This is a genomic window from Affinundibacterium amnicola (genome assembly GCF_014284275.1).
Taxonomy (GTDB): Bacteria; Pseudomonadota; Gammaproteobacteria; order Burkholderiales; family Burkholderiaceae_D; genus Undibacterium; species Undibacterium amnicola.
In genome coordinates this window covers 1-57,671 of record NZ_JACOFU010000007.1, presented here as the reverse complement: position 1 = coordinate 57,671, position 57,671 = coordinate 1, and the positions used below count along the sequence as shown (strand labels likewise).

47 protein-coding genes and 1 tRNA gene (1 of these 48 running past the window's edge) are annotated in these 57,671 nt (G+C 44.6%); 38 read left to right on the top strand and 10 right to left on the bottom strand.

The window, feature by feature from the left end:
* The 8 genes from murG to lpxC form a co-directional block, all read left to right on the top strand.
* Positions 1–497, top strand: the end of a protein-coding gene (gene murG, locus H8K33_RS15620; protein ID WP_246443667.1) for an undecaprenyldiphospho-muramoylpentapeptide beta-N-acetylglucosaminyltransferase. 607 nt of this gene lie to the left of the window's left edge; 497 of the gene's 1,104 nt are visible here — the last part of the coding sequence; the start codon falls outside the window, past its left edge; it ends in the stop codon at positions 495–497.
* A gap of 45 nt (positions 498–542) precedes the next feature.
* A complete protein-coding gene (gene murC, locus H8K33_RS15615; protein WP_186891984.1) occupies positions 543–1,925 on the top strand; it encodes a UDP-N-acetylmuramate--L-alanine ligase in 1,383 nt (460 codons plus the stop codon).
* A gap of 49 nt (positions 1,926–1,974) precedes the next feature.
* Positions 1,975–2,919, top strand: coding sequence for a D-alanine--D-alanine ligase (locus H8K33_RS15610; RefSeq protein WP_186891983.1), 945 nt, complete (start codon positions 1,975–1,977; stop codon positions 2,917–2,919).
* Between the two features lie 30 nt (positions 2,920–2,949).
* Positions 2,950–3,723: a cell division protein FtsQ/DivIB gene (locus H8K33_RS15605; RefSeq protein ID WP_186891982.1), complete on the top strand. Its 774-nt coding sequence runs from the start codon at positions 2,950–2,952 to the stop codon at positions 3,721–3,723.
* Positions 3,724–3,895: 172 nt separating this feature from the next.
* Complete coding sequence (gene ftsA, locus H8K33_RS15600) at positions 3,896–5,128, top strand: cell division protein FtsA (RefSeq protein ID WP_186891981.1); 1,233 nt, start codon at positions 3,896–3,898, stop codon at positions 5,126–5,128.
* Between the two features lie 181 nt (positions 5,129–5,309).
* Positions 5,310–6,506 (top strand): cell division protein FtsZ, encoded by a 1,197-nt coding sequence (ftsZ, locus tag H8K33_RS15595; protein WP_186892121.1) that lies wholly within the window; start codon positions 5,310–5,312, stop codon positions 6,504–6,506.
* A 166-nt stretch (positions 6,507–6,672) separates the two neighbouring features.
* Positions 6,673–7,179: a peroxiredoxin gene (locus H8K33_RS15590; protein WP_186891980.1), complete on the top strand. Its 507-nt coding sequence runs from the start codon at positions 6,673–6,675 to the stop codon at positions 7,177–7,179.
* Between the two features lie 134 nt (positions 7,180–7,313).
* Positions 7,314–8,249: a UDP-3-O-acyl-N-acetylglucosamine deacetylase gene (gene lpxC / locus H8K33_RS15585; protein WP_186891979.1), complete on the top strand. Its 936-nt coding sequence runs from the start codon at positions 7,314–7,316 to the stop codon at positions 8,247–8,249.
* 31 nt (positions 8,250–8,280) lie between these two features.
* On the opposite strand, the gene H8K33_RS15580 is transcribed toward lpxC, so the two are convergent.
* A complete protein-coding gene (locus tag H8K33_RS15580; protein WP_246443665.1) occupies positions 8,281–8,775 on the bottom strand; it encodes a DciA family protein in 495 nt (164 codons plus the stop codon).
* Between the two features lie 51 nt (positions 8,776–8,826).
* Here H8K33_RS15580 and H8K33_RS15575 point away from each other — a divergent pair, with 51 nt between their 5' ends.
* A complete protein-coding gene (locus H8K33_RS15575) occupies positions 8,827–9,798 on the top strand; it encodes a M23 family metallopeptidase (RefSeq protein ID WP_186891978.1) in 972 nt (323 codons plus the stop codon).
* Positions 9,799–10,163: 365 nt separating this feature from the next.
* A complete protein-coding gene (gene secA / locus H8K33_RS15570) occupies positions 10,164–12,926 on the top strand; it encodes a preprotein translocase subunit SecA (RefSeq protein WP_186891977.1) in 2,763 nt (920 codons plus the stop codon).
* Between the two features lie 339 nt (positions 12,927–13,265).
* Here secA and H8K33_RS15565 read toward each other — a convergent pair whose 3' ends face one another.
* The 5 genes from H8K33_RS15565 to purB all read right to left on the bottom strand — a co-directional run bounded on the left by H8K33_RS15565 (position 13,266) and on the right by purB (position 17,113).
* A complete protein-coding gene (locus H8K33_RS15565; RefSeq protein WP_246443663.1) occupies positions 13,266–13,688 on the bottom strand; it encodes a MarR family winged helix-turn-helix transcriptional regulator in 423 nt (140 codons plus the stop codon).
* Between the two features lie 69 nt (positions 13,689–13,757).
* Positions 13,758–14,327, bottom strand: coding sequence for a YceI family protein (locus H8K33_RS15560; RefSeq protein WP_186891976.1), 570 nt, complete (start codon positions 14,325–14,327; stop codon positions 13,758–13,760).
* A gap of 21 nt (positions 14,328–14,348) precedes the next feature.
* Positions 14,349–14,924 carry a YceI family protein gene (locus tag H8K33_RS15555; protein WP_186891975.1) on the bottom strand — a complete coding sequence of 192 codons (576 nt, stop codon included), beginning with the start codon at positions 14,922–14,924 and terminating at the stop codon, positions 14,349–14,351.
* Positions 14,921–15,466 carry a cytochrome b gene (locus tag H8K33_RS15550; protein ID WP_186891974.1) on the bottom strand — a complete coding sequence of 182 codons (546 nt, stop codon included), beginning with the start codon at positions 15,464–15,466 and terminating at the stop codon, positions 14,921–14,923. Before H8K33_RS15550 ends, H8K33_RS15555 begins: the two co-directional genes overlap by 4 nt.
* Positions 15,467–15,685: 219 nt before the next feature.
* A complete protein-coding gene (gene purB / locus H8K33_RS15545) occupies positions 15,686–17,113 on the bottom strand; it encodes an adenylosuccinate lyase (protein WP_186891973.1) in 1,428 nt (475 codons plus the stop codon).
* Between the two features lie 387 nt (positions 17,114–17,500).
* Here purB and H8K33_RS15540 point away from each other — a divergent pair, with 387 nt between their 5' ends.
* Positions 17,501–18,109 (top strand): glutathione S-transferase C-terminal domain-containing protein, encoded by a 609-nt coding sequence (locus tag H8K33_RS15540; RefSeq protein WP_186891972.1) that lies wholly within the window; start codon positions 17,501–17,503, stop codon positions 18,107–18,109.
* A 114-nt stretch (positions 18,110–18,223) separates the two neighbouring features.
* On the opposite strand, the gene H8K33_RS15535 is transcribed toward H8K33_RS15540, so the two are convergent.
* Together H8K33_RS15535 and asd are read right to left on the bottom strand one after the other, a co-directional pair.
* Complete coding sequence (locus H8K33_RS15535) at positions 18,224–18,871, bottom strand: energy transducer TonB (RefSeq protein ID WP_186891971.1); 648 nt, start codon at positions 18,869–18,871, stop codon at positions 18,224–18,226.
* Positions 18,872–19,145: 274 nt separating this feature from the next.
* Positions 19,146–19,994 carry an archaetidylserine decarboxylase gene (gene asd, locus H8K33_RS15530; RefSeq protein ID WP_186891970.1) on the bottom strand — a complete coding sequence of 283 codons (849 nt, stop codon included), beginning with the start codon at positions 19,992–19,994 and terminating at the stop codon, positions 19,146–19,148.
* 383 nt (positions 19,995–20,377) lie between these two features.
* On the opposite strand from asd, the gene H8K33_RS15525 reads away from it, so the two are divergent.
* From H8K33_RS15525 to H8K33_RS15500, 6 genes are all read left to right on the top strand, one after another.
* Positions 20,378–20,926, top strand: coding sequence for a peroxiredoxin (locus H8K33_RS15525; RefSeq protein WP_186891969.1), 549 nt, complete (start codon positions 20,378–20,380; stop codon positions 20,924–20,926).
* A gap of 225 nt (positions 20,927–21,151) precedes the next feature.
* Positions 21,152–21,676 (top strand): carboxymuconolactone decarboxylase family protein, encoded by a 525-nt coding sequence (locus H8K33_RS15520; RefSeq protein WP_186891968.1) that lies wholly within the window; start codon positions 21,152–21,154, stop codon positions 21,674–21,676.
* Between the two features lie 362 nt (positions 21,677–22,038).
* Positions 22,039–22,725 (top strand): phytanoyl-CoA dioxygenase family protein, encoded by a 687-nt coding sequence (locus H8K33_RS15515; protein ID WP_186891967.1) that lies wholly within the window; start codon positions 22,039–22,041, stop codon positions 22,723–22,725.
* A gap of 124 nt (positions 22,726–22,849) precedes the next feature.
* Positions 22,850–23,878 (top strand): SAM-dependent methyltransferase, encoded by a 1,029-nt coding sequence (locus H8K33_RS15510; RefSeq protein WP_222613448.1) that lies wholly within the window; start codon positions 22,850–22,852, stop codon positions 23,876–23,878.
* Positions 23,879–23,918: 40 nt separating this feature from the next.
* Complete coding sequence (gene gloA2 / locus H8K33_RS15505) at positions 23,919–24,302, top strand: SMU1112c/YaeR family gloxylase I-like metalloprotein (RefSeq protein ID WP_186891965.1); 384 nt, start codon at positions 23,919–23,921, stop codon at positions 24,300–24,302.
* A gap of 107 nt (positions 24,303–24,409) precedes the next feature.
* Positions 24,410–26,218: a tetratricopeptide repeat protein gene (locus H8K33_RS15500; protein WP_186891964.1), complete on the top strand. Its 1,809-nt coding sequence runs from the start codon at positions 24,410–24,412 to the stop codon at positions 26,216–26,218.
* An 82-nt stretch (positions 26,219–26,300) separates the two neighbouring features.
* Here H8K33_RS15500 and H8K33_RS15495 read toward each other — a convergent pair whose 3' ends face one another.
* Positions 26,301–26,801 (bottom strand): response regulator, encoded by a 501-nt coding sequence (locus H8K33_RS15495; protein WP_186891963.1) that lies wholly within the window; start codon positions 26,799–26,801, stop codon positions 26,301–26,303.
* Between the two features lie 222 nt (positions 26,802–27,023).
* On the opposite strand from H8K33_RS15495, the gene ybiB reads away from it, so the two are divergent.
* The 5 genes from ybiB (at position 27,024) to dnaG (ending at position 32,212) form a co-directional block, all read left to right on the top strand.
* Positions 27,024–28,010, top strand: coding sequence for a DNA-binding protein YbiB (gene ybiB, locus H8K33_RS15490; protein WP_186891962.1), 987 nt, complete (start codon positions 27,024–27,026; stop codon positions 28,008–28,010).
* A gap of 65 nt (positions 28,011–28,075) precedes the next feature.
* Positions 28,076–29,296 (top strand): BaiN/RdsA family NAD(P)/FAD-dependent oxidoreductase, encoded by a 1,221-nt coding sequence (locus H8K33_RS15485; protein ID WP_186892118.1) that lies wholly within the window; start codon positions 28,076–28,078, stop codon positions 29,294–29,296.
* A 208-nt stretch (positions 29,297–29,504) separates the two neighbouring features.
* The gene (rpsU, locus tag H8K33_RS15480; RefSeq protein WP_186891961.1) at positions 29,505–29,717 is read left to right on the top strand and encodes a 30S ribosomal protein S21; all 213 of its coding nucleotides are present in this window, start codon (positions 29,505–29,507) and stop codon (positions 29,715–29,717) included.
* 165 nt (positions 29,718–29,882) lie between these two features.
* A complete protein-coding gene (locus tag H8K33_RS15475; RefSeq protein WP_186891960.1) occupies positions 29,883–30,329 on the top strand; it encodes a GatB/YqeY domain-containing protein in 447 nt (148 codons plus the stop codon).
* Positions 30,330–30,412: 83 nt separating this feature from the next.
* Positions 30,413–32,212: a DNA primase gene (gene dnaG, locus H8K33_RS15470; RefSeq protein WP_186891959.1), complete on the top strand. Its 1,800-nt coding sequence runs from the start codon at positions 30,413–30,415 to the stop codon at positions 32,210–32,212.
* 240 nt (positions 32,213–32,452) lie between these two features.
* On the opposite strand, the gene H8K33_RS15465 is transcribed toward dnaG, so the two are convergent.
* Entirely contained in the window at positions 32,453–33,013 is a 561-nt protein-coding gene (locus tag H8K33_RS15465; RefSeq protein ID WP_186891958.1) for a hypothetical protein, read from the bottom strand.
* 451 nt (positions 33,014–33,464) lie between these two features.
* Between H8K33_RS15465 and rpoD the strand changes: the two genes are divergently transcribed.
* The 16 genes from rpoD (at position 33,465) to H8K33_RS15385 (ending at position 57,529) form a co-directional block, all read left to right on the top strand.
* A complete protein-coding gene (gene rpoD / locus H8K33_RS15460) occupies positions 33,465–35,633 on the top strand; it encodes an RNA polymerase sigma factor RpoD (RefSeq protein WP_315483788.1) in 2,169 nt (722 codons plus the stop codon).
* Between the two features lie 220 nt (positions 35,634–35,853).
* Positions 35,854–35,931, top strand: a tRNA-Ile gene (locus H8K33_RS15455).
* A gap of 609 nt (positions 35,932–36,540) precedes the next feature.
* On the top strand, positions 36,541–37,017 hold the full coding sequence (locus tag H8K33_RS15450; RefSeq protein WP_222613446.1) for a GspMb/PilO family protein: 477 nt from the start codon (positions 36,541–36,543) through the stop codon (positions 37,015–37,017).
* 36 nt (positions 37,018–37,053) lie between these two features.
* Positions 37,054–37,530, top strand: coding sequence for a hypothetical protein (locus tag H8K33_RS15445; RefSeq protein WP_186891956.1), 477 nt, complete (start codon positions 37,054–37,056; stop codon positions 37,528–37,530).
* A gap of 26 nt (positions 37,531–37,556) precedes the next feature.
* On the top strand, positions 37,557–39,881 hold the full coding sequence (locus H8K33_RS15440; RefSeq protein WP_222613445.1) for a cohesin domain-containing protein: 2,325 nt from the start codon (positions 37,557–37,559) through the stop codon (positions 39,879–39,881).
* 10 nt (positions 39,882–39,891) lie between these two features.
* Positions 39,892–40,365 carry a type II secretion system protein gene (locus H8K33_RS15435; protein ID WP_186891954.1) on the top strand — a complete coding sequence of 158 codons (474 nt, stop codon included), beginning with the start codon at positions 39,892–39,894 and terminating at the stop codon, positions 40,363–40,365.
* Positions 40,340–40,747, top strand: coding sequence for a type II secretion system protein (locus H8K33_RS15430; RefSeq protein ID WP_246443659.1), 408 nt, complete (start codon positions 40,340–40,342; stop codon positions 40,745–40,747). The genes H8K33_RS15435 and H8K33_RS15430 overlap by 26 nt, the downstream gene beginning before the upstream one ends.
* 2 nt (positions 40,748–40,749) lie before the next feature.
* Positions 40,750–41,202, top strand: a complete 453-nt coding sequence (locus tag H8K33_RS15425) for a type II secretion system protein (protein WP_186891953.1) — start codon at positions 40,750–40,752, stop codon at positions 41,200–41,202.
* A gap of 12 nt (positions 41,203–41,214) precedes the next feature.
* The gene (gene gspG, locus H8K33_RS15420; RefSeq protein ID WP_246443658.1) at positions 41,215–41,658 is read left to right on the top strand and encodes a type II secretion system major pseudopilin GspG; all 444 of its coding nucleotides are present in this window, start codon (positions 41,215–41,217) and stop codon (positions 41,656–41,658) included.
* A gap of 41 nt (positions 41,659–41,699) precedes the next feature.
* Positions 41,700–42,887: a type II secretion system F family protein gene (locus tag H8K33_RS15415; protein ID WP_186891952.1), complete on the top strand. Its 1,188-nt coding sequence runs from the start codon at positions 41,700–41,702 to the stop codon at positions 42,885–42,887.
* A 34-nt stretch (positions 42,888–42,921) separates the two neighbouring features.
* On the top strand, positions 42,922–44,580 hold the full coding sequence (locus H8K33_RS15410; protein ID WP_186891951.1) for a GspE/PulE family protein: 1,659 nt from the start codon (positions 42,922–42,924) through the stop codon (positions 44,578–44,580).
* A complete protein-coding gene (locus H8K33_RS15405) occupies positions 44,561–45,340 on the top strand; it encodes a hypothetical protein (protein ID WP_186891950.1) in 780 nt (259 codons plus the stop codon). The genes H8K33_RS15410 and H8K33_RS15405 overlap by 20 nt, the downstream gene beginning before the upstream one ends.
* Complete coding sequence (locus tag H8K33_RS15400) at positions 45,340–45,843, top strand: PilN domain-containing protein (RefSeq protein WP_186891949.1); 504 nt, start codon at positions 45,340–45,342, stop codon at positions 45,841–45,843. The genes H8K33_RS15405 and H8K33_RS15400 overlap by 1 nt, the downstream gene beginning before the upstream one ends.
* A 314-nt stretch (positions 45,844–46,157) precedes the next feature.
* Entirely contained in the window at positions 46,158–55,814 is a 9,657-nt protein-coding gene (locus H8K33_RS15395) for a SpvB/TcaC N-terminal domain-containing protein (RefSeq protein WP_186891948.1), read from the top strand.
* Positions 55,815–55,919: 105 nt separating this feature from the next.
* The gene (locus H8K33_RS15390; RefSeq protein WP_186891947.1) at positions 55,920–57,236 is read left to right on the top strand and encodes an RHS repeat domain-containing protein; all 1,317 of its coding nucleotides are present in this window, start codon (positions 55,920–55,922) and stop codon (positions 57,234–57,236) included.
* Complete coding sequence (locus tag H8K33_RS15385; RefSeq protein ID WP_186891946.1) at positions 57,236–57,529, top strand: hypothetical protein; 294 nt, start codon at positions 57,236–57,238, stop codon at positions 57,527–57,529. Before H8K33_RS15390 ends, H8K33_RS15385 begins: the two co-directional genes overlap by 1 nt.
* Positions 57,530–57,671 lie beyond the last annotated feature (142 nt).

The following is a 57,671-nucleotide window of genomic DNA, read 5'->3' as shown; positions in this document are numbered from 1 at the left end:
TCGGCGCGCGAGTACTCAATGAAGCGGTACCTGATGCACTTGCATTAATTCCAGAAGATCAGCGTCCACATGTCGCGCATCAATCTGGAAAACAACATGTAGAAGCTTTGTGCCAACGCTATGCCGCGCAAAAGGTGGAAGCAGAAGTTTTGGATTTTATTCACGACATGCCGCGTCGTTATGCCGATGCCGATTTGGTGATTTGTCGTGCTGGCGCGATCACGGTATCGGAATTGACCGCAGTTGGCGTTGCTAGTGTCTTGGTGCCATTGGTGGCATCTAGTACTTCGCATCAAAAAGCGAACGCGGAGTGGTTGAGTCAAGCGGGTGGCGCGATTCATTTGCCACAAACCGAATTGAGCGCGCAGCGATTAGCAGAGTTGATACAAAGTATGCAGCGTGAACGATGTTTGCAGTTGGCACAAGCGGCCTATCAAATGGGCAAGCGCGATGCGAATCAAACGATAGCGACGATATTAGAAAATTTGGCGCAATAAGTGTACAAAAAAACGTAAGAAATTATTAGGTTCAACGAGAGAATTATGAAACATAAAGTGAAGCACTTACATTTTGTCGGTATCGGTGGCTCAGGTATGAGTGGCATCGCCGAAGTGCTATTGAATCTGGGTTATGTGATTTCAGGATCTGACCTGAGTAGTAATGTCGCTTCACAGCGTTTAGCAAGCTTGGGTGCGAAAGTGACAGTCGGTCATGCCGCAGAAAATATCGAAGGCGCGGATGCTGTTGTTACCTCAACTGCTGTCAAAGCCGATAACCCAGAAGTAATCGCCGCACGTGAGAAACATATTCCTATCGTGCCACGCGCTTTGATGTTGACGGAATTAATGCGTTTGAAAAGCGGCATCGCGATTGCTGGCACCCATGGTAAGACGACGACCACGAGTTTGGTCGCGAGTATTTTGGCCGAGGGCGGTTTAGATCCTACCTTCGTCATCGGTGGATTACTTAATAGCGCGGGCGCCAACGCGAAACTTGGTAGTGGCCAGTACATTGTGGCAGAAGCAGATGAATCGGATGCTTCGTTTTTGAATTTATTACCAGTGATTGAAGTCATCACGAATATTGATGCGGATCATATGGAAACCTATGATCACGATTTCGCGAAATTGAAACAAGCGTTCGTCGATTTTACTTTGCGTTTGCCATTTTACGGCGTCGCCATGTTGTGTATGGATGATCCCAATATTCGCGAGATCATGCCAAAAATCACCAAGACAATTGTGACTTACGGTTTTCACGAAGAAGCGGAAGTGCGCGCGATTAACGCCAGTGCGGCGAATGGCAAGATGCATTTCACCGTAGTGCAAAAAGGCTATGCCGACATGCAAGTGAGTTTGAATCAACCCGGTATGCACAATGTGCAAAATGCTTGCGCGGCGATTGCGATTGCGCGTGAAGTGGGTGTTGAAGATAGCGCGACACAAAAAGCATTAAGTGAATTTAATGGTGTTGGTCGCCGCTTTACACGTTATGGCGAAATTGCTTTGGAAAACGGTGGACATTTCGCCTTAGTGGATGATTACGGTCATCATCCAGTCGAAATGGCGGCTACTTTGGCGGCAGCGCGCGGTGCTTATCCAGGTCGTCGTTTGGTGCTGGCATTTCAGCCGCACCGTTATACCCGTACGCGTGATTTGTTTGAAGATTTTGTGAAAGTGATGTCGACCGCAGATGCCGTTGTTTTAGCGGAAGTGTATGCGGCAGGCGAAGCACCTATCGTCGCTGCGGATGGCCGTGCGATGACCAGAGCTTTGCGTGTGCTGGGTAAAGTCGAACCAATTTTTGTAGAGAATATGCAAGACATGCCTGATGCATTGCGACAAATGCTAGGTGACGGCGATGTCTTGATCGTGATGGGTGCAGGATCGATTAGTACCGTACCAGGAAAACTCGCGGGCAAATAGAGCGGTGTAAAAAATCACTAAATAAATTATTGAATTGGATGAATACAAAATGAAAGAACTAGGCAAAGTTGGTGTGTTGTTCGGTGGTCGCTCAGCAGAGCGCGAAGTTTCCATCATGTCTGGCACAGGTGTCTTGAATGCGCTGAAAAGTCGTGGCGTCGATGCACATGGTTTTGATCCAGCTGAACGCAGTTTGGCAGATCTCGCCGCAGAAAAATTTGATCGCGTGTTTATCGCATTACATGGACGCTATGGTGAAGACGGTAGTTTGCAAGGGGCTTTGGAGCAGTTGGGTATTCCCTACACCGGTAGTGGTGTAATGGCATCATCGGTGGCAATGGACAAGATTTTCACTAAGAAGATCTGGTTGTATCACGCATTGACGACGCCTAAATATGCGGTACTGAATGCGTCTACAGATTTGAGCAAAGTTGCCGATCAATTAGGTTTGCCGCTGATCGTCAAACCACCGCATGAAGGTTCAACGATCGGCATCACGAAAGTCACTAGTGCAGATGTCTTGCCAGCGGCGTATCAATTGGCTGCCAAGTTTGATGAAGAAGTGTTGGCGGAAGAATTTATTCAAGGACGTGAGTTGACCGTCGCAGTATTAGGACGCGGTGCAGGTGCTTATGCATTGCCACTGATAGAAATTGTTGCACCTGATGGTAACTACGATTATCAAAATAAATATTTTACCGATGACACTAAATATTTATGTCCGGCACCTATCGATGAGGCATTGACACAAGAAATTAAGACCATGTGTGAAGAGGCTTATCGTGCAGTGAATTGTGAAGGCTGGGCACGCATCGATGTGTTACTACGTGCTAGCGATAACAAACCATTTCTGATTGAGATTAATACTTCTCCTGGTATGACTGGCCATTCCTTAGTACCGATGGCGGCGAAGGCGGCGGGTATGAGTTATGAAGATGTTTGTATAGAAATTTTGAAGACAGCGCGTTTGAAAACTGCGACTGACTCAGAATAATTGATTGCGTAGAAAGTAGATACTGATTTTATGTGGCAAGACGCAAAGCTGCTCAATGCAATCGCTAATGCCTTATTCGGTTTGGTGCTGCTAGTCTTGCTTGCGTCGGGTGTTTGGTGGGTGATTCAACGGCCTATATTTTCTTTGCATACAGTGCGAGTTGAAGGTGATCAAAAAAGAGAATTGCGGCATGTGAATGCATTGACGATACGTGATCAGGCGCTACCTAAAATCAAAGGAAACTTTTTTACGACAAATTTGGATCAAGTCAGATTGGCATTTGAATCCGTGCCATGGGTGCGAAGAGCAAGCGTACAAAGAGTGTGGCCAGATAAATTGTTGGTGTCGTTGGAAGAGCATGAAGTGCTGGGAACTTGGGGTGAAGATGGGCGATTAATCTCCACTGCAGGCGATGTGTTCACAGCGAATTTGGCCGAAGCAGAAGAAGACACAGAATTGGTTGGTTTTATCGGCCCTGAGGGTAGTGAGAAAGAGGTGATTGCGCAATATCGTCAATTCAAAGACTGGTTTGCCAGCATCAATCTGGAGCCTGAGGAAGTTGCTTACTCTAGTCGATATGCCTGGACGGTCGTGTTGAATAATGGATTGCGTGTGGAGTTGGGCAAGGTGCAGGATCAGGGTGGATTGAAACGACGTGTTGATCAATTAATTAAAGTCTATCCTCAGTTAGTTACGCGCTTGCAGGATAGGATTATCAGTGTCGATATGCGTTATCCAAACGGCTTAGCATTGCAATCTGGTAGTGGTGGATTTGGTTTAGGAAATAAGCCTGTTGCCAAATGAGCGACGGGTCAACAAGTAAGTGAGCTAGTAGCTGAGCTAGTAGCCGAGCTAGCAGTTGAGTGAGTAGTTGAGTTGGGACGTGAGTCACTAAATATGGTGGTAAGTAGTTGTTGAATAATTGAATCAATACTACCTACGAGAACGAGTACCTTAAATACGTAAGTGGAAGACTATGACAAAAGACGCAAAGAACCTGATCGTTGGCCTCGATATCGGCACATCGAAAATTGTGGCGGTTGTTGCTGAAGTGATGCCCGATGGGCGCCATGAGGTGATTGGCTTGGGTCAGCATGAGTCGAAAGGGTTAAAGAAGGGCGTAGTCGTCAATATTGAAGCGACTGTCGAATCAATTCAGCGCGCATTGGAAGAAGCTGAACTGATGGCTGACTGCAAAATTCGCACTGTGTACACAGGTATTGCAGGTAGTCATATTCGTAGTTTTAATTCCAGTGGCATGGTGGCGATCAAAGATAAAGAAGTGACCGCAGCGGATGTGTCGCGCGTGATTGAAACCGCGAAGGCCGTGAATATTCCTACCGATCAGCAATTACTGCATACCTTGCCACAAGAATTTATCGTTGATAGTCAAGATGATGTGCGTGAACCAATCGGCATGAGCGGCATTCGATTGGAAGTGAAAGTGCATATTGTGACGGGCGCAGTGTCGGCTGTTCAGAACATTGTGAAGTGCGTGCGTCGTTGCGGCTTGGAAGTATCTGATTTGATTTTGCAACCGATGGCTTCTGCGGATGCGGTGTTGACCAACGACGAAAAAGAATTAGGTGTGGTGTTGATCGACATCGGTGGTGGAACAACAGACGTTGCAGTGTTCAGTGAAGGTTCGATTCGCCACACTGCTGTGATTCCAATTGCTGGCGATCAAATCACCAATGACATCGCGATGGCATTGCGCACGCCAACTTCAGAAGCAGAAGAAATCAAAATTCGTTTTGGCGTCGCCAAGCAAGTGTTGGCTGATCCAGCAGATACTTTGGAAGTGCCGGGCTTAGGTGATCGTGGTCCAAGATCTCTGTCGCGGCAGGCGCTCGCTGCAGTAATAGAGCCGCGTGTGGAAGAGCTATTTGCATTGGTACACCAAGTGGTGCGTGAATCTGGTTATGAAGATGTCCTCTCATCGGGCATTGTGTTAACCGGTGGTTCTTCAACCATGCAAGGCATGGTTGAAATGGCCGAAGACATTTTCTTAAAGCCTGCGCGTTTAGGGATGCCGGCGTATTCAGGTCAATTGGCGGATGTCGTTCGTAGTCCGCGTTATGCAACGGTCTTAGGTTTGTTGTTGGAAGCGAAGAAGCAGTACTTACGAGGTCATATTGTGACGCGTCAGGCGGGTTCGGCGAGTGCAGTTTGGCAGCGTATGAAGGAATGGTTTCAAGGGAATTTCTAATTCCATTTTTTGTTTTGAAAAATAGTGTTTCTTTATAGATGAAATGAGGCGATTTGTAGCAGATTTTTTACGACAATTTGCTGCAATCATTTTATAATGTTGCGAAATACAGTTTTCATTCGCTAGGCATCACATAGTGTGAGGATTAGCGACTGAAAACTGCCTACTTGGGGGATTCATGATGGAGTTCGATATGGTCGATAACGCTACGCAGGGCACAGTGATCAAAGTCGTTGGTGTCGGTGGCGCAGGTGGTAATGCCGTACAGCATATGATTAACAAAGGTGTTTCTGGCGTTGAGTTCATCGCTGCAAATACAGATGCGCAGGCATTGACACAATCTGGTGCACACAATGTGATCCAGATTGGTGAAACAGGTCTTGGTGCAGGGATGAAGCCTGAGGTGGGTCGTCAGTTGGCTGAAGAGTCCCGTACGCGTATTGAAGATGCTTTGCGTGGCGCACACATGGTATTTATCGCAGCGGGTATGGGCGGTGGTACAGGCACTGGTGCTGCACCAGTAGTTGCACAAATCGCGAAAGAACAAGGCGCATTAACAGTAGCGGTTGTGTCTAAACCATTCTCTTACGAAGGTAAGAAATGTATGGATATCGCTGACGAAGGTTTAGAAGCTTTGTCTAAGCATGTCGATTCTTTGATCATCATCTTGAATGAAAAACTCGAGGAGATTTACGAAGACGACAGCATGATCGAGTGGTTGGGTCACGCTGATAATGTTTTGAATAATGCGGTTGCAGGTATCGCAGAAATCATTAACGTACCAGGCCATATCAACGTCGATTTCAATGACGTGAAAACCATTATGGGTGAGCAAGGTAAAGCGATGATGGGAACGGCGACAGCATCAGGTGTTGATCGTGCACGTATCGCAGCGGAACAGGCGGTCGCCTCACCATTATTGGATGGTATTGATTTATCTGGCGCGCGCGGTGTTTTGGTGAACGTTACTGCGAGCCGTGGTTTGAAAGGTAAAGAAATTAAAGAAGTAATGGCGGCGGTGCGTGCGTTTGCTGCACCGGATGCTTCGATTGCGCAAGGTATTGCTTACGACGATACGATGGGTGATGAGATTCGCGTCACTGTTGTCGCAACTGGTTTGGGACGCGGCAAGAAAAATATCCAGTTGGTGCAAACGCCGATGTTACGTACCGGTACGAATGACGAGCCAGTGATGATGGCAAGTCCTGCGATGACTACGACGGCTAGCAAAACAACCAGTTCTGTGAGCGCTGGTTTTGATAGTTTGACCAAGCCAGCGGTTTGGCGTCATTCTGCAACTGAGCAAGTTCGTGCATTGGAAAAAAATGGTATGGAAACTTATGATATTCCAGCATTTTTGCGTAAGCAGGCTGATTGAGTAAGTCTACTAAGTTAGCTAGTTCAGAATCAAGCAAAACGCCAGTCAAGTGACTGGCGTTTTGCTTTCTGCAAATTTTTTTTCTTTAGGGCATACTTGCATACTTTCCTGCATCAGCAAATGATCGGGCGAAAATTCACATATTTTAATTTTTAGGGAGTTCATTATGAGCATCAAGATTGGTGACAAATTACCTGCGGGTAGTCTGGCTGAATTTATCGAAGTCGAATCAGAAGGCTGTTCATTAGGCCCGAATACCTTTGATGTAGCGGAACTTACTAAAGGTAAAACGATTGCGATTTTTGGATTGCCTGGTGCCTACACACCAACCTGCTCTGCGAAACATGTGCCTGGTTATGTAGAACATGCAGCCGCATTAAAAGCCAAGGGTGTTGATGAAATTTGGTGTATTTCCGTGAACGATGCCTTCGTTATGGGTGCTTGGGGTCGCGATCAAAAAGCAACTGGCGTGGTACGTATGATGGCTGATGGCAATGCAGCTTTCAGTAAAGCATTGGGTCTCGATGCTGACTTCAGCAAGTTTGGTATGGGTGTTCGTTCTCAGCGTTATTCTATGGTGGTCGTTGATGGCGTGGTTAAGCATTTGAACATCGAAGAAGGCGGCAATTTTGCGGTTTCGAATGCAGAAACGATGTTGGCACAACTAGCTTAATTTGCCAAAAATTACTGTCGTTTGATACAGAAAATGCGCGTCAGCCTGATGCGCATTTTTTTTGATCAAACCCAATCTTGTACGTCCGTAATGAATTCTCTGCGTGAATTTGTTTTGCGATTTATAATCTCAGCATGTTAAAGCAAAGAACAATACAAAAAGAAGTTAAAACTATTGGTGTCGGTGTGCATTCCGGAACCAAGGTTACGCTGACTCTTCGCCCCGCTCCAGTCGATGCAGGGATTATATTTACGCGCGTTGATTTGTTGCCGCCTGTGGTGTTTCCTGCTACCGCATTAAATATTGGCGATACGAAAATGGCATCCACTTTAACGAAGGATGGCGCTAAGGTTTCCACTGTTGAGCATCTACTTTCTGCTTGCGCTGGTCTGGGTATTGATAATATTTATATTGATGTGAGTGCAGAAGAAATTCCAATTATGGATGGCTCGGCCTCGTCATTTGTGTACTTGTTGCAGCAGGCTGGAATGCAAGAGCAAGAAGCTGCGAAAAAATTTATTCGTGTGTTAAAGCCAGTGGAAATTCGTGAGGGAAGTGGCAAATCAGAAAAGTGGGCACGCTTAGAACCATATGACGGTTTTAAGTTACATTTTTTTATAGAATTTAATCATCCAGCTGTTGATGGAACGAATCAAACTGCTGAAGTTGATTTTGAGCAGGTCTCGTATGTAAAAGACGTAGCGCGCGCGCGGACATTCGGCTTTATGCAAGATGTCGAGATGTTGCGTGGAATTGGATTAGCGCGTGGTGGTTCGCTGGAAAATGCCATCGTCATGGACGAATATCGGATACTTAACGCGGACGGTTTACGTTTTGACGATGAATTTGTTCGACACAAAATTCTTGATGCGATCGGTGATTTGTATCTGATCGGACACCCATTTTTGGCAAGTTATACCGCGCATAAATCGGGGCATGGATTAAATAATCAGTTACTACGTGTGTTGTTAGCACAACCTGATGCTTATGAAATCGTGACCTTTGATGACATTAAATCTGCCCCAAAAACCTACGCTTTTCAAGAAGAGCGCGAGTGGGCTTTCAATTAAATTCCAGCTATTTGCAAGTAAATGGGCGGTGTTAGCGCTGATTTCGATTAAGTAATCGCGCAAGTGCTGCTTTCAATTCTGCGTTTTGCGGCGTTGTTTCTAAGTTATTTTTTAGTTCCTCAAATGCATTCAAGGCAGAGCCAGTGAGTACTGCCTGCTTTATCGGATCTGGCTTAACGATCGCGCGCTTGACTTGTACTTTGATCTTGATTGCGTTAATCTGCCAGCCTGTTTGCTGCAAATGTGCCTGCAATTTTGGCAATTGTTGCTTTAATTTCGCGGCAATCGAGGCGTTTGGCGTCGACATCACCAGTTGGTCCTCATTGAGGTTCAAAACCTCGCAGCCATCGAAGATTGCAGGCAAGGCTTTCTTGCACTCTTTTTGTAGCGAAATATTTCGCTTAACTGTCGGTAAAAGTGGAGATAGCTTGTCGTTATGTCTTAAAAATGACGCTATCTCATTGGTCTGAGCCATCTTTTTGCCACGTTTGACATTTAATCGGTAAGTTGGATGAGGTGATTGCATATTGCGCACATTACCATAATTTAAACTTGTTGATCACGGAGGTAACGGTTAATGCAAGTCATCATTATGCATTCACGATTGACCCAGGCAAAGTCAGTGACTTTGTCATCGACACATCTGATCATTTTTCTGTCGGTTTTTACATTGCTAGCATTGCTAGCTTCATTTTCACTTATGAATCTGTTCGCCAGGTTTGCAGATAGCGAATCTGGTTGGATTAAAAATATTTTACCGCAGACGATGCTAGTCTCAAGCGCGGGCTCTTTGAGCAGCAATGATAAGTATTTAAAAGAAAATTTGGCAGCAATGGCGGTCAAAATTGGTGAAATGCAAGCACAGTTAATTCGCTTAGATGCACTCGGAGAGCGAGTTCAGGGATTGGCTGGCGTGAAGCCAGAGGAGTTTAATTTCAAAGAGCTGCCTGGCCGAGGCGGCGCAGAGGTGTTGAATGATGTGCCGAAATCAGATTTAAATTTACAAGATTTCCAAGCTTCCTTAGATGCGTTATCCAAAGATCTTAGTTATCGCTCTGATTATTTGAATGTGGTTGAGTCGAAGTTAATGAGCTTTAAGCTGCAAGCAAAATTATTGCCGACAATTGTTCCGGTCAATGTTGGTTATAACGCCTCCACTTTTGGTCGCCGGCTGGATCCATTTTCCGGTCGTACTGCTTTTCATGAAGGATTGGATTTCTCTGCGCCTAACGGAACGCCAATTGTTGCTGCCGCTGGTGGCGTGGTGGTTTCTGCAGAATACCATCCTGAGTTTGGCAATATGCTGGAAATTGATCATGGCGGCGATATGATGACGCGTTACGCACATGCGTCGAAGTTGTTAGCAAAAGTGGGTGATATTGTGAAACGTGGTCAGCATATTGCCAACATTGGTTCAACTGGACGTTCAACGGGTGCGCACTTACATTTCGAAGTGAGGATTAAAGGTGTGCCACAAAATCCGCACAAATTCTTGAATGCTGGTGGTGACGGCAGCGATGTGTCGAAATTGGCAAGTTTGGTTCGCTGAATCTTCGCAAGTCGGTCAAGCCGCTCAAGCCGCATAATCAATGTCAAACTGTTATCCACAATTCCCTCCACTCGTAGGGTGAACATTGTTGATTTAGGAGCTCAGATGTCTGTTGTAGCGGCTACTTAAGTTTGCGGTAAATTGGCTTTTGGTATCTAAAATGTTGATTTTCTCGCACAAAAAAATTGATCTAGCCTTGAATTTGTCCGATTTAACACCACCTCTCCCTCATTCTCCCCGTTCTTATCCTTAGAAATTCTGGAAAGGGAGGTGAGCCATGTTAAAATTAAAAGTTAATCATATCTGCTGCACTTTTGTTCCGTTGCAGTGTTTTAGAACCTATACCCTTCATACTCACTACTAGCATGTCATTCCTGACCAAAATATTCGGTAGCCGTAATCAAAGGCTCTTGAAACAATATCAAAAAATTGTGCGTGAAATCAACGCATTAGAGCCAAAGTATGAAACTTTGTCGGATGATCAACTTAAGGCTAAAACGCCAGAATTTAAAGAGCGCCTTGCCAAGGGTGAGACTTTAGATAGTTTGTTGCCGGAAGCCTTTGCGGTTTGCCGTGAGGCGAGTAAGCGGGTCTTAAAAATGCGCCATTTTGATGTGCAATTAATCGGCGGCATGGCTTTGCATTTCGGTAAGATCGCGGAAATGGGTACCGGTGAAGGTAAAACTTTAATGGCAACCTTGCCTATTTATCTGAACGCTTTATCAGGTAAGGGTGTGCATGTTGTTACTGTTAATGATTATTTGGCACAACGTGACGCTGATCAAATGGGACAGTTGTACGGTTGGTTAGGTTTGACGACCGGGGTAAATTTATCGCAGTTAGAGCACGATGCGAAACAAGTCGCCTATGGTTCCGACGTAACTTACGGAACGAATAATGAATTCGGCTTCGATTATCTCCGCGATAATATGGTGTACGAAGCGAAAGATCGTGTTCAGCGCGCCTTGAATTTTGCGGTGGTCGATGAAGTCGATTCGATTTTGATCGATGAAGCACGAACGCCTTTGATCATTTCTGGACAGGCTGAAAATCACACCGAGTTGTATTACAAAATCAACGAAGTTCCTAAGTTGTTGACTCTGCAAATCGGTGAAGAAACGCCCGATGGTAAAGGTGTGGTCGAAGTGCCGGGTGACTACACGAAAGATGAAAAATCACATCAAGTTTTGCTGACTGAAGCAGGCCACGATAAATCTGAGCAAATATTGACGCAAATGGGTCTATTGCCAGAAGGTGCGTCTTTGTATGATGCAGCGAATATCTCCTTAGTACATCATTTGTATGCAGCCTTGCGTGCACATGCTTTGTACTTTAAAGACCAGCACTACGTTGTGTTGAACGATGAAATCGTGATTGTTGATGAATTCACTGGTCGCATGATGACTGGTCGTCGTTGGTCTGATGGTTTGCATCAGGCCGTCGAAGCTAAAGAAGGCGTTCGTATTCAAAACGAAAATCAAACTTTGGCATCAATCACTTTCCAAAACTACTTCCGTATGTACGCACGTTTATCGGGTATGACGGGTACTGCGGATACGGAAGCCTACGAATTCCAAGAAATTTACAGCCTTGAAACGGTGGTGATTCCTCCGAATCGCCCTTCAGCGCGTAAAGACCGACAAGACCAGGTATACAAATCCGCCGAAGAAAAATACGGCGCGATGCTCAAAGATATTCAAGATTGTTACGAGCGCGGACAGCCTGTTTTGGTCGGTACAACTTCGATTGAAAATTCTGAATTATTGTCCGGTATCTTGGATAAAGCGAAGTTGCCACACAATGTTTTGAACGCGAAGCAGCATGCGCGTGAAGCTGAAATCATTGCACAGGCAGGCCGTCCAAAAGCGATTACGATCGCCACCAACATGGCTGGTCGCGGTACCGATATCGTTCTGGGTGGGAATGTCGCAAAACAAGTGCAACTGATTGAAGCGTCTGATACTTTGTCCGACGCTGAAAAGCAAAAGCAATCAGAAAAATTACGCAATGAATGGCAGTCATTGCATGATCAAGTGGTGGCAGCTGGCGGCTTACATATCGTCGGTACTGAGCGTCATGAATCACGGCGTGTAGATAATCAATTGCGTGGTCGTTCTGGTCGTCAGGGTGATCCTGGATCTTCTCGTTTCTATTTATCTTTAGATGATGCTTTGCTGCGCATCTTCGCTGGTGATCGCGTGCGCGCAATCATGGATAGATTGAAAATGCCAGAAGGCGAACCAATTGAAGCTGGTATTGTCAGCCGTTCGATTGAGTCCGCTCAGCGTAAAGTTGAAGCACGTAACTTTGATATTCGTAAGCAATTGCTGGAGTACGATGACGTTGCGAATGATCAGCGTAAAGTAATTTACCAGCAACGTAATGAATTGCTGGAAGCGCACGATATGTCAGAAATGATTGCCTCGTTGCGTGATGGCATGTTCCATGATTTAGTACGTCAGTACGTTCCTGCTGAGACCGTGGAAGAACAGTGGGACTTACCAGGTTTGCAGGCTGTATTGGCCGCTGAATGGTCTTTGAATTTGGATCTCGTCAGTTTATTGGAAACAGAAAAGAACTTAACCGATGAAGATATTCTGGAACGTGTAGTCGCTGCTGCAAAAGCAGAATACGATGCTAAACTAGATGTCGTTGGTAAAGATGCCTTTGCAGGATTTGAACGAAGTGTCATGTTGCAGAGTATCGATAATCACTGGCGCGAACATTTGGCGGCACTCGATCATTTGCGACAAGGTATTCATTTGCGTGGCTATGCGCAAAAAAATCCTAAACAAGAATACAAACGCGAAGCGTTTGAATTATTCTCGCAGATGTTGGATTTGATCAAAAATGAAGTGGTGCGCATCGTTGTGACGGTTCGTATCCAATCTCGTGAAGAAATCGAAGCAGCTGAGCAGCAAATGGCGCAATCTCAGATTGAAAATGTTCATTATCAACATGCGGAATTTGATGCAAATGCTTCGCCAGAAGAAATGTTAGCACCGACTCCAGTCATCGCAGACGACAATACGCCTATGGTTGATCATGGCTTTAAAATTGGACGTAATGATCCTTGTCCATGCGGTAGCGGTAAGAAATACAAGCAATGCCATGGCAAACTAGCATAAGCTTGATAATAACTTGATCGTCCTTGTGTTTTGGGACGAGTAAAAAAGACGGGAAATCCCGTCTTTTTTGTTTTCTGTGCCGGCACTTTTTTCTGACCGAGCTCCGCACAACAGTCGTGATCGCTTGAGCTTTGAATCGAAAAGTGTATCTGCGCCAGAGCGTAACTTGCGTCACAGATTCAAAATTCGGGCATGCAGTATGTGTGGGTCTCTCTCTGTAATCGGATAAATTGCCGCTTGCTAGCACAGGCAATTGTAGGTAGATATTGATGAGGCAAGCGACACTTTGATGCGCATCTACCTGTATTCAAAAAATGCTGTTTGATACTGAATGCATCATCACCGAGCAAGTGCGTTTTTTAATTTTAGTAACTGAGTTTCCAAAGCTTCGAAATCATCTTGATGATAGTCGCTGAACATAGCGCGCCCTTGATTAACGATTTCTGGGAAAGACTGCGCAAATTGCAATTCGCCTTCTGGGGTTAGTTTGATAAATAGTTGGCGCCGATCTTCACCGCGTTCGCGTTGAATTAAACCTTTGCTTTCTAAACGATCTAGTACGCCAGTAAGCGTTCCTTTGGTGATTAAGGTTTTCTCACCAAGTTCTTTGCAGGTCATTCCGGAAGTATTGCCAAGGGTGGCGATGATATCAAACTGGGACTCAGTAAAACCTAGCGCTTTGACGCGTTTGGCTGAGGATTTTTCAAACAATTGCATGCATTCCGACAATAAGCGAATGCTGCGTAAATACCGTTTATCCATTATTTTAGAATTTGATACGAAAGGCCAAAGCGTGCGTCGCACCACTTCAGCCTTTGATTGAGAGGAGAATTAGTTAGAATTCACTGCCTCGACTTGAATCGCTAATTTAACGTCTGGAGAGAAACCCCAGTTGATCGCATAATTCATGCCGAAATCACTGCGTTTGAATTCCGCGCTAGCATCAGCACCGCAGATTTCTTTCTTCGTCATTGCATCTTGAATACATTTGAATTTATTGATCGTGAGGTTCACTGGTTTAGTGACACCCAATAAGGTCAATTCACCTTCAACAGAAACCAAGGTGTCGCCATTGAACTTCATTGATTTTCCAACATAGGTAACAGTTGGGAATTGTGAGACGTTAAACATGTCTTTATTTTTCGCATGTTCGTTCATTTTTGCATGGCCGAAATCGACAGAACTTGCATCGATAGTGATATTCATCGTGCCAGTTTTAGCAGCGCGATCTAGCGTGATTGTGCCCTCTGTTTTTGTGAATTTTCCACGCCAAAATGAGATGCCTTTATGATCGGCTTCGAAGCTAGGGTAGGTATGCGAAGAATCTACTTTATAAGTTTGTGCAAAACTTGGTGCAGCAACTGCAAACAAAGCGATAGCAAAGAATTGGTTTAATTTCATGGTGGTGCTCCTGTATAAAAGTTAAGGGCTGGTGGTGACTACTTTAAATTTGATCATGACTTCATCGGCAACCATACTGGTGTCTTTCCATTCGCCTTCGCCGATGTTAAATTGCAGGCGTTTGATAGGTAAATTTCCTTCGAAGCTGAAGCCTTTCGCTTCTGTTTTGACTTGAAGTGGAAAACGCACTGCAAGTGTTTTGCCTTTGATCGTTAAATTGCCGCTGACTTCAAGTTTGCCAGCACCAAGATTCTTCATTGATGTGGAAATGAAGCTTGCTTTGGCAAATTGGGCTGCGTTAAACCATTCTTTCTTTAATACTTCTTGGTTGTATTCAGGTGCTGGTAAATCGATGCTATTCACATCGATTTCTACTTTTGCTGTGGACAATTCAGGCTTGCTCGCATTGTAGTCAATTTGTGCTTGAAATTTTTTAAAGCGCGCCTGAACCGGCACTTCCATTTGCTTGAAGACGACATGAACTGTGCTTTTACTATTGTCTAGATTCAGGTTGGCGGCAAATAGCAGAGCTGAACTGCTCAAAGCCGCCGCCATAAGTATGTATTTCCCTGATTTAACGAGTGCGTTTGAGATCATCTTGATTCCTTATTTGAATTGGTCGGCAACATACGTTGCAGGATGCCGTCTTTATTGATGAATTGGTGCTTTAATGCTGCTGCAAAATGTAAGAAAACTAAGGCTAACATACACTTAGTTAGTATTTCATGCGCACTCTTAAGTTGATCTTTCCAATCTGGATTTGGATCGATCAAGGCTGGCAATTCAAATAATCCCAAATAGACAACCGGAAATCCTGCGGCATAAGAATACAGATAACCAGACAGCGGAACCGCAAACATCAGAATGTAGAGACCAATATGGGTGCCATTTGCGGCTTGTTTTTCCCACTGTTGCATGCTGTCAGGATAATTTGGCGCTCCTTTAAACAGTCGCACCAATAGGCGAATCGCAACAAAGCCTAAGATGGTCACGCCCAGCCACTTATGCCACGAATAGAGTTTGAGTTTGGTCGGGCTGATTCTCAAATCAGTCATGTACGAACCGAGGATAAAGGCAGCAATGATCAGTATCGCAATGAACCAATGCAAAATAATACTGGCGGTTGGATAACGTTGCATAAGCGTTCCTAAAATGGAAAGTAGTTCGAAGTAGGACTAATATAGCAAAGAAAAAGAAAGTTTGCTTGATTTGATCAAAAAAAAGAAGTCGATGCTCAGAGAGCCGATGTCATAACTTTAACTTGGCTTGAAATCTAGCCTGATGAAATGCAAAAAAGCCTGGAAGATTGCTCTTCCAGGCTTTTTTGCGAGCTTGATGCTGATGTGATCGCAGACTGCTTAAATAGCTTTAGCTAACTTTGCAGCGATACCAGTGTAGTTTGCCGGGGTCATCGACAATAACTGGTCTTTTGCTTCTTGTGGAATACTTAAACCCAAGATAAATTCGCGTAATGCGTCTTTAGAGATGCCTTTGCCGCGTGTCAGTTCCTTTAACTGCTCGTACGGATTTTCGATGCCAAATCGGCGCATCACAGTTTGTACGGGTTCCGCCAAAACTTCCCAAGTATTGTCGAGATCTTCTGCTAAACGCGCTTCGTTAGTCTCTAACTTATTTAAACCGCGAACACAGCTGTCGTAAGCTAATAAAGTGTAGCCGAAGGCAACACCAATATTGCGCAGCACGGTGGAATCCGTCAAGTCACGTTGCCAGCGTGAGACAGGCAATTTTTCAGATAAATGTTTGAGTAAGGCATTCGCAAGTCCAAGATTACCTTCTGAATTTTCAAAATCAATTGGATTCACTTTGTGCGGCATGGTTGATGAACCAATTTCGCCTGCTTTTGTTTTTTGCTTGAAATAGCCAACGGAAATATAGCCCCAAATATCGCGGTTTAAGTCCAGCAAGATTGTATTTGCACGCGCGAAGGCATCAAACATTTCTGCCATGTAGTCATGCGGTTCAATTTGAATCGTATATGGGTTATAAGTTAAACCTAGACGTTGTTCGATCACATTTTTTGAGAAAGTTTCCCAATCGTGATTTGGGTACGCAGATAGATGGGCGTTGTAGTTACCAACCGCGCCATTCATTTTACCTAGAATCTCTACTTGAGCAATACGTTGTGCGGCGCGTTGCAAACGTGCGACCACATTGGCCATTTCTTTACCCAAAGTTGTTGGACTAGCAGTCTGTCCATGTGTACGCGACAGCATCGGCACACTGGCATTGTCGTGCGCGATTTCTTTCAGGCGCAAGATTAGTTTATTCAACGCTGGCAGCATCACTTGATCGCGCGCGGTATTTAACATCATGCCATGTGAAGTGTTGTTGATGTCTTCTGAGGTGCAGGCAAAGTGAATAAATTCTGCAGCAGCTTTTAATTCTTCGGTCACTTCAGCAGCAATATTCAATGTTCTTTTTGGCAGATGCTGATAACTGTCTGGTAGTGCCAGACCAACTGACTCTTTCAACCAATATTCGACCGCTTTGACATCATGGTTGGTGACCGCTTCGATCGCTTTAATACGGGCAGCATCTTCTTCTGAAAATTCGTTGGCAATGCGGTTTAGTAAGGCATTGGCTGCATCAGAGAATGGTTTGATTTCGCTAAAGCCAGCCAGTGACAGAGCTTGTAGCCAGGAAATCTCTACTTTTACACGGTGATGCATAAAACCAGCTTCTGACAAAGTCGCGCGAAGTGCATCGACTTTTGATGCGTAGCGTCCATCCAATGGGGATAAAGCGGAGAGAGTAGAGAGTGACATAGAATGCTCAGAAAAGTGGAGGAATGGCGGAAAGGTTTTGGTTCGTTGAAAACAACAATGATGTGAGTGAAAAATCTAGATGTTGCAGAAAGAAGCAGGCTGATCAACTTCTTAACAAGATTTAAATGCGCTTAAAGCAGCCTTAAATTGTTTTAATCACTATCAAATAGCCAGAAACCGAAAGCGTATATTTTAACATGGCTCGGATCTGTTTTTGCATTTCACAATGATTGACGAAGTGTTGGCAACAGCGATCACCTCAGTAAGGCTGGACCCAATGTTATAATCCGACCTAACAAACACTTAAACACTTGCTATGTAATTGCTATTCAGATGTAGTGAAGACATTTTCTTAATAATTTATTTAACATTTTCTTTGCAATATCTATGAAATTAATTGGCTCCCTTGCAAGTCCTTACGTGAGAAAAGTTCGCGTTGTTATGGCGGAGAAAAAGCTTGATTACGCATTAATACTTGAAAACGTATGGGCTTCTGACACGACCATTCAGCAATCCAATCCGCTTGGTAAAGTACCCTGTCTATTGATGGAAGATGGTGGTGCGATGTTCGACTCGCGTGTGATTGTTGAATATCTTGATACCTTAACGCCAGTCGGTAAGTTAATCCCACCGCATGGACGTGAGCGCGCTGAAGTTAAGAATTGGGAAGCCTTGGCCGATGGAATTTTAGATGCTGCAGTTTTGGTGCGCGCGGAACGCACGATGCGCGCGCCGGAGATTCAAAGCGAAGCTTGGGTCAATCGACAGTTAGATAAAGTTAATGCTGGTTTAAAGTCCATGGCGCAAGGTTTGGGAGAATCTCCATTTTGCGTCGGCAATCATTTAACGCTCGCAGATATCAGTGTTGCATGTTGTTTGGGATGGCTGACATTTCGATTTCCAGGAATAGCTTGGCGAGATGAATATCCGAATTTAGCGAAATTGTTTGATAAGCTTTCAGAGCGGCCATCTTTTAAAGATACCATCCCAGAGTAATTTGAAGTCTAGATGTCAGGATCATTTGGCGTGATCTTAAACTCATAGCGTAAAAAAAAGCATGTTCACGAACATGCTTTTTTTACGTCGTAAGATTTGCTGAAACTCTCTAGATTAACCACGCAAAGAGAAGTTGATACTTGCAGTCGCCAGTACCATCGTTGCTTTACCATCTTCAAGATAAGGTTTGAACAGGGCGCGTAACAAAGCGATTTTGGCAGATTCATCTAAGCGTGCAAATCCTGAGGATTTAACGATTTCAACTTTTTCTGCGCGGCCTTTGTCATTGACCAAAACTTGCATCACTACACGACCTTCTTCTCCCATGCGGCGAGCCATCGGTGGATAATCTGCTTGCGGTGCATGAATATATTCAACCGCACTGACAACTTTCGGACCTGCTGGCTCTGATTTGGCAATCACAGTAGATTGTGGCGCAGGTGCGGGAGCGGTTGGCGCACTGATTTCAGTGGCTGTTGGCGTTGCTGTGATTGCTTCGTCTGTGAGGTGTTGAACTGCGACTTGGTTTATCACGGGGACTATAGTATTCGCAGGCGGGACGATTTTTTCTATCTTTTTGATCGGTGTAGCTGGCGCCGGTAATGCACTAGGTAACATCATCACCACGGTTTCTTTTGGCGTGGCTTGAAAGTGTTTTACAGGATTCAATATGATTAAACCGAACACCACCACATGGGAAAGCGCGATGAAGCTACCCGTGAAAAATCGACGTGGAAGTTGAGGGGATTGCAGCGTATTCATATAATCTGCCTTGGCAAAATTGAGTTTAATCTAAATAAGAATAATTCGTATTTAGATTATGTATCAAATTGTAGGCGTATGCAAGAAATTTGTGCAGTGCATGATCAGAATGTTTGCGGCAGCTCAATTATTTTTCAGATCGTGAAAAGAATGCGCCAGAATTTATTTTGATTGTGTTTTCGCATCAAAACCTAGCGTGCTGGTTATTGGTAGATTCCGAACACGCTTGCGCCTTGAAATATTGTGAGAAGAGTTGTTCAAGACTCGAGATCATTCATGCAACTGACGATCCCATTTCCTCGCCTAAACGCACAGCTCCGGTTGGCTTCCAATCAATGTTAAATCGCATACTGTCTTTGCGGAATAACATCACGACGGTAGAACCTAGTAAGAAGCGTCCCATCTCTTCTCCTTTTTTCAAGCTGATTATTTGATCGTCATAGTGCCATTCACGCACTTCTTTGGTTCGCGGTGGATTAACGATACCGTGCCAAGCGATCTGCATGCTGCCGACTATTGTGGCACCAACTAAGACAAGTACAAACTCGCCATGTGGTGAATCAAATACACAGACCACGCGTTCATTGCGCGCGAATAAGCCAGGTACACCGCGGGCGGTAGTTGGATTGACCGAGAACAACTCGCCTGGCACATAGATCATGCGCTTCAGTTGGCCGTCGCAAGGCATATGAATACGGTGATAGTCGCGTGGACTGAGGTAAATATTCGCAAATTGTCCGTCTTGATATTTTTCGGCAAGCTTGGCGTCGCCACCGACCAAAGCGGTTGTAGAAAAATAGTGACCCTTCGCCTGAAAGATCTGTCCTTGCTCGATAGCGCCAAATTCGCTAATCGCACCATCTACCGGACAAGCATACTTTTCAGAGGTGAGCGGGCGCGCATCGGCACGTAGTGGACGAGTGAAAAACTCATTAAAGCTGGCGTAGCTGGCAGTGTCAGGATTGGCAGCTTCTTGCATGTTCACTTGATATTTTTTGACGAACCAATTGATCAGGCGGGTCGTGCGTTTGCCACCTCGATCATTGGCAACCAGACCTGCAAATGCAGTCAATAGATATTTAGGTAAAAAATATTGGGGAAGAACGGCTAAACGATCAGACACGGCAAACTCGTCAAGTAAATAAAGATCCGCGATTATAGCGGCTTCGTGCTGTAAAACTGTGGTTTGAGTCGTGATATGTCAACGAAATGCCTACGCTTGTTACTGTAACTGTGGCGTGTGATCAAGTGAAGGAGCTGATTTGTATCTAGCTATGTCATACTCCTTTCATTAAATCGAAGCATGATGCTCAGGGCTAGACTGTCTTAGTGCTAAACTAAGAGGTGTTTAGTAATAATCTATTGGATCTGATAGATTCATAGTGATAAGCTTCGTTCTAGTTCTGAAGTCAAATCAAATTCGTTGATGAGTGAAATGTGTAGCACTTGAAAATTCACTCATCGGTAATAAATGAAACACCCATGTTAATTTTTCTGGAGAAATCAATGAAAACAGTTGGACAAAAACTCGACGCATTTAGCGTACCAGCAGCTAAGCCAGGTTTTAATCATCACGAAGAGAATGGCGTATCCGCCTTCGAAACAATTACTGAAGCGTCTTTTCCAGGCAAATGGAAAATCATTTATTTTTATCCAAAAGATTTCACATTTGTATGCCCAACGGAAATCGTTGAATTTGCTAAATTAGCGAATGACTTCTCTGATCGCGATGCCGTGCTGATGGGTGGTTCTACGGATAATGAGTTTTGTAAATTGGCATGGCGCCGTGAACACAAAGATCTGGACAAGTTGAATCACTATGCATTCGGCGACGCAACAGGCTCTTTGGTTGATATGCTGGGCGTACGTGACGTCAACGCTGGTGTAGCTTTGCGTGCGACTTTCATCGTGGATCCAGACAATGTCATCCAACACGTTTCTGTGAACAACTTGAACGTAGGCCGTAACCCAACTGAAATCTTGCGTATTTTGGACGGTTTGCAAACGGATGAGCTCTGCCCATGTAATCGTACAGTAGGCGGTTCCACATTGTAATCGCGTTATAAATTCAATTTTCGGGCGCATTGCGGCGTAGGTATTGATGTATGGCGATCCTCGCAATATTGACATATTGCTCCGGTGTGCGCCTTGCACTGCATCCCGAGAATGTGAATTTCTAATCACGATTACGTCTAACCAGTCATTGGTTAATAGTGGTGCTCGCAGTACAATCAACCCGCTCCGGCGGGTTTTAAAAACGCTTTTTGATAGGTGAAAACTATGGAATTTCTTACTTCGATTAAAAATAGCATTCCTGATTATGCTAAAGATATTCGTTTGAATGTGGATAGTACGATTGCGCGTTCTAGTCTGGAAGGTAACGATGCTGTAGCGGTTGCATTGGCTGCGGCGTTTGCCACGAAAAGTAAAACGCTGATTGACTTGATTAAAAATTCTGGTCACATCGCGCCAGAAGAAGTACAAGCTGCTTTAACTGCAGCATCTTTGATGGGTATGAATAATGTTTGGTATCCGTTTGTTGAAATGGCCGATGATGAAGACCTGAAAACACAAGGCGCACAACTGCGTATGAACGCGTATGCAACCAATGGTGGTGTCGATAAACGTCGTTTTGAAATGTATGCGCTGGCAGCATCCATCGTTGGCAAATGTCATTTCTGTGTGAAGTCACATTTCGATTTATTGCGCAAAGAAGGCATGTCAACTACGCAGTTACGTGATGTTGGCCGGATTGCTGCGGTGATCAACGCAGCCTCGCAAGTGATTGCAGCTGAAGGTCTCTAAATCTAATTACTTCCTTCTTCAGGAGCTACTCCTATGAAATCAGATTTCGTTCGTGTCGTGCTGCAAATCTTGGTTGAGATGGGTAGTGCGAAGTAAGTGCTGATGAAAAGCCACATTGTGTAGTAATGCCGTTCAGTTAAGCGCAAAACTTCGTGGCGTCATCCCTGCGAAGGCAGGGATCCAGCGTCTTTAGGCTTTTACGGCACTGGGTTCCCGCCTTCGCGGGAATGACGAGACATCAGGTACGAGCTTAGCTGAACAGTAATAGCTATGTGCGGTTTTTTTTGATTTTGTAGTTCATTCAAATTGACAGCATCTTTCGCCGAGATTGTTTTACACTCTCAGTTTTCGACTGATCCTGTATGTCCAACAGCGAATTCAATGCACAAGGTTTTTTTGTCACGCAGCCATTATTGAGCGAGTCTGCGTTAGTGCAGTTATCGCAAAATCTTGACACGCTCACTTCTGGCTCGGCTACGCCAAGAGCAGGCGATCGTCATTTACTCAATCACGCTTGGTGCTCGCAACTTGTGCAAGTGATCGGCCAACATACATTGTTGCGCGATGTATTACCTGACTCTTACTGCGGGGTGCAATGCAGTTTGTTTGAAAAATCTGCAGCCAACAACTGGCTAGTCGCTTTGCATCAAGACTTAAGTATTCCCGTTGCGGACAAAGTGGAACATCCCGCATTGACCGCTTGGTCAAATAAAGATGGATGTTGGTTTGTACAAGCGCCAGTTGAGGTCTTAGAGCAACTCGTTGCAGTGCGTCTGCATGTCGATGTTTGTACTGAGATTGACGGCGCTCTGAAATTGATTGCCGGGTCACATCAATACGGTAAAGTTGACCCCACGCAGGCCAACGCCCTGCGCACATCAAGTGGTGAACGTCTATGCGCGGTCGAGCGCAGTGCCGCCTTGGTGATGCGACCTCTGGTTCTACATGCCTCATCAAAGGCGAGTGGGAACAGCCGACGTCGCGTATTGCATTTTGTTTTTGGTCCACAAGATTTGCCTTATGGTCTCCAATGGCATTATGCTGTTTGACTTGCGCGGAGAATATTTCTTCATCGCGATGTGTATTACCAATGGGTATTGCATTAGATCGAACACTTCACACCAATCCAATCTCACTTGTAAAGTTCCTATATAGATGCCAGATAGAGATACCTTGCTTCAGCTTGTCGATACTATCCTTAGCCCAGACCGACACGCATCGAGTTTGTTTAAGGAGGTGAATGCATTGGCGGATGCATTAACGAATTTAGGTCAATATGTTCGCCATCCGGACGACGACATTGCAAAAGGAGAGACGCGAACAGAACAGGGCTTAGCACTGTCGCCCCATGCTGCGGCCTTGTGTGCGAGGGATTTTGTTAGAACTGTGCAATTCATGCGTGGGGTGTATCAAGCAGTTTGTACGCAAAATTTGAGGGAGTCTGCTCGACCAGTGAATTTACTTTACGTCGGTTGTGGCCCTTATGCATTATTGGCACTGCCATTGATGCTGCGCCTTACACCGCAGCAGGTACAGATCAGTTTAATTGATATCCATGCCGATTCTATCGATTCTGTGTTGCGAATTGTTGGATACTTGGGGCTGCAAGAATTTGTCGCAGAAACTGCGGTTGCTGATGCATTCATGTATCGCATAGAGCGCAAATGGAGCCCTGATATCATCTTGTTAGAAGTAATGCAGTCGAGCTTAGAGAAAGAGCCTCAAATTGCTTTGTCGCGTTCTTTGATGAAGCAGGCACCTGATGCTTTGCTGATTCCCGAAGAAGTTGAAGTATCGCTTTGTCTGTTAAATCCCGCTAGGGAGTTTTCCGTGCAAGAGGTTGACAGAAATGATCAGCAAACATTGCGAGACCGAATTTCTTTGGGAACACTAATACGTGTCAATCGGCAGTCAATTCGCTCTTGGGAAAACATCTCGGGCATGAATTTACCCGCCGCATGTGTGCAAATACCTGAGAAAATTCCGCAAGGATATAGCCCGATGTTAATGACGACAATTCAGGTTTATCAAGAAAATGTTTTAAATACGTATGATTCTGGGCTGACGTATCCGCGTCGCTTGAATGCTGATTTTAGCGCAGGAGATACACTATGTTTTAGTTATGTATTAGGCGAGCATCCGAAACTTGTGGTTGATGTTCGGCATGTCGTAGATATCGAGCCTGTTAACAGGCCCCAGTGAATATTTGATTTTTTATTGATTATTGTTGACGCACTTTTCTATGCTACTAAGAATTCATCATGCCGCAATTATTTGTTCCGATTATGAACGTTCTAAACGATTCTATGTAGAGACTTTGGGTTTGCGTGTGATCGCCGAACACTATCGTGCTGAACGCAATTCTTATAAATTAGATTTAGGCTTGCCTGATGGCGGACAAATTGAATTATTCTCGTTCGAAAATGCGCCAGTGCGGCCGTCTTATCCCGAGGCGCAGGGATTGCGTCATCTCGCATTTGTGGTGAGCGATATTGAAAAAAGCTGGCGCGAATTGCTTGCAAAAGGACTGCAGCCAGAACAAATTAGATTAGATGAATACACTGGGAAGCGCTTTGTGTTCTTCGCAGATCCCGATGGCTTGCCATTGGAGCTGTATGAACAATAGCTATCTGAGCAATAGACGTAAACTAGCGATTTGAAACGACTACAACATGTAGATAATCATTGATAGAAGCGGCAATTAATTAAGAATAAATAATAGGGACAAAAATAATGCAACACCCAGATTTTGATGAATTTAAGAAGTGTTTCCGAGCAGCACAGTATTCGCAAGCATTGACTCTCGTTGATCGCTTAATTGCGAGCTTTCCTCAATCAGCAGCACTGCAATGGCATCGGCTCAATTGCTTAGAGAAATTGGAGCGTTACGCTGAAGTGCCTTCGAATTTAGATCTGGTTTTGCAGCGCTTGCCAGATTATGCAGCCGCATTGATAAAACGTGTCGAGTATGCAGATTGGTATTTGGATCAACAGGCACCATTGCATGCCGATGATGATCATGAAGATAAGCGTGTTTCTGTTGCCGTGGCGAATGCGAGAGCAAATCGCGTTGCCGTTCAACGCACATTGGAGCTGCGCAATATCGCGGATCTGCGTCGGATATTAAATCGTGGCGACACTTCTGCGGAGTCGGTGACATTAAACGCAAAAGAGCAAGGTCAAGCATGTTTTTTATTGGCAAACGCCTTGCGTTATCGTGAAACTGAAGAGGGCGGCGACGGTATAAGTGATGATGATTTAGCGGAAGCACGATCTCTTTTGGATCAAGCGATTCTGCTTTGCCCGCAACAAGTGGATTATCGCTTAGCACGTGCTGACGACGCTCGCAGTCGCGCTTGGGTCGATGCGACAGATCAAATCGAACCAGCGGATACGAGTGCAGATATCGTCCGTACTTTTTCTGGCATGTGTTTTAAGCGTTCAGCGTTAGAAGCTGCCGTGGTGGATTATCGCTATTGTTGGGAACAGGAAAAAGTGCCTGGTCACGCGATGAAGTTGGCGAACATTCTTCATGATCTAGGACGTTACGATGAAGCCTTACGAATTTATGATGAGGCTTTGGCGCAAATGCCTGAGGATGCTCCTCACCGAGAGTACTTCATTGAAAAGCGCAAGCTTTCCGAAAACAATGGTGCGGGTGAGCGTGAACATATGGCACAGCTAATACTTGGTAGTTTGGATGATGCTGGCAAAGATCGAAATCTTCAAGACAGTATGGCGGCACAGGCAATGATCGCTGCAGCCGAGGCAATTCGTCATGGTGCTTCTGTGTCGGACGCATTGGCAACGCATATCAGCGATGATCCCGATACGATGCAAGCGATGAATATTGCGCGCCAAATTTTGAGCATCGCTAATGAACCCAAGCCAGAGTTAGTCGAGGTTGATGTGAGTGATTATCCGAAGTATCAGCAAAAACACTGTCAACGCGCGGAGAAAGCGGCAAGTCAAGTGGGTTTGATTAAGATCGCAGATGCAGAGGCGATGGGCTTATTTAATATGCTGGGGCAGCATGTGATGTTGCGCCTTTTTAGAGATGAAAGCGGAGAAATTGGTTTGGCTTCATTTACGATGAAACCAAAATGGCCAGGATTGTTAGGGTTTTTATTGATGTTCTTTAGCGGTAAATGGAAGCAGCATCAAATGATAGAGTGTGTGACGATGTTTGACGATGGCGCGATGATTACCACGCAACCGCATAGTATTTCTCCATTTGAATATGGTGGAAAAATTATTCAAAATAAATTAGCTGCGAATGTGAAATTGGCCGATTTATTTATTGCACATCAAGCCAGCGTCGCGACTTATCTTCAGCAAAACCCCCAAGTGCAAAGTAAGTGCGTATTAGATTTAGCTGGTGTCGAGGCACGTTGGATTGCCGGTCAAGAAGCTAAATCAGCCTATCGAAAATCGATTAACTATGTCAGTGATGCAGAGTTGAAAACAATGTTGGGAGTGCACTATGATCGCTTTGCCGAGAAAATTCGAGAGCAACTGCGTTTGATGACGGCGTATTCTTGAACGATGGTATTGATGATAGAACGCACCACTAATTCAACATAGTGGTGCCTGCGTCTAGATCATGGCGTTTGCAGTGATCAGCTTACTTCGATGCTTGAATTGCTGGCGGCGGCGCATTAAAAGTGACGACCAAATCAAGCATCTCAATTATTTTTTCACGCGTAATGGGTTTTTCAAAACTTGCATGCACTTTTAAGCCTTGAATGCGGGCGATTTTTTCTGCCAAATTTAAAATCGGGCCATTGTAGTTGGCTAATGCCCAATGATTATCAACGGGTGGTACCAGGTTGTGGCCTGAGATAATCAAAATGTCAGCTTTGCACCCATCTAATGCTAAATGACTGAGTAATTCCATTCCGCCCAACTGCGGCATGCATAGATCACAAATGATCAAGTTAGGGCGGATTGTGGCTTGCCGAAATGTGTTTAATCCTTCAAAACCATTTTTCGCCAACAAAATGGACGAGACACCGAGGTCACGTAAAGTGACTTTCATGATCTCTAATAAAAACTCGTCATCATCAACGAGAAGGACATGCAATTTTGCATAGGCTGCGTTCGCGTCAGGGTTCGGGGTCATCATGATGAAAGATTTTTTTAGAAAAGATGCAAACAAGTATAGCGAAAGTTAATCAGAAGCGATATTGATTTCAGTAGAGCGCTTTGTTTCTACCTGCTATGTCGTTACATCGACACAGGTCAATTCTGCTTGATTGTAGTAAGTGCAAAAAATCTGGTGTTATCGAACGCTGAGAATGAACTGACCCGTTTGATATGATTACCCGACTCGGTGTAAGCTTTGCCTATGAAAAATACACAGAATAAATTAAGTTCGCAAGCCTTCGTTGCTGCAGCATATATTAAAGAGATCGGTCGAGGCAAAGAAGGTGCTCGCGATCTTTCCAGAGATGATGCTTATCAGCTTTACTTGGCAATGCTAGAAAATCGGGTCTCTGATTTGGAGATGGGCGCCATATTAATTGCCATGCGAATTAAAGGAGAATCCATCGAAGAAATTGCGGGATTTCTCGATGCCGCTGAAGCGCATATGCAACGTCTACAGGTCGGATCTGACTCAACGTATGCGCCAATCGTTATTCCTAGTTACAACGGCGCTCGTAAGCGTGCGAATTTAACGCCGTTGCTGGCGATATTGTTAGCAAGAGAAGGCGTGCCTGTGCTGGTGCATGGTGTATGCCAAGATCCTGGACGTGTCACCAGTGCAGAGATTTTTTCGGTGCTGCAAATTAAGGCACTGCAATCTATTGAGCAGGCGCAGCAACAGTTGATGGCGACAAATTTAGCATTCGTTCCGATTCAAGTGCTGGCACCCGCAATGTATAGAATTTTAATGATGCGTCAGATTCTGGGTTTGCGTAATTCAACGCACACATTGGTGAAAATCTTGCAGCCGTTCGAGCAGCCAGCTTTGCGCCTCACTTCGTATACCCACCCAGAGTATCAGGTAATGCTTGATCGCTATTTCCGGGAGTTGGCTCCGCAGGTTCGTGGCGCAGCTTTGTTGATGCGAGGGACGGAAGGGGAGGCAGTCGCAAGTACTGGGCGAGCGCAGCGAATTGATTGCTATTGGCAAGGGGAGTGTGAGACCTTGCAAGAGACAACTACGCAGTTGATTGCTGAACCTGAGTATTTACCAGCAGATACCGATGCAGTGAATACCGCCCATTGGATTGTGAATGTGCTCGATGGAAAAGTGCCGATCCCTGCAAATATTGAGCGTCAAGTTGAGCATTGTCTACGATGGTCTAAGAAGCTCAAAGCCGAGAATTAACAATTGCCTTAGCGCTTTTGAATTAAAATGCGCGCCTTATTGAATTGAGCGCCAGAAAGATGAGTATGACTATTGAAGAGACACCAAGCTACGACTTGCTGGTGATTGGCGCTGGTGCAGCGGGGATGATGTGCGCGTCGGTTGTCGGGCAGGCTGGGAAGAAAGTATTGGTGATTGATCACGCCAGTAAGTTGGCGGAGAAAATTCGTATATCTGGAGGCGGGCGTTGCAATTTTACGAACTTACACGCAGCACCTAATCATTTTCTGTCAGAAAATCCACATTTTTGCAAAAGCGCGCTATCACGTTACACCTCACAAGATTTCCTTCATTTGGTGAAGCGTTATCGGATTGCATTTCACGAAAAACACAAAGGGCAATTGTTTTGCGATGAGTCTGCCGAGGACATCATTCGTATGTTGAAGTCTGAATGCGAGCTTGGCAAGGTGCAGTGGCGCATGCCTTGCAGTATTAATACGCTACAAAAAGACGAAAATGGGTTCATCGTTGATACGCAGCAGGGTGTTGTGAGTGCAGCGAATGTGGTGATCGCCACAGGTGGTTTATCGATCCCCAAGATCGGTGCGACAGATTTCTCTTATCGGATCGCTAAACAATTCGGGATAAAGATAGTTGAACCACGACCTGCTTTAGTTCCTCTAACTTTTGATGCGCAAAGTTGGGCGCCATTTGTGCCCATGGCGGGAATTTCTTTAGAAGTGGATATTGAAACGGGTGATAAGAAAAACAAAATTGTGTTTCGTGAAGATTTGTTATTTACACATCGCGGCTTGTCTGGCCCAGCTATATTGCAAATATCGAGTTACTGGCAGCCTGGACAAAACATTCGAATCAATTTATTGCCAGAATTAGATGTCGCAAATGCGTTAATTGCTGCAAAAACCACGACCAAAAAGAATCTGGCGAATTTTCTTGCTGCTTATTTGCCGGCACGATTGGTTGATGGCTTGCTTTCTGCACAAGGCTTTGATGGCGAGCAAAAAATTGCTGATATGCAGGATAAACGTTTGCGTTTGCTTGGTGAAAAAATGAATCGATGGGAGTTATTACCTAGCGGTTCAGAAGGATATCGTAAAGCAGAAGTAACGCGTGGCGGTGTTGATACCCGTGAATTGTCTCAGCAATCAATGATGGTAAAAGCAGTTCCCGGCTTGTACTTCATCGGCGAAGCGGTCGATGTAACAGGCTGGTTGGGGGGCTTTAATTTTCAATGGGCTTGGGCTTCAGGTGTTGCTGCAGGTAAAGCGATTGCTGGACTTGAATGAATATTGAGGCGCCTTTGTTCAGTGCATCTGTTAAGGCGTAATTGCAATTTAACCTGAGAAGAAGTGAGGGATTTAGTTGATTTCGAGATAAGCTGGTGATGATTCGCCACACTTTTTTGCATAAGTTTTCATCAGTTGGCTTCCCTATTTAAAAAAATCCTGTTATGATTTCGGTCTTCCTATAATTTTTAACTGGTTCCGAACTTACATGACCACAATTCGCCTTAAAGAAAACGAGCCGTTCGAAGTCGCCATGCGTCGCTTCAAGCGCACCATCGAAAAGACCGGTCTGTTGACCGAATTGCGCGCTCGCGAGTTTTATGAAAAACCAACTGCAGAACGTAAGCGTCGCTTAGCAGCAGCTGTTAAACGTCACTACAAACGTATTCGTAGTCAGCAATTGCCTAAAAAGATGTATTAATTCTGTTTGGCATTGAGTGTTTTTATAATAGCTTAATGTCGCACAATTTATATCTGCTTTAGGTTTGCATGCCCGCTCCGGTGTACCGCAGCGGGCTTTGTTATTTTCATTGTTTATTTTTGCACGGCAGGTTTGGCTGTGTGAAAGCATTATTCAGAGGATGTCATGAGCTTAAAAGATCAAATCACCGAAGACATGAAGGCAGCAATGCGTGCCAAAGACGCTGCCAAATTGGGCGCGATTCGTTTAATCACTGCTGCAATGAAACAAAAAGAAGTCGATGAGCGTGTTGAATTAAATGACACCATGGTGTTGGCGATTATCGAGAAAATGATCAAGCAGCGTAAAGACTCTATTAGCCAATTTGAGGCTGGTGGTCGTCAAGATTTGGCGGATATTGAAAAAGCCGAAATGGCGATTTTGTCTGCTTATATGCCGGCTGGTTTGACGGAAGCTGAAATGCAAGCTGCCGTCAATGAAGCTGTTGTTGAAGTGGGCGCGACTGGCCCGCAAGATATGGGTAAGTTAATGGCTGTATTGAAGCCAAAGTTGGCAGGGCGAGCTGATATGACTGTCGTATCAGCGATGGTAAAAGCTGCTTTAGCTAAGTAATATTGCTTGATGTTGTGTGATCGCGGCTTCGGGGTGAAATCTTTCCGAGGCCGTATTTGTTTCTATTTCATGAGATTGTTTGCGTGATTCCACAAAGTTTTATTCAAGATCTGCTTGCCCGCGTTGATATTGTTGACGTGGTTGGTAAGTATGTGCAATTGAAAAAAGGTGGCGCAAACTATATGGGTTTGTGCCCGTTTCATAACGAAAAATCTCCTAGTTTTACAGTTAGCCCTACAAAGCAGTTTTATCATTGTTTTGGCTGTGGTGCACACGGCACTTCCATTGGCTTTTTGATGGAGTATTCAGGCTTGAGTTTTGTTGATGCGGTCAAAGACTTGGCGCTCAATAACGGGATGATTGTTCCTGACGATGATCGTATGCTGCCTGCGCAGCGAGCAGAGGTAACGGCAAAGAGCTTGGCTTTAAGTGAGGTTATGACGAAGGCTTGCGATTTTTATCGTCAACAATTACGCGGCGCAGATAAAGCGATTCAATATTTGAAGAAGCGCGGAGTGACAGGTGAAATCGCAGCGCGTTTTGGCCTTGGATATTCGCCAGATGCTTGGGATAGTTTGCGCGCAGTATTTCCTGATTATGGCGTCCATGCTTTAGCTGAGTCGGGGATGGTGATTGATAAAAGTGATGATGAGGGCGCGCATCGGAAACGTTATGATCGTTTTCGAGATCGAATTATGTTCCCTATCAGGAATACGAAAGGGCAAGTGATTGGCTTTGGTGGGCGTATTCTCGATCAAGGCGAACCGAAATATTTGAATTCGCCAGAAACGCCTTTGTACCAAAAGGGTTTGGAATTATATGGACTGTTTGAAGCGCGTCAGGCAATTCGTGAAGCTGGTTATGTGTTGGTAACCGAAGGTTATATGGATGTCGTTGCTCTGGCGCAGCTGGGGTTTCCGCAAGCTGTTGCGACTTTGGGGACTGCTTGTACACCAACGCACGTGCAAAAGCTTCTGCGTCAAACGGACCATGTGATTTTTAGTTTTGATGGTGATAGCGCAGGGCGACGTGCTGCCCGACGAGCATTGGATGCTTGCTTGGCGCATGTCAATGACAATAAAGTTATTAAGTTCCTGTTCTTGCCAACTGAGCATGATCCTGACAGTTTTGTACGAGAGTTTGGTGCGGAAGCATTTGCAAGTGAAGTGCAAAGTGCGATGCCCTTGTCGCAATTTCTCATAAAAGAAGTCAGTGCTGAAAATGATTTGAGTACGGCTGAAGGGCGTGCGAAAACACAGTTTGAGGCAAAACCTTTGCTACAACAAATGGCGCCTTCCGCTTTGCGCTTGCAACTAGTTAGAAATTTGGCGCAGATTACCCAATCTACAGCGTCTGAAATTGAAGCCTTATTTGAATTAAGTCAGCCAGTTGCTCGCGTAAAAATCGCGCCTCCTAAAAGTCGTCGCAGTGCACCTGTTGGTTTGGAGCGACAAGTCATGCGGATTTTAGTCGCACATCCATCCTTAGCTGTCATGATGACTCCGGCAATGATGGCGTGTGCAGCAAGGATAGCGCCTGATGGTGCAGAAATGTTAAAGCAACTCGTATTAATTGCACAACCTATGGGTGAGCAGGCGAATTTCGCAGCCTTAGCTGAAACTTTGCGCGCTACTAGTGCTGATTTTGATCCTTTGATTGCAGAGATTGCTGAGCAAACTGAGTCGGAAATCGAGGTTGTTGGTTTAGAGTTGGCTGGCGCATTGCGGCAAATGCGAGCCCAAGTATTAAAGATGGAAATGGAACAGCTCGCGCAACGAGGCTTGCGAGATCCTATTGATGTTGCGCGCTATCGTGAAATTATGCAGTTGCAAGACGCAATTCGTCGAGAAGCAGAGGCTGAGGCTTCGGGCAGTGTCCCGTGAAGATCGTCTGGGGTTTGTATTGGTGAGCTTGGTAGGCGAATTTTTGCATGGAAAGAATGCCAGTCAATTGGGAAAAATATATTGCAATTGTTTATTTCGATGTGTCGATTCTGATTGATTGGATTGATTAAAAGAGTGGCAAGTGGTATAATTAAAGGCTTTCGATTCAAGGTCTTAGGTTGTTTTCATTCTTTATCACGGCCAATTTATTTTTGGTTAAAGGTGATAGGAATGTGTTGTTTAGGTGAGCATATGCTCCTCCGAGTAACCCAAAACGCCGATGCTAAGAAATGTTGAATTTGATTTTTGCATTAATGTCCTGTTTTGCGGCAATGGCTGATGACAGTGCTTTCTTTTTATAAATTTCAAATAGCTTTTCAGCTTCGGTTGGTTTGATTCAATGGCTAGTGCAATGAAGAAACCCGCGAAAAAACTGACATCCGTAGTTACGAAGAGTTCAACCAAAACTGCTGCCACTAAAAAAATGGCAAGCTCCCCTGCCAAGGCGATAAGTAAGCCTGTGGTCAAGCCAGCAACTAAGATAGCGACTAAGCCAGCAGTCAAGACGGCAACTAAAACAGCAACAAAGACAACGTCAAAAGCACCAGCTAAACCAGCTCCTAAGCTAGTGAAGGTGGCCGCAAAATCGGCGAAAGTCGCGGTGCCGACGAAAGCTGTAAAAGCAGTGCCAACAAAAACGACTAAGTCATCAAAGAGCACAGTAATAAGCCCCAAAGTTGCGCCCAAGAGTGGTGCGCGCCAGCCAGTCACTTCGGTAGTTAAAGCAAAAGTAGTTGCCACAGTTCAGACTAAAGTAAACAAGACAAGTTCTGTTAAAACAAAAGAGCCTGTTTCGGTAAGTAAAGCGACTAAAGTCGCGGATAAAAAAGTCCTTGCGAAAGGCGTTAAAGCGCCTAAAGTAGAACAGAAGCCAGTAAAATTGGTTGAGAGCAAGATTTCAAGTAAAGATGTAAAATCGGCGGTCAGTAAAAAGGAAGTTGAAGTGTCAAAAACACGTGCTACAAAAAATGAACCTAAAGCGGAACCGAAGTTGAGCAAAGATGTCGAAAAAGCTGCAACAAAGCAAGTGAAGCAAACTGAAACACCGTCAGCCGTAACAAAGAAAGCCTCTGTGATTACTAAAGCATCGAACGCCAGTAGCAAAGCCGAAACGACCGACAAAGCTGAAAAAGAAGATGTTAAATCTGTCAAAAAATCAGCAAAAACGGCAAAGCCTGAGAAAGCACCAGAAGTGCAAGAGATTAAATCAGGATCTGCACCGACTGTCAGTCAAACTACTGATGCAGCCTTGTTAGCAAGTATTGATACATCTGGGTATGTTTTACCAGGTGTGAAGGTGCCTGGACGTCGCGGTCGTAAACCGAAAGAATATCAGCCAGAAAACGAAGAGATGGCGGCACTCAACGCGGTAGAGCGCGCTGAGATGAAAGCGCTAGATAAAGCGAAGGCAAAAGATCGCAAAGCAAAAGAAAAAGCCTTATTGAAAGATGCATTTTCGGCAGATCCTGAAGCGACAGCGGAAGAGTTGGAGCGTCGTCGTCAGCGCCTGAAAACCCTGATTAAGATGGGTAAAGATCGTGGCTATCTGACTTTTGCTGAAATCAATGATCATTTACCTGAAAATGTTGTTGATCCTGAAGCGATCGAAGGCATTATCAGCACATTTAATGACATGGGCGTTGCCGTCTATGAGCAAGCGCCTGATGCGGAAGCCTTGTTGTTGTCTGACAATGTCGTTACCGTTGCAAGTGATGATGATGAAGTCGAAGCCGCGGCAGAAGCGGCTTTGTCTACAGTCGATTCTGATTTTGGCCGCACGACCGACCCTGTTCGCATGTATATGCGTGAAATGGGTACGGTTGAATTATTGACTCGCGAAGGCGAAATCGTCATTGCGAAGAAGATTGAAGAAGGCCTGAAAGATATGATTCAGGCGATCTCTGCATGTCCAACGACCATTGCAGAAATTTTGGCGCAGGCTGAGCGTATCGCTAGCGACGAAATTAAAGTCGATGATATGGTAGACGGATTGGTTGATCCAAATGCCGAAACCGAAGAAGAAAAAGCGCCTGTCGTCGTTGCAGAAAGTGACGAAGACGAAGAGGACGAAGAAGACGAAGACGAAGAAGATGAAGAGGAAGAAGATAGCGCGGCAGTCGCTGCTGGCATCTCTGCAGAACAGTTAGAGCAATTAAAACGTGATTCGCTCGCAAAGTTTGCAACGATTTCTGAAAACTTCGACAAAATGCGTAAGGCCTTTGAAAAAGAAGGTTACAACTCTAAGAATTACATCAAAGCACAAGAAGCGATTTCGAACGAATTATTGGGCATCCGCTTCACCGCAAAAGTAGTTGAAAAATTGTGTGACACTCTGCGCGGTCAGGTCGATGAAGTGCGTCATGTCGAGAAGCAAATTCTGGATGTCGTCGTCAATCGTTGTGGTATGCCGCGTTCACATTTCATCAAAGTTTTCCCAGGTAATGAAACGAATCTTGCTTGGGTTGATGGTGAAGTGAATGCAGGTCATTCTTACAGCGCAATTCTTGGTCGTAACGTACCAACGGTGCAGCAGCTGCAACAAAAATTGATTGATCTGCAGGCACGCGTAGTACTGCCTTTGCCAGATTTGCGTGGCATTAACAAAAAGATGTCGGCCGGTGAGATGAAGGCGCGCAAAGCGAAACGTGAAATGACAGAAGCGAACTTGCGTCTGGTGATTTCCATCGCGAAAAAATACACCAATCGTGGTTTGCAGTTCTTGGATCTGATTCAGGAAGGCAACATCGGTTTGATGAAAGCGGTCGACAAGTTTGAATACCGTCGCGGTTATAAATTCTCGACCTATGCAACTTGGTGGATTCGTCAGGCGATCACACGTTCAATCGCTGATCAGGCGCGCACAATTCGTATTCCTGTGCATATGATAGAAACGATCAATAAAATGAATCGTATCTCTCGTCAAATTTTGCAAGAGACGGGTGCAGAACCAGACCCAGCAACTCTGGCGATTAAGATGGAAATGCCAGAAGATAAAATTCGCAAAATCATGAAAATTGCGAAAGAACCGATCTCTATGGAGACGCCGATCGGTGATGACGATGATTCGCATTTGGGCGATTTCATTGAAGATAATCACACCTTGGCTCCAGCAGATGCAGCATTGCATGCATCGATGCGTAATGTCGTGAAGGACGTTTTAGATTCATTAACGCCACGTGAAGCGAAAGTTCTGCGCATGCGTTTTGGCGTAGAAATGTCAACTGATCACACCTTAGAAGAAGTCGGCAAGCAATTCGATGTTACCCGTGAGCGAATTCGCCAGATAGAGGCAAAAGCTTTGCGTAAATTACGTCATCCATCGCGTTCAGATAAGTTGAAGAGCTTTTTAGAAGGTAATTAAATTAGCTTTTGTCTGAACAAGATGAAGTAAAAAAAGAACCGTATGCTCGAAAGAGCTTACGGTTTTTTTATTTGCGTTGATGCACACGATTTTTATCGCAAAAAGCATAGGATTACTGCGCTTAAACATGCATTTATCCTCGCTAAGCCTTGTGCCAATTGTGTCTGATGTAATACAATAAGCCCTCATTTTGTGAAGCATATGATTGCTTCTGCAAATAGGGCCTCTAGCTCATGTTGGTTAGAGCAGCGGACTCATAATCCGTTGGTACCGTGTTCGACTCACGGGAGGCCCACCAAAAATAATCAATATTATTAGTGGGTTACGTTTAATTTTAACGTAGCCCATTTTTTATTTCACCTTCAAATTTTTTCTGTGTAGGCGTGATGTAGGTTTTAGCGCAGATCTTCTACGTGCAAGAAATTAAATACCCATGATTCGACATACCAGTGAGATAGGTTAGCACGATCCTAATCAGCGAGATCGTGAATTATTGTCCTAGTTGATCCTTAAGGGATATTTATTAGGGAGACCTACTCGGAGAATGTCATGATTGAAGCAAAACGACATAATAACCTTACAATTATTGGTGAGCAAAAAATCATGTTTTGCGATTTCGCATGAATTGTTCGTTGGACAAATCCTCTGCCGTTTTCGATTTATTTGATCAGAGTGAAATTAAGATAACAACAGGAAAGACTGATAAATATATGTTAAAAATTGCCTTTGTTTTAATGGAAAAATAAAAATTTCTGTTATTATTTCAACTAAATAAAAGTTGCATAAATAAAAATTCTTCATCTTCCATACTTTTTCTTCGGTAATTGCATCTCCTTGTTCTATGCTTTCAGTGATTACCTCATCGATACGTTTTCATAGCTTGCGCTGCTATCGAACACGACCAATATTGTCTTTATTGACAGCCGGCTTATTGATGCTCTGTGTTTGCCTCGCAGGGATCTACTCTAAATTATGGATGGATCGAGATTTACCCAAGCAACAACTTCGTGAAGCGATTGCAAAATTTGAGCAAGTTAAATCAGACAGAAAACAAGCGGAAGCCCTTGCTCGGCCCCTGATACAGCTTCCTGCATTCGATAGTGCCAGGTTGGTGCAAACACTAAATGCGGTCGCGTCAGATATGCAGGTGGGCTTGGAAGAAGTGTCCTATGTATTGGACGATAACGCCAATCAAGCTTATCTACGTTATCGCATCAGCTTTGGTGTGTTGTCCCGTTATCCCGTGCTGAAAAAAATGATTGGCCACTTGCAAGAGCAATCTCCACATATTTTGTTAGACGGGATATCTTGCTCTCGCGAAGACATCATTTCTGTCGATCTCCATTGCGAACTTGTGTTGTCAGCCTATTTTAGTAAGGCTTAGTTGGTCATGCTTGCGAGATATCGTTGGTTTTTTTTATTGAGTTCTCTTGCGGCCACCATCACCGCGATCATTTACCCAATCGCCCCAGAAGTCGATACTTTTCAGCCGCTTACAGTGCCACAAGCGACGAGCGTATCGCAAAATATGATGCGAAGGAATTCCGTCGATGTTGAAAACGAGTTTGATGATAAAAACGATGATCCATTCTCTCCAAGAGGATGGGGCGCTCAACCGGTCGCAGTTGTTGATAACCAGGTCGTAAAGACGGTCGTCGCTGAACCCGCATATGCTCCGCAAGCGCCAGTTGGCCCGCCACCATTGCCGTATCGCTTTTTAGGTAAATTGACAGATGAAGGCGACATCATTGTGTACCTAGGGCGTGGCGAACAAACCTATGTAGCAAAGGTGGGTGAGATTATTGAAAGTACCTACAAAGTCGTCAAGATTACCGAGCAAAGTTTGGAGTTGGAACATTTGCCCACTGGTGAAAAACAATCTTTATCCATTGAGTAATGGATACCAATTCAATGAAGTTATCCATGAAATTATTGCCGTTCGCGACTTTCTCAAGTCGTCTCATTTGCGTTCTTACTGCGTTTGTTCTCGCCGGATGTGCTGCAGGGTTTCATCATCGTGATGGAATGAATGCCCTAGCACGTCAGGATTTTGCTACAGCGGTGAAAGAGCTTGAATTAGCGACCAAACTGAAGCCGAACGATATTGAATACCGTCGTGATTGGTTAAAAGTTCGTGAGAGCGCAACCAATAAGTTACTCATGACCGGTGGCACGGCTTTGGCATTAGGACAGATCAAAGAGGCGGTGCAAGCTTATCAAGCGATCCTTCAATATGATCCAGAAAATGCACGTGCATTGGCAGGTAAGGAAGACGTATTAAGGTTTTCGAATGCAAAGGAAGAGACATTAGCAGCACGCGATGCGTTGCAACGTGGTGAAGTGGCGATTGCGCAGGAGTGGATATCTCGTGCACTTCGCAATGCACCTGAAATGCCTGCTGCACGTGTACTTAAGCGCGAACTTGATACGCTACAGGCAAAAGAAGTCATTTCCACACCAAGCTTGGGTGCTAACTACAAGAAACCCATTAATCTGGAGTTTCGAGATAACAGCATTAAAATGATTTTTGATGCACTCTCTCGGACGACTGGGATCAATTTTATTTTTGACCGCGATGTTCGTAATGATCAACGTACCTCAGTGTTTTTGAAAGGGACTAGTTTAGATGACGCGATTGATGTGATTTTGTCGACCAATCAGTTAGACAAAAAGGTACTGAATGCGACTAGCGTATTGATTTATCCGAACACGAGCCAAAAGCAAAAAGAGTATCAAGACTTAATCGTCAAAGCCTTTTACATGGCGAATGTTGAGGCGAAAAATGCAGCCAATATGTTAAAGACCGTGTTGAAGGTAAAAGACATTTTTGTCGATGATAAATACAATATGTTGATTCTGCGAGAGAACTCAGAGACGATCGCGCTGGCAGAAAAACTTCTGAATTTGCATGATCTAGAAGAACCCGAAGTCATGCTTGATGTCGAAGTTCTTGAAATTAATCGGTCAAGTTTGTTTAATCTTGGCTTACAAGTGAATAGCCAATTGACGGTAGCACCACTCAACGACTTAATCATTAATTCAAATGGAAACGGTGGTGTCGGCAATGGAACTGGCACAGGTACTCAAACCTTACGTCTCAATGACATGAAGCGTCTCAATTCTGATTTGCTCGGAATTACGTTGCCTAGTGCTACTTTGAATTTAAAGAAAACCGATGGAGATGCTAATTTATTGGCCAACCCCAGCATTCGTGTACGTGATCGGGAAAAAGCAAAAATCATGATTGGCGATAAGGTGCCAGTGGTGACAACCACCAGTACCGGTAACTTTGTTTCCGAAAATATTAATTACTTAGATGTTGGCCTGAAATTAGAGGTCGAACCTGATATTCATTTGCGAGATGAAATCGGATTGAAAATTTCAATGGAAGTGAGTTCCTTAGTCTCATCAGTTAAAACCAATAACGGATCACAGGCATATCAAATTGGAACCCGTAACTTTAGCAGTGCATTGCGTTTGCGTGATGGAGAAACACAAATCCTAGCGGGCTTGATTAGCGATGAAGATCGTTCTTCTGCGAATCGTATTCCTCTGTTGGGAGACCTCCCAATTCTAGGGCGATTATTTTCCAATCAGAGTGATAATCGTCAGAAGACAGAAATTGTTTTATCAATTACGCCACGTCTGATTCGCAACATTCAAAGAGCGAGCCCATCGGCGGAGAGTTTTTGGTCTGGCACGGAAACGACATTGAGAAATAAACCTCTGACATTAAAACAAATTGAGAGCAGTGACGTAGCGAATAAGGCAAGTGGTACCAAATCAGGAACAACCAATAATCCCGCGATAACAACTTCAGTTGCGGGTCCGAACTCTCCAAAGATTAACTGGCAAGGCCCGTCGAAAGCAAAGAAAGATGACGTACAAACAATTGATCTGGAAATTGAAAGTGGACAAATACTTCGAGCAGCATCAATGCAATTGGCATTTAATGCGGCGGATATAGAGATTATTGCTGTCAAAGATGGTGACTATTTCAGTAAGAATGGCAAAGGAAATTTTGGACATGCTGTTGATGTGCCTAGTGGACGAATTTCAATTGGATTAGGCAATAGTGAAGGTATACAGGTGAAAGAAAAGACGAAACTCTTGTCGGTGACTTACAAAGTGCTGCGCAATGCAGGTGAAACTGAAATTAGTGTATTGGGTATGACACCGATAGGTGTGAATCAAGCGGTAGATCGCCCAGCTTTGCCGAATATTCACAAGATACAAATTGAACCTTGATGGCACTGTGATGAAAAAACAATCGGGTTTTAGTTTTATTGAATTGATTGTTTCGGTCGTCATTATTGGCACCTTGGCGACGGTTGCGGTTCCATTTGTGGAAACCACTGTCCGACGCGAAAAAGAGCGTGAATTACGGATCGCTTTACGAGATATTCGTCAGGCGATTGATGCCTATAAGTTTGCAGCGAATAGCGGGAAAATCGCTGTGAGAGAAGATCAAAGTGGCTATCCACCGAGTTTGATTGAGTTGGTTTCTGGTGTCGATGATATTAGCCGGCCTAATGCAGCGAAACTATATTTTATCCGAAAAATTCCTCGTGATCCGTTTTACGCTGATGCAAACCAGCCTGCGATCAAAACTTGGGGTCTAAGAAGCTTTCAATCATCACCGGAGCAACCAAGAGAAGGCGACGATGTTTTTGATGTGTATTCGTTGTCAAATAAGACTGGATTAAATGGCATTCCCTATGCTGAGTGGTGAGAGATCAAAAATGTGTAAGCGTGGATTTACTTTAATTGAATTAATTGTTGCGCTGGCGATCGTCGCTATTATTTTGACGATCGCTGCACCCAAATATTTTGGCAATATTGATAAAACTAAAGAGGCGGTGTTGCGCGAAGACTTATATGTATTGCGTGACGCGATCGATAAGTACTATGGTGACAAGAATAAATACCCTGACGCATTAGAAGATTTGGTTACGGAAAAATATTTAAGAAGTATTCCCATTGATCCTTTCACGTTGAGTGCGCGTAGTTGGGTGTTGGTGCCGCCGGAAGATACTAGTTTAGGCGTTGTTTCAGATGTGCGATCCAGTGCGCCAAACAAGGCGCGAGATGGTACGTGGTTCAAAGATTGGTAAGCATGCGGAAGCAACAAGGATTTAGCTATTTGATTGCCCTATTTTTGGTCTCGATGGTAGCCGTTGTCTCTGTTCGAGCGATGGAAAATTTGGCGAGCTCTGAAAGACACGATAAGGAAACAGAGTTGTTATGGGTAGGGCAGGCGTATAAAAAAGCGATACGGCAATATTATGAAAATTCACCGGGTACCGTTAAAAAATTTCCAAAAGAATTAGCGCAATTATTGATGGATGATCGTGCGACAAAAATCGCACGTCCTCTACGACGACTTTATCGGGATCCAATAACCGCGAGCGATGAATGGGGCATTATTCGCGATCAGGAAGGGGGCATCATGGGCGTTTATTCTTTGTCGACAGTAAAGCCGTTCAAGACGGCGGGTTTTCCAGCAGATTTAGTGAGTTTTACCGGCGCGACGAGGTATAGCGACTGGCATTTTATTTATCAACCTTAATTGGAATTTACTATGAATTTTTTATGTAAGACATCGGGAAAAATGAGGCAAGGAAAGGGATTCACTTTACTTGAACTTCTGGTTGTTATCGTGATCATCGGTTTGTTAGCGGCATTTGTTGCCCCCAAATATTTTGGGCAAATCGGTAAGTCAAAAACGCAAGTCGCTAAGGCTCAAATGGAAGCATTTGATCGTGCGATTGATCAATTCCGTGTTGATACCGAACACTTCCCAACAACCGAACAAGGCCTTGGCAGCTTGTTTGCGCAACCGGCCAATGAACCCTTATGGCGTGGTCCGTACATCAAGAAAGGTATCCCGCTGGATCCATGGAGTAAGGCATATATTTATAAATCACCAGGTACTGATGGTCGCGATTATGAAATCGTTTCCTACGGTAATGATGGTAAGAGTGGTGGCAGTGGTGAGGATGCTGATATCTTGAGTTGGCAATAATTCGTACAGCAAGGCGATTTTGTGTGCGATGAACGTTCTTCATGAATAAGCAATTTAAAGCCAAGGTGTTAGATGCGTCGATGAACATTCGTTTTGTCGATGTCGAGGCAGTGGACGACAGTGAAGCTCGCCGATTTATTGCGGCTGCTGGTCATCGCTTAATGCATCTTCGACAGATTCGAGGCCCACGTTTTACCAGTACGCGTCAAAAACCATTTAATTTGATGGTGTTTAATCAGCAGCTCTATTCATTATTGGAAGCGGGTCAAACCATTGTTGATGCGATCGAAGTCTTAGGCAGAAATGATAAGCGTGGGCATCATCGTTCTATTTTCGATACCCTACTTAAAGCCTTGCATGAAGGATGTCAGCTTTCAGAGGCAATGCAAAAATTGCCCTCTGCTTTCCCAACGTTATACATTGCGATGGTGAAAGCGAGTGAAACTACAGGCACTGTTAAAAATTCGATTCAGCGCTTTACCCAGTATCAAACGCAAGTGAACGAAATACGCGGCAAATTGGTTGCAGCTGCCACCTATCCTGCCATATTGCTGAGCGTCGGATTTTTGGTAATTTCTTTTTTGCTGCTGTACGTCTTACCACGATTTAGCGCGATTTATGATGACACGAATACCGCTAACGCAACCGTTGGATTTGTACAAGCTTGGGGCACATTTGTGCGAAATAATACAGCGTTAGCATGGCTTTCGTTACTAGGAGTGTTGATACTGATCGTGACATTGTTTGTGCATCCTGGTGTACGAGTATTTCTCTCGAAAAAAATACTCAGCGCACCTTGGATTGGTGAAAAAATATGGATTTTGCAGATGGCGCGCATGTATCGTACTTTAGGGATGTTGCTTAAAAGCGGTGTGAGTGTCTTGACCGCGATGCGTATGACGCAGGCGTCTTTGCCATCGAATATGAAAGAGCAGTTAGAAAAATCGATACAAGAGATTAGCGAAGGTCACACCATATCGGATGTTCTTATGCAGCATGGATTGAGTACAGAAATCGCACAACGATTATTAGTTGCGGGGGAGTCGTCTGGTAATTTGGATGACATGATGGAGCGGATCGCCGACTTTTATGATCAAGAAACATCAACTTGGATCGATGCGGCAGGACGATTGATTGAGCCTTTATTAATGGTTGGTATAGGACTGATTGTTGGTGTGGTTGTGTTGATGTTGTACAGCCCAATTTTTGATCTGGCGAATATTGTTTAATAATCGCCGTAAAAAAGAAAAAATAGAATCTAGAATGATCACTTTCCCTTTACTGCTACAAGCGAAACAGGAATCTCCAGATGCACGGCAATGGCTATCATGGCTTGCTTTCAGTATCAATTTGCCTCGTGAAGAAATTGTGCAGCAAACCGCACAGCTATTGGACTATCCATTGCTTAATTTGGCAGGGGGGCACCAGATACATCCTGCATTTGATTACGTTCCCTATTCAGAAATGTTAGAGCGCCTGGTCATTATTGGGTCGGTGCCTAGTACTAATGTGAACAATGATTTATGTGCGGTGATTGGAATTCCATTCGATACGCAAATTGGCGCATGGCTTGCCAATTTAGCGATCAAGCGTATTTATTTTGCTGACCCCAAAGATATTCAATCGACATTGGAATTTCATGAAGGTGCATTTAGTGCGGTAGCCGATGCGGTTGGTTTGGAAGAAGTCGGTGAATTAACGCGCGATGCCAGTGCAGACATGACACTGACCTCCATTCAAGGTGAGTCGAGTCCCGCAGTCAAGCTCATTAATTCCACGTTATTTGATGCTTTACGTTTAGAAGCAAGTGATATTCATATTGAGTCTTTACCGCAAGGGCTGGTGATAAAATTTCGTATTGATGGCGTGCTAAATCAAATTGCATCAGTCAATAATCTCTCTCTCGCTGAACAAGCGATTGCGCGCATTAAAGTTTTAGCAGAACTAGATATCGCGGAAAAACGTATTCCGCAAGATGGCCGGTTTCGGGTAGCAGTAAAGGGCAGAGACATTGATATTCGGGTGTCCATTATGCCAAGCATCCATGGTGAAGATGCGGTGCTACGTGTTTTGGATAAGAAAGCACTGATCGATAGTGTACAAAAACTGTCGCTCGACTCTCTAGGTTTTGATGCCGAGACTAAAAAATTACTTCGTCGATTAGCTTCAGAACCTTACGGCATGATGTTGGTAACTGGACCGACCGGTAGCGGTAAAACGACGACATTGTATGCAGCGTTAACCGAAATCAATCACGGGCACGACAAGTTCATTACGATTGAAGATCCAGTTGAGTACCAATTGCCAGGTGTTCTGCAAATTCCCGTGAATGAAAAAAAAGGATTGACCTTCGCAGTTGGCTTGCGATCTATTTTGCGTCATGATCCTGACAAAATTTTAGTCGGAGAAATACGCGACCCAGAAACAGCGCAAATTGCGGTGCAGTCCGCATTAACCGGTCATATGGTGTTCACGTCAGTGCATGCCAATAACACGTTTGATGTTATTGGACGCTTTATGCACATGGGGGTCGATCCTTATAACTTTGTGTCGTCTTTAACGGGCGTTGTCGCACAGCGTTTGTTGCGACAGAACTGCCCACATTGTAATGCGCCAGTTGAAATTGATCCAAGACTATTAGTGGAGTCTGGAATACATGACCCACAAGCCTACCGATTTCATGCAGGGCGCGGTTGTACTCAGTGTCGTCATACTGGTTATAAAGGACGTCGAGCGGTTGCGGAGGTCTTACGGTTAACGGATGAAATTCGTGAAATGATTATTGCACGTGCATCAATTCGTGCGCTCAAAGAACAAGCTCGATTGGAAGGTACACGCTTCCTTCGTGATGTAGCACTTGAGTTAGTCAAAGAAGGGCATACCACTTTACAGGAGGTGAATCGTGTCACTTTTGTGGCCTAAATCTCTGCATATTGGTTTGTTTCCTGGTCACATCTGGCTACACAACAAACGTCTACGCATCGAGCATCCATTTACGATTGATCCGTTATTGATCGAACAGCAAATCCTCACGGTGCTTGCTGAGTTATTGCATGCGCATAAGGAACAGATTGATCAACAAAGCCATGTGACGTTTTTTGTATCGGATCGATTCGCTGCCACCACACAACTCCCATGGCGTAAAGAATTGTTTCGTGCCGAAGAAGTGAATAACTTCGCACAAATTTGTTTTGAGAAGCAATTTCAAACGATTGATGAGCAATGGTTGATGCACGCAGAATATGCGCACTATGGGGCTGATGGTATCGCTTACGCTTTAAGAAAAGAATGGCTACATCAATTGGATGCACTCTGTGGTCAACACCATGTGATAGTGCGTCGAATATTGCCGATGACGGCTGTCGTATACTTTGCGAAAACGCCGAAATTCAAGCAAAGCAAACAACTCATTCTCGTGTCGGAAAGTACCCGCATTACCGCTATTTTATTCGAGAATCAAAAGTTGATTGGCTTAGATGTCGAGCCAGTCGTTCACTTAGCAGAACATGCGCAACTGAGATTGGTACGGCGCGTAGGTGCAATGCATGAGGGAATTCAACAAATAGTGGATTGGTCTGTTGATCCCGATTCCGAAAAAACTGCGTTGATCGTCTTGGGCGAGCATTTCCCAGAGCTCCAGGTGAAACGTGTGAACCGCCAGTTTAAAACGGTCCTTAATTGATGAATCCAAAAATATTACAGCCCGCATCACGACATTTCTTAGCATGGCTCGTTCTTTCCATCATTTTTTTCTGTTTAGCCGTGGTGATCGCTGCGCAGACTTATGTGTTGCATGAGTCGAGAGAGCGTATTCAAGCGCAAATTGCTGAGGTTGAAAACCGTCTAGCCAAAAGACCAGTGATCAAAGTCAGTAAGACGCAGTTAGATGAAAAAAAACAGTGGCAGCAGCTGGAAAAGGAATTTCAGTATCCATGGAAACATTTATTTGCCGCCATTGAAAAGGCAACTGACAAACAAATCGAACTGTTAGAACTCATGCCAGATAAGGCAAGCCGACTGGTGATTTTACGTGGCGAGGCCACCAATATCGCATCGCTCGTCGCATTCGTAGAGCGATTGGAAGATAACCCCAATTTAGCAACGGTCTACCTGAGTCATCAAGAAAAAGTGACTCGGGAACGGCTGGAAACTTTGGGATTTGAAGTCAAGGTTACGCTGCGATAGTGCGATTAAGCATACTTGAGCCAAGGCATTTAGAAGTTCGTTTTAAGCTGCTGATTTTTTAGCTATCTATTTATAGTTGATCTTCAGCAATAGTTAAGACTAGAAATTGAAATTATTTTAAATAAATGGCAAAGTGACATTGACGAATAGTTGTTGTATAAATTACTCTCCCTTCCCATATTGTGATTTGTGCAAATGGCGTTTAGTCCGTTCGTATTCTCTGCACGCAATTCTCTAAGTTTTGCACGGCAACTCAAAGCATATTAGTCGCCGTGTCATTTCCTGTTGTATCTCACTTTTTCTTGACGGTCTCGATGATGATCTATCGTATTTTCTCCTTTTTGTGCTTGTTTATTTGCATACTGAATCTGAATGCTGCGCAAGCACAGGTATCTGAAACCATCTCGTTGACTAATTGCGTATCAAATAATGTGAGTAGCCCAACAGCATCATCAATGTCTTGTACTTTAACGAACAATGGGGTGGGTGATATTTCCAGCCTCAGTTATTCGACGCTATCTGGAATGACGGTATCAGGTCCTAGTAGTTGCAGTGCTAGTGCTAACTGTGGAACGGTGCGAATCAATACGGCAACGGCGGTAGGACAATATAGCGGCACACTGACAATTACCCCCAGTGTTGGAGTCGCCATTAGCACTTCAGTTGATTTGGTGGTTTATAACAGTGATGCACAATTTAATTTGATGATGTGTAGGCATGTGAGTCCAACAAAAGTACCTACCGCCGCAACAACGACCTGTAATATCCGCAAACTGACGAGTGCTCCTATCGATGGATTTACTTATACTAGTCCATCAGGCACAACCGTGACAGGACCTTCGAGCTGTACTGGTACATTCATGGCTTGTGGTGCGGTCACTGTGACCACTGCAACTGTACAAGGTAACTATAATGGTGCGCTAACAATTACACCGACTACAGGTACGGCTTTCAGTCTGCCGATCAATTTAGCAGTCGTCGATTCTCCTTCGGTATTGAGTTTTAAGTCCTGTAATGATGTAACACCTACAGTCGAGCCGCAAAGGGCAAGCACCACTTGTACGCTCACCAACAGTGGCGGTGCCGCCAGCAGTATTGTTTATAGTAGTGGACTTCCAATAGGCACAAATGTCACAGGACCAAGTAGCTGTGCCGCAAATAGCGATTGTGGTACGGTAAAGGTGTTGACCAAGATAGCCGCTGGTAATTACATCGGCAATTTAACGGCCACACCCAATTTGGGCGTGGCAGCTACCCGTGCAATTAATTTAAGGGTGGTGACCGCACTAACGGGGTTAAATTTAAAATCCTGTGTTGATGTGACCCCAACTTTTGCACCGAATCAAGCTACAACGAGCTGTACGTTAAATAATGCTAGTGCAACAGTGCTTACAAGTATTAGTTATGCAGGCTTGCCATCGACCATGGCCGTCACTGGGCCGACAAGTTGTGGTGCAAGTACAGATTGTGGAACGGTGACGGTAACGAGTTCAACGACACCAGCAAGTTATTCTGGCACTTTAACGATTACACCTAACACTGGGGCCGTAGTTAGTAAAACAATTAATCTACAAGTTAATCAACCACCTGTCGTGTTGAGTCTCAAAAGCTGTAACTCAAATACCTCAACTACCATAGTACCGACGGCAGCTACGAAAAGCTGCGTCTTAACAAACAGTGGAAGTTCTGCGGTGAGTACGATTAGTTACACATCACCAGCAGGCCAAACAGTTATCGGACCAACAAGCTGTGGTGCGAATGCCGATTGCGGAGTTGTAACAAGTACATCCGGTACAGCAGCACAAACTTATAGCGGCAATGTGACGATTACGCCAAATATTGGCAATGGCATCGTGATGTCTTCCACGCTTCGTGTTAATGCGGACACGATTCTAAATTTGACTAGCTGTACAGACGTCAATAATACGAATTCTCCTGCGCCAGCGAAGACAACGTGTACGCTGACCAATACAGGGGGAACCAATGCTAGTGCTATAACCTACAGTGGTTTAACGGGAACGGGTTTAACGGCAAGTGGTCCTGCGACTTGTGCTGCAAATACCACCTGCGGAGAAGTGACGATTACATCAGATATAACTGCCCGTACCTATAACGGCACGCTCACCGTTTCGGCGGCGACGGGTGCGGCTGCGACGAAGGTAGTGCAGCTGGTGGTTAATCCGGCGTTAATGGCATTAAATTTGGAATCATGTGTGAGCGTGAGTCCAACGACTTCACCAACTCGAGCGACTAGAACCTGTCAATTAAGAAATACCGGCGAATTTGCTGGCGCAGTGACGTACTCGCAGCCCACGAATCCAACATTTCAATTAGAAGGTCCATCGAGTTGTCCAGCTAAAGGACTATGCGGTGATGTCATTCTTCGCTCGGGAACTGAGCCGGGAAGTTATCCGATTATCGGTCAAATTCAAATTGTCCCTAGCCAAGGCGCTCCCATCGCATTTGGTGGAATATTACAAGTCGATCCAAGGGAGGTAGAGCTAGTTTTAAGTAATTGCGTTAGTGTGTCACCAGCGACGAGTCCGGCAGTAGCGAGTACTAGTTGCGATATGCGCAATAACGGACAGATGTATCCCGATAGCATTATCTATTCTAGTCTGGCGGGCGTGACAGTAACAGGGCCAAAAGGTTGTCTGCCTGGTGCCGATTGCGGCAAAGTTGAAGTCAAAACTAGCAATATGACACCTGGAAGCGTTACAGGCCAAATCACTATTACGCCGATTAGGATGCAGTTGCCAGGTAAGGTGACTGTATTACCTATCAATTTGGAGCAACTGGGTTCTGCGCCATCTCTCGATTTTAAAGCGTGGTGCACGGAAGTTTCACCAACGGTGACACCAAATCGAGCTTCAAGTCGTTGCGAACTCAAGAATTATGGACAAGTAGCAGTTAGTTCAATCACGTATGAGTGGCCATCGTGGGCACAAGTTGTGTCTGCACCAAGTTCTTGTCCAGGTAACTACGCTAGCTGCGGTTGGGTTGAGGTAAAAACGGGAACCGCACCTGGCATATATGAAGGTAATATTCGTGCCATTCCTAATATCGGAACTGCTGCAAACATAGGCATTAGGCTTAATGTCCTCGCCGAAGGCTTAACGCCACCGACGATTCAAATTACACGTAATCCCAATCCCCTGGTTGCAGGTCAAAGTTTTGTTACAACGTGGGCCACAACTAATGCAACGAGTTTGAGTTATGCCTGTACTGCTAACGGAGCGGGGTACCAGGGATCTGGTACCGTACCAACTTTAAACGGCAGTGCTGCCCCGATGATGGCATCGGCAGATTGGGTCGCCAATCCATCTCAGTGTGTCTGGACAGCGACCGGAGAAGGTGGAGTTACCACTTTTTCTGAAACGCTAACGACGACCACGCCACCGTTGCCAACACTGAGCATCACTCGCAACCCAACTCCCTTAATTGCAGGGCAAGCCTACACCACCACGATTGCTAGCTCGAATGCGACGACAGTCAATTACAGTTGTACTGCTACTGGTACTGGGTACACCAGTTATAACGACACGGTTCTTAATGGCACAATGAGTGGTACGACTGCTAGTGCATCATGGATTAACTACCCATCAACCTGTACTTGGACTGCGACTGGTCCCGGCGGTAGTAAAGTTGTTGTTGAAAACCTGATTACCGTATCTCCGCCAGCTGCTCCTCCAAGTGTCGTAAGTCTCAACGCTAGTAATACCAATATCCGTGTTGCCTCAGGCCAAAGCGGCAATGTCAACTTTACCGGAGAAGCAAGTCAAAGCAGTGGACAAGTCACTAAATTGGAATTGCTGAGCAATAACGGCAGCGGCTATGGTGCTACGCCAGTGAGGACAATTACGGGCAATGCTGCCAGTTTGAGTATCAATACGGTTGTTAGTGTCAATGCTGGAAGTTATCGTTTTAAACTGCGCGCTACCAATCATGAGGGTAAAACAAGCGAATCTGCCGAAACGATTATCAACGTCACCGACAGCAGCTTGCTCGGTGAAATCAGTGGCATTCGTACCAATAAAACGGATAGCAATAAACTAGAATTGTTTGGTTGGACCTGTCAGTTCGGCAATGCGCAGGCTCTTAATTACACGATATATGCTGATGCCCCCGCTAATTTAGGCGGCACGGTGGTCACTACGGGTAGTGCCAACATCGCCACCGAAATCAACAATGACGCGATTAAAGCGCAATGCGGAACACAAAATGCGCCAACAGCAGGCCACCACTTTGTTCTCAATCTCGACACTTATGCACAGACGTTTCAAGGAAGGCGTCTGTTTGTTGAAGCGGCTCTACCTTCCAACACGCTCAAAACGACCTTGCCATGTGCTGACTACAGCTGCACCATGCCAGGTGCCTTGCGCATAGGTTTGACGACGCCAAAGAACAATGATCGATACACAGGGCCCGCAACGGTATTTATGCGTGCAAAAGTCGATAATCCACCAAACTTAGCGATAGAGCCAGACGAAATTGCCCTTAATATTAATGACGAATGGTTAGAAGCCAGTCCAGATAAAGAGCCGGGTACTTACAGCGTGATGAAATCTGGTATTCCTTCTCGTGTGGAAGGCTATCCGATTAAAGCTAAAGTGAGGTATGGAAATACTACGCTCTACTCAGGAGAGAATATAGTCTACGTTGACTCAGCTCCGCCGATACCACCTTTACCTGTCACCTTGGCAATTACCTCGCCCATAAACAGGAGTAATGTCATTATTGGTGCTGCGCTCACAATGACCGCAGAAGTCACAGTTGTGCCTGGTGGTACAAATATCATTAAGTCCGTCAAGTTTTATGCCAATGAAATTGAGGTCGCTACTGCTAGTAGTAGTGGAAATACTTGGAGTGCCCAATGGACACCAACACAAGTAAGCGACATTCAATTGTTGGCGAAATCTTTTGATGTCAATGGCATGTTGGTTGTTGTGTCGCAAGCCATACACATTAGAGTGTCATCAGGATCAGTGTTAGTCCCGGCTTCAGCAGACTTAGTCGCAGTACCGATTACGCCGCTACACCTTCAAAATGCAGATGCTGGAAGCTTGCCTGGTAGTTTGCAAGTAGGTCAAGATGGTACAGCGAGTTATAGTATTTCGATTGATGTTCCGCCAGGAACAGCTGGAATGCAACCAAAATTGAGCCTCAATTACAATAGTAACGGAAGCAATGGGCATTTAGGCTACGGGTGGTCTTTAGGGGGCTTGTCTTCAATTCATCGTTGTCCAAAAACAATTGCTCAAGATGGGATCGCTGGGCGTATTAGTTTTGATAACGAAGACAGGTTATGTTTAGACGGAAAGCGTTTAATTCGTGCAAGCGCAGCTAAATCGGGCATCGATGTTAATGATGTCGACGCGCAATATTGGGCAAGTGATGTGCAGTACCGCACGGAACTTGAAAGTTTTAGCCAAATTACGCGTCAAAGCAATGGTGGCTTTAAAGTTGAGAGTAAAGACAGTCATATTCATTATTATGGGATAAAACCAAACAGCACGATTGCAGCACAAGGACGCATCGATGGTCAACCATTATTGTGGGCGATAGAGCGTACCGAGGATCGAGTAGGTAATTTCATTGAATTTGATTACAGTCAAAAGACTAGCGAATTAAATGGAAGTGAAGATGTTGATACTGGGGAATATCTGCCAAAACAAATTCGTTATGGTGCAGCTAACGCTGCAACAGACTTAGTTGTGAGGTTCAAGTACGAACAACGCAGTGATGCGCAAATTCAATATATGGGTGGTTCACGTAATGATTTACGTAGTCGTTTAACACATGTCCAAACCTATATTGGTACGGCGGGGGATGGTAGCGGCGGTAATTTAGTTCGGGATTATGAGTTGCATTACCGTCTTGGAGATGTGAGTGGACGTAGCTTGATAGACTGGGTTAGAGCTTGTTCATTAGATCCGACCGATTCGCAATTTAGCGAAGCAAAATGTTTGCCAAAGACCAGTTTTGAGTGGGGGTCTAGCGGTCAGCCAACAATGAAAGAGTTACCGATTCCTCAGATAGTACGACCTAAGACACAACCGCAGGTTATGCCACAGACTGTTCCCGGCATTATCTATGGTGAGGGTATGGCATCTGACTACTTTGCCGATCTTGATGGCAGTGGAAAGACTAGTTGGATAAGAAACAGAAAACTGGATTGCGAACTGTACAAACCATGGCATATTTGTGGAGATACTAGCGTTGGAAACAATCTTCCATATCCAACGATTCCAAATAAATTAAAGATTAGATTGCCAGACGGCAATGAAATAGAGCGTCTGGTAGATTTGGCATCCGCTGGTTTGCCAGCAGATGCTGTACTAAAGATATTGTTTGGTGATCTTGATGGTGACGGGCGTGATGATTTGGTTCTCGAAGATCAAACGATCGGAAGGCAATCCTGGGGCTATTGTTTAACAAAACCCAATGCAGAAAATACGATAGATTTTGAATGTCATGCTAAACCTGTAGGCTCACCGCAGATTGTTCCAAAACAGTCACCTATCTTGATTGACATGAATCAAGATAGGCGTATGCACGTTCTTTTACCATTTGATGCATCTGGTAAGGGATCGGACTGCTCTCTCGTCAATGGAGCTATGCAGTGTCAAGAGATTCAGATAGTGCATTTAACTCCATTGCCCGAGAATGCTCTGGCATGGGGATCCTTCCGTTCAGCTTCGGTGGCGATTAATTTGAGCAAACAGGGTAAATCAGATTTAATTTTGAATTGGCAATATTTTGTTCCTGCCGCAAGTCCATATTCTAACCTCTCAGCATGTAGTCCAACAGGAGTGTGCGTGAAAGTCGACGTAAAGCTGCGAGTGGCAGTATGTGCAAATAAAGGTAATAGATTTGAATGTTTAGCGTTGAAAGAAGATGTTGATGCGTATACCTTAAGCGACATAAATATGACCTTAGGTGATCTCAATGGTGATGGATTAACTGATGTTGGTGTTATAGAAAATCATTCGCTTGGAGGTATAGCAACCTCGAATCAATATTTTTGCCTTAGTAAAGAACAAGGAATTAATTGCCTTCCACGATCCGTTAGCGACCACCTCCGTGCATATGAGGGAAATAGGGGGGAGATTGCAGATTTCTTAGGTGAAGGTTTAAATCGAATTCTAATGAATTTATCTATTAATTTGTATAATGGAATTACCTATGAACTTGCGAGGAATCAATTGGTTAGTTATCGATCGAGTGGCTTTGCTAATCGGCAATTCAGTGTTGCGCAGGGTCTAACTGTTGAAAAATCACCTTTAGTATTTGACGATAGCGGCATACCAGCTTTTTGGGGCCCGTATTTCAGTGGCGGAGCATCACTTGGATTCCCATATGTCGAAAAACTGACGGCATACACACTAGCTGAACCTGCAAATATAGACAAAATCGTGACGATTACCAACGGTGTTGGCCACCAAGAAGAGCTAGACTATGCGCGTGGCGATGACGCTACCGTATATCGTCGTCACGCTGTGATAGATGGAATAGAAGTGCGCCCAACCTACCCACAATTAGCAGTGCGACCTTCGATCATGGTGAAAGAACTTCGCCGTAGTAATGGCAAAGGTGGTTGGATTACTACTAACTATTCTTATGAAGGGGCGAGAACTGATGCTTACGGTCGCGGCTCCTTAGGTTTTGCAAAATTCACAGTAAAAGATAACGCAAACAATATCACCACAACATCAATTTTGTCGCAGGATTATCCATATGTTGGCATGGTCAAGCGCAGTACGAGTGAGTACAAAGGTGCAAGCATAAAAGACAGTACTAATGTCTTGGAAAAGCAGGATGTCGTACTATCAAGTGGTAATAAAAGTACCTTCACGTACATCGCCAAAACAGATGTACACACACATGATTTGGATGGCAGTGGTTTAGGCACGCAGATCATTGTTAATAAGTATGAAGATGGCTACGGCAACCTTACCAGCCAAGAGCTTAGTAGTGCGATTCAATCTGGCTTAAGTTTCAGTAGTGTGAAAGTGACTAAGTACAAAAATGATAGCAGCGCATGGCTCCTTGGCTTGCCCGAATCAGAACAAGAAACCAAAGTTGCGCCGACCTATGGAACAATCAAAAGGAAACTGGACAGAACCTACGATCCAATAACAGGATTGTTGCTTACGGAAACGCAAGAAAAGGGGGATGTGCTCTTAGAAGTGAAGACCATCTATGAACGACCCAGTAATTTCTTTGGATTAGTTCATAAAAAAACCCAATATTGGCAAGATCCATTGACTAAGCTCAATTTGAAACGAGATACTGCGACAATAGAGTACGACAGTAAAGGACGTTTTATTGAATCAATTACGAATGCACTTAATCATAAAGAGAAGCGTAGTTATGATCCCGCGACAGGGATTATGTTAAGCCAAACTGGTCCGAATGAGCTCACTAAATCATGGAAAATTGATGGATTTGGCAGAGTGACTAAGGAGATCCGAGCTGACACGAGTTATACCCTTTTTTACCAGAAGCAGTGTGATCGTGCATGTCCGCCATTAGCTACCGTGGCAACCATATCGGATCATTTTTTTGATGATGTGCGCATGGCAGTGCCGAGCATCAGCTATCGAGACAGTGCTGGGCATGTCATACAAGAAAAAAGCTATAGTTTTGACGGTGCAAAGATTCTGACTGATCAGCGTTTCGATGATCAAGGACGTTTATGGGAAGTAGCTCAGCCGCGCTATGAGTGCAATATGACATGTTTGCGGGTTAATGAGGATGTTATCTATTTAGCCCGTCGTCAAACTTATGATGCTCTTGGCCGCCTAATACAATTGGAAACATTAGATGAAGGTAATAATCTAGCCATCAGTAAAACCCAGTACAAAGGCCTGACACAAATTCATACAAATGCAAAAAACAAAACGCGTACAGAGACACGTGATGTTTTAGGCCAGCTGCGTAATGTACTGGATGCAAATGGTGGCAATACGAGTTTTGAATATGATGCATTTGGTAGTCTGAAACAAGTCAAAGATCCCAACGGAAATCTCACTGATATGAGTTACGACGGACTTGGACGAAAAATCGCACTGAATGATCCAAATCTTGGAATAATAAAGTATGTAGTCGATCCAGTTGGAAGAGTATTGCAACAAACTAGTCCAAAGCAAAGCAAAGCAGAGCAGAGCGTATCGATGCACTATGATTCTTTGGATCGGATGACTAGTCGTATTGAACCCGATCTCATGAGTTATTGGGAGTACGATACCGCCAGTCACGGCAAAGGACTAATTGCGATAGCGACCACAAAAAATGCAAATAACGAAGAAACATATCGTCGTGTTCATGCTTACGATACCTTAAGTCGCCCAACAAGCATTACGCAAACCTTGAGTGATGGTCAATACGTGAGTATGACATCTTATGATGGATGGGGGCGTTTGGCGTCTCAACAACATCAGCGTAAAGTGGGAACTGCCGCGACAATTTTTAGTCAACGGTATAACAAGTACGGTTATTTACTGCAAGTTCTTCGTCGCGGTAAAGAGATTGGCGCCAAAGAACAAGTGTTGTGGCAGGCTAATACACAAGATGCGGCACATCGAGTACGACACAGTTCTTTAGGTAATGGCTTAGAGCAGACTCGTGGCTACAATATCTATAGTGCACGCATGGACGATGCCAGACTTTACGTACCTGATATTAGTACAAGTAGTACACCAAAACATCTGCCGCGCCTGACAGAAGCGTATAACTTCGATAGCTTGGGCAATGTAAAGCAGCGAACGCAATTCTGGGATAAAGATGGATTCATTGAAGACTTTGATTATGATGACCTCAATCGAATCAAAACGTCAAAAATTGGGCAAACAACCCAAAGTTTTACCTACGACATGGTCGGAAATATCCTCACCAAGGGCAATGTATCAAATGGTGCTACTTACCAATATCCAAATCAAGGTGTAGTTAATGGGGTGCAGGTAGTTTGACCACATGCCGTCACTAATATTTCCGGTATAGGTAGTTTTGAATATGACGAAAACGGCAATTTGAAATCAGGTGCTGGTCGAAACCTTACTTGGACAAGTTTTGACATGCCTGAAAGCATAAGCAAGGGCACGCAAAAGAGTAGCTTCGTCTACGGTCCAGAACATCAGCGTACTCGCCAAGATAAAAATGATGGTATCAGCATTATTTACGCAGGTAGTATGGAGGTTGAAGGACCTCTCAATGCACCTACCAGTATTAAGACATATTGGCCCAATGGGCTGGGACTTGAGATTGAAAAGGGATTAAATACAGAGTTTTTGTGGCGTCACCATGACCGACTTGGTAGCCCTATTGCTATTTCCGATGCCAACGGGAATTTGGTAGAAAAGATGGCCTATGACACTTGGGGAAAACGTCGCAATCTAAATGATAATTTTACACCCGATGGATTGGATGGTCGGATTGACAATAAAGGGTTCACTGGTCATGAGATGTTAGATCAGTTGGATCTTGTGCATATGAACGGTCGAGTTTATGATCCTTTCATTGCTAAATTTGTGAGTGCCGATCCGCATGTAACTGATCCCCTGAATGGACAGAACTACAATCGTTATAGTTATGTGTTGAATAATCCGACGAATTTGACTGATCCGACAGGGTTTGATGTATTTGGTACTGTGAAGAACTGGTGGTCTAGTTCTTGGTTTGGTAGTAGTAGCAAAACTACTAAGGTTGATCAGAATGCCAATGTTCAGCAGACGGCTGCTTCTCGGAGTGAGAGTGAGACTAAAGCGACAAACAGAGTAACTGGCACATACTTCTTTGGTGGCGCCGGTATGGACGGTGACTATATACCTGATATGGTTAAGGCAATGAAGGGGGCAGGAATCTCGGAACCGTTTGCAGTTGATCCAAGTAAATATTCAAGAGGAACTTTATTTGATGCTGGCCTCGGAGTTACTTTACTGCGGGATGATATGGATGAATCTCTGAAGCAGAATTTCGAGAAGACAGGCAGTTATACCAGTCATTTGAAGAGTCAAGGTAGTGGTCAAGGTCAGTTCAATCTTGTCGGCTATTCATACGGTTCGCAGGTGGCCGCGCAAGAGGCATCCGTTTTAACCAGAAATGGCCAAAAAATCGATAATTTGGTATTAATTGGATCGCCTATCAGTAAGGAATTCTTGAGTAGTCTTCGAAACAATCCACTTATCAGTAAAGTGATTGTGGTAAATCTCACGAAACAAGGCGACCCACTTTATGCAGGTATGCCACATTGGCAGATAGTGACCAATGCACCAACACTAGCTAAGCAAATGATACAAGGTGGCGGGCACTTTTACTATGCTCCAGCGAATGCCCAAGGTGCCGCTAATCGTCGTGAGCTTGCAAAAGAGTTGTATAAGGAGGGATTAAGATAATGGCAACATCTCGACATAAATGGGCAATGATTTGTTATTTGCTAGCTTTGTTGGTTAGCGTTGGTAATATGCTCGCAATTTTCTACATACACAGAGTACCCTTGTTTACTGGACGCGGTCTTGGTAGCTTCGTGGTTCTTTGGTTCGTACTTTATGCTGTTCCTTCAACTGGAATATGGTTTGTCGGCAGTTTGTTTGAAAAACAGCGTAAATGGACGATGGCTTATTGGACATCAATAGGTTTGATGATGTTGATAATGCTGATCGTGCCAATGAAGTTTTATATTGACTAAGGCCGTAACAAAGCTGGGGTCACCCATTAGCCCCCAGTAGTCAAGTAGTCGAACCAAATACTCGCAAATTACCGCGATAATTTTTAATACACCACCACACGTCTGTTTCAAAATGCCATCGTGCCTTTTGCTTCAATGTGTG

What these genes read in the sequence shown, in the direction of transcription:
- H8K33_RS15565 (WP_246443663.1), bottom strand. Translation starts at nt 13,688, where the DNA reads ATGGATAAACGGTATTTACGCAGCATTCGCTTATTGTCGGAATGCATG.
- H8K33_RS15400 (WP_186891949.1), top strand. Translation starts at nt 45,340, where the DNA reads ATGAATCCAAAAATATTACAGCCCGCATCACGACATTTCTTAGCATGG.
- H8K33_RS15520 (WP_186891968.1), top strand. Translation starts at nt 21,152, where the DNA reads ATGGAATTTCTTACTTCGATTAAAAATAGCATTCCTGATTATGCTAAA.
- H8K33_RS15430 (WP_246443659.1), top strand. Translation starts at nt 40,340, where the DNA reads ATGGCATTCCCTATGCTGAGTGGTGAGAGATCAAAAATGTGTAAGCGT.
- gloA2 (WP_186891965.1), top strand. Translation starts at nt 23,919, where the DNA reads ATGCTACTAAGAATTCATCATGCCGCAATTATTTGTTCCGATTATGAA.
- secA (WP_186891977.1), top strand. Translation starts at nt 10,164, where the DNA reads ATGTCATTCCTGACCAAAATATTCGGTAGCCGTAATCAAAGGCTCTTG.
- H8K33_RS15395 (WP_186891948.1), top strand. Translation starts at nt 46,158, where the DNA reads ATGATGATCTATCGTATTTTCTCCTTTTTGTGCTTGTTTATTTGCATA.
- H8K33_RS15550 (WP_186891974.1), bottom strand. Translation starts at nt 15,466, where the DNA reads ATGCAACGTTATCCAACCGCCAGTATTATTTTGCATTGGTTCATTGCG.
- H8K33_RS15495 (WP_186891963.1), bottom strand. Translation starts at nt 26,801, where the DNA reads ATGATGACCCCGAACCCTGACGCGAACGCAGCCTATGCAAAATTGCAT.
- murC (WP_186891984.1), top strand. Translation starts at nt 543, where the DNA reads ATGAAACATAAAGTGAAGCACTTACATTTTGTCGGTATCGGTGGCTCA.
- H8K33_RS15485 (WP_186892118.1), top strand. Translation starts at nt 28,076, where the DNA reads ATGACTATTGAAGAGACACCAAGCTACGACTTGCTGGTGATTGGCGCT.
- H8K33_RS15575 (WP_186891978.1), top strand. Translation starts at nt 8,827, where the DNA reads ATGCAAGTCATCATTATGCATTCACGATTGACCCAGGCAAAGTCAGTG.
- H8K33_RS15590 (WP_186891980.1), top strand. Translation starts at nt 6,673, where the DNA reads ATGAGCATCAAGATTGGTGACAAATTACCTGCGGGTAGTCTGGCTGAA.
- H8K33_RS15515 (WP_186891967.1), top strand. Translation starts at nt 22,039, where the DNA reads ATGTCCAACAGCGAATTCAATGCACAAGGTTTTTTTGTCACGCAGCCA.
- H8K33_RS15410 (WP_186891951.1), top strand. Translation starts at nt 42,922, where the DNA reads ATGATCACTTTCCCTTTACTGCTACAAGCGAAACAGGAATCTCCAGAT.
- H8K33_RS15555 (WP_186891975.1), bottom strand. Translation starts at nt 14,924, where the DNA reads ATGATCTCAAACGCACTCGTTAAATCAGGGAAATACATACTTATGGCG.
- H8K33_RS15580 (WP_246443665.1), bottom strand. Translation starts at nt 8,775, where the DNA reads ATGCAATCACCTCATCCAACTTACCGATTAAATGTCAAACGTGGCAAA.
- ftsA (WP_186891981.1), top strand. Translation starts at nt 3,896, where the DNA reads ATGACAAAAGACGCAAAGAACCTGATCGTTGGCCTCGATATCGGCACA.
- H8K33_RS15610 (WP_186891983.1), top strand. Translation starts at nt 1,975, where the DNA reads ATGAAAGAACTAGGCAAAGTTGGTGTGTTGTTCGGTGGTCGCTCAGCA.
- H8K33_RS15560 (WP_186891976.1), bottom strand. Translation starts at nt 14,327, where the DNA reads ATGAAATTAAACCAATTCTTTGCTATCGCTTTGTTTGCAGTTGCTGCA.
- H8K33_RS15435 (WP_186891954.1), top strand. Translation starts at nt 39,892, where the DNA reads ATGAAAAAACAATCGGGTTTTAGTTTTATTGAATTGATTGTTTCGGTC.
- H8K33_RS15540 (WP_186891972.1), top strand. Translation starts at nt 17,501, where the DNA reads ATGAAATTAATTGGCTCCCTTGCAAGTCCTTACGTGAGAAAAGTTCGC.
- H8K33_RS15525 (WP_186891969.1), top strand. Translation starts at nt 20,378, where the DNA reads ATGAAAACAGTTGGACAAAAACTCGACGCATTTAGCGTACCAGCAGCT.
- ftsZ (WP_186892121.1), top strand. Translation starts at nt 5,310, where the DNA reads ATGGAGTTCGATATGGTCGATAACGCTACGCAGGGCACAGTGATCAAA.
- H8K33_RS15475 (WP_186891960.1), top strand. Translation starts at nt 29,883, where the DNA reads ATGAGCTTAAAAGATCAAATCACCGAAGACATGAAGGCAGCAATGCGT.
- H8K33_RS15535 (WP_186891971.1), bottom strand. Translation starts at nt 18,871, where the DNA reads ATGAATACGCTGCAATCCCCTCAACTTCCACGTCGATTTTTCACGGGT.
- H8K33_RS15500 (WP_186891964.1), top strand. Translation starts at nt 24,410, where the DNA reads ATGCAACACCCAGATTTTGATGAATTTAAGAAGTGTTTCCGAGCAGCA.
- H8K33_RS15605 (WP_186891982.1), top strand. Translation starts at nt 2,950, where the DNA reads ATGTGGCAAGACGCAAAGCTGCTCAATGCAATCGCTAATGCCTTATTC.
- rpsU (WP_186891961.1), top strand. Translation starts at nt 29,505, where the DNA reads ATGACCACAATTCGCCTTAAAGAAAACGAGCCGTTCGAAGTCGCCATG.
- ybiB (WP_186891962.1), top strand. Translation starts at nt 27,024, where the DNA reads ATGAAAAATACACAGAATAAATTAAGTTCGCAAGCCTTCGTTGCTGCA.
- H8K33_RS15385 (WP_186891946.1), top strand. Translation starts at nt 57,236, where the DNA reads ATGGCAACATCTCGACATAAATGGGCAATGATTTGTTATTTGCTAGCT.
- gspG (WP_246443658.1), top strand. Translation starts at nt 41,215, where the DNA reads ATGAATTTTTTATGTAAGACATCGGGAAAAATGAGGCAAGGAAAGGGA.
- H8K33_RS15425 (WP_186891953.1), top strand. Translation starts at nt 40,750, where the DNA reads ATGCGGAAGCAACAAGGATTTAGCTATTTGATTGCCCTATTTTTGGTC.
- H8K33_RS15440 (WP_222613445.1), top strand. Translation starts at nt 37,557, where the DNA reads ATGAAATTATTGCCGTTCGCGACTTTCTCAAGTCGTCTCATTTGCGTT.
- H8K33_RS15415 (WP_186891952.1), top strand. Translation starts at nt 41,700, where the DNA reads ATGAATAAGCAATTTAAAGCCAAGGTGTTAGATGCGTCGATGAACATT.
- lpxC (WP_186891979.1), top strand. Translation starts at nt 7,314, where the DNA reads ATGTTAAAGCAAAGAACAATACAAAAAGAAGTTAAAACTATTGGTGTC.
- purB (WP_186891973.1), bottom strand. Translation starts at nt 17,113, where the DNA reads ATGTCACTCTCTACTCTCTCCGCTTTATCCCCATTGGATGGACGCTAC.
- H8K33_RS15390 (WP_186891947.1), top strand. Translation starts at nt 55,920, where the DNA reads ATGCCTGAAAGCATAAGCAAGGGCACGCAAAAGAGTAGCTTCGTCTAC.